This window comes from Oligella ureolytica DSM 18253 (assembly GCF_000373745.1).
Taxonomy (GTDB): Bacteria; Pseudomonadota; Gammaproteobacteria; order Burkholderiales; family Burkholderiaceae_B; genus Oligella; species Oligella ureolytica.
Genome location: NZ_KB892288.1, coordinates 1 through 54,340, shown reverse-complemented (window position 1 = coordinate 54,340; position 54,340 = coordinate 1). Strand labels below are relative to the sequence as shown.

General features: G+C 45.0%; 57 protein-coding genes and 1 tRNA gene. 37 read left to right on the top strand and 21 right to left on the bottom strand.

Going from position 1 to position 54,340, the window contains the following annotated elements; translation table 11 throughout:
• The 8 genes from B092_RS0103750 to thiE all read right to left on the bottom strand — a co-directional run.
• The coding region (locus B092_RS0103750; RefSeq protein ID WP_018573907.1) for a transposase at positions 1-220 on the bottom strand (220 nt) is incomplete at its 3' end.
• Between the two features lie 70 nt (positions 221-290).
• A complete protein-coding gene (gene proB, locus B092_RS0103745; RefSeq protein WP_018573906.1) occupies positions 291-1,427 on the bottom strand; it encodes a glutamate 5-kinase in 1,137 nt (378 codons plus the stop codon).
• 101 nt (positions 1,428-1,528) lie between these two features.
• A complete protein-coding gene (gene obgE, locus B092_RS0103740; RefSeq protein WP_018573905.1) occupies positions 1,529-2,797 on the bottom strand; it encodes a GTPase ObgE in 1,269 nt (422 codons plus the stop codon).
• 142 nt (positions 2,798-2,939) lie between these two features.
• Positions 2,940-3,200, bottom strand: a complete 261-nt coding sequence (rpmA, locus tag B092_RS0103735; protein WP_018573904.1) for a 50S ribosomal protein L27 — start codon at positions 3,198-3,200, stop codon at positions 2,940-2,942.
• 32 nt (positions 3,201-3,232) lie between these two features.
• Positions 3,233-3,544: a 50S ribosomal protein L21 gene (rplU, locus tag B092_RS0103730; protein ID WP_018573903.1), complete on the bottom strand. Its 312-nt coding sequence runs from the start codon at positions 3,542-3,544 to the stop codon at positions 3,233-3,235.
• Positions 3,545-3,700: 156 nt separating this feature from the next.
• The gene (gene argJ / locus B092_RS0103725) at positions 3,701-4,924 is read right to left on the bottom strand and encodes a bifunctional glutamate N-acetyltransferase/amino-acid acetyltransferase ArgJ (RefSeq protein WP_018573902.1); all 1,224 of its coding nucleotides are present in this window, start codon (positions 4,922-4,924) and stop codon (positions 3,701-3,703) included.
• 156 nt (positions 4,925-5,080) lie between these two features.
• Positions 5,081-6,358 (bottom strand): glutamate-1-semialdehyde 2,1-aminomutase, encoded by a 1,278-nt coding sequence (gene hemL / locus B092_RS0103720; protein ID WP_018573901.1) that lies wholly within the window; start codon positions 6,356-6,358, stop codon positions 5,081-5,083.
• Positions 6,359-6,385: 27 nt separating this feature from the next.
• Positions 6,386-7,051, bottom strand: a complete 666-nt coding sequence (gene thiE, locus B092_RS0103715; RefSeq protein WP_018573900.1) for a thiamine phosphate synthase — start codon at positions 7,049-7,051, stop codon at positions 6,386-6,388.
• Between the two features lie 143 nt (positions 7,052-7,194).
• Here thiE and B092_RS0103710 point away from each other — a divergent pair, with 143 nt between their 5' ends.
• From B092_RS0103710 to B092_RS0103680, 7 genes are read left to right on the top strand one after another with little or no spacing between them, the layout of a single operon-like run.
• Positions 7,195-7,359 (top strand): rubredoxin, encoded by a 165-nt coding sequence (locus B092_RS0103710; protein WP_040608084.1) that lies wholly within the window; start codon positions 7,195-7,197, stop codon positions 7,357-7,359.
• Between the two features lie 3 nt (positions 7,360-7,362).
• Positions 7,363-7,965, top strand: coding sequence for a YqgE/AlgH family protein (locus tag B092_RS0103705; protein WP_018573898.1), 603 nt, complete (start codon positions 7,363-7,365; stop codon positions 7,963-7,965).
• A 13-nt stretch (positions 7,966-7,978) separates the two neighbouring features.
• The gene (gene ruvX / locus B092_RS0103700; RefSeq protein WP_018573897.1) at positions 7,979-8,413 is read left to right on the top strand and encodes a Holliday junction resolvase RuvX; all 435 of its coding nucleotides are present in this window, start codon (positions 7,979-7,981) and stop codon (positions 8,411-8,413) included.
• 51 nt (positions 8,414-8,464) lie between these two features.
• Positions 8,465-9,016: a bifunctional pyr operon transcriptional regulator/uracil phosphoribosyltransferase PyrR gene (gene pyrR / locus B092_RS0103695; RefSeq protein ID WP_018573896.1), complete on the top strand. Its 552-nt coding sequence runs from the start codon at positions 8,465-8,467 to the stop codon at positions 9,014-9,016.
• Positions 9,009-9,962, top strand: coding sequence for an aspartate carbamoyltransferase catalytic subunit (locus B092_RS0103690; protein ID WP_018573895.1), 954 nt, complete (start codon positions 9,009-9,011; stop codon positions 9,960-9,962). Before pyrR ends, B092_RS0103690 begins: the two co-directional genes overlap by 8 nt.
• Positions 9,962-11,254, top strand: a complete 1,293-nt coding sequence (locus tag B092_RS0103685; RefSeq protein WP_018573894.1) for a dihydroorotase — start codon at positions 9,962-9,964, stop codon at positions 11,252-11,254. Before B092_RS0103690 ends, B092_RS0103685 begins: the two co-directional genes overlap by 1 nt.
• On the top strand, positions 11,251-12,015 hold the full coding sequence (locus B092_RS0103680; RefSeq protein WP_018573893.1) for a lysophospholipid acyltransferase family protein: 765 nt from the start codon (positions 11,251-11,253) through the stop codon (positions 12,013-12,015). The genes B092_RS0103685 and B092_RS0103680 overlap by 4 nt, the downstream gene beginning before the upstream one ends.
• A gap of 17 nt (positions 12,016-12,032) precedes the next feature.
• On the opposite strand, the gene B092_RS0103675 is transcribed toward B092_RS0103680, so the two are convergent.
• The 5 genes from B092_RS0103675 to mpl form a co-directional block, all read right to left on the bottom strand.
• Positions 12,033-12,980 carry a symmetrical bis(5'-nucleosyl)-tetraphosphatase gene (locus tag B092_RS0103675; protein ID WP_018573892.1) on the bottom strand — a complete coding sequence of 316 codons (948 nt, stop codon included), beginning with the start codon at positions 12,978-12,980 and terminating at the stop codon, positions 12,033-12,035.
• Entirely contained in the window at positions 12,973-14,124 is a 1,152-nt protein-coding gene (lptG, locus tag B092_RS0103670) for an LPS export ABC transporter permease LptG (RefSeq protein WP_018573891.1), read from the bottom strand. The genes B092_RS0103675 and lptG overlap by 8 nt, the downstream gene beginning before the upstream one ends.
• A 44-nt stretch (positions 14,125-14,168) precedes the next feature.
• A complete protein-coding gene (aroE, locus tag B092_RS0103665; protein WP_018573890.1) occupies positions 14,169-16,970 on the bottom strand; it encodes a shikimate dehydrogenase in 2,802 nt (933 codons plus the stop codon).
• 66 nt (positions 16,971-17,036) lie between these two features.
• Positions 17,037-17,609, bottom strand: a complete 573-nt coding sequence (locus B092_RS0103660; RefSeq protein WP_026253577.1) for a YqiA/YcfP family alpha/beta fold hydrolase — start codon at positions 17,607-17,609, stop codon at positions 17,037-17,039.
• A gap of 11 nt (positions 17,610-17,620) precedes the next feature.
• Positions 17,621-19,021: a UDP-N-acetylmuramate:L-alanyl-gamma-D-glutamyl-meso-diaminopimelate ligase gene (gene mpl / locus B092_RS0103655; RefSeq protein ID WP_018573888.1), complete on the bottom strand. Its 1,401-nt coding sequence runs from the start codon at positions 19,019-19,021 to the stop codon at positions 17,621-17,623.
• A gap of 107 nt (positions 19,022-19,128) precedes the next feature.
• Here mpl and B092_RS0103650 point away from each other — a divergent pair, with 107 nt between their 5' ends.
• The 7 genes from B092_RS0103650 to B092_RS0103620 all read left to right on the top strand — a co-directional run bounded on the left by B092_RS0103650 (position 19,129) and on the right by B092_RS0103620 (position 25,036).
• The gene (locus B092_RS0103650) at positions 19,129-19,752 is read left to right on the top strand and encodes a TlpA family protein disulfide reductase (RefSeq protein ID WP_018573887.1); all 624 of its coding nucleotides are present in this window, start codon (positions 19,129-19,131) and stop codon (positions 19,750-19,752) included.
• Between the two features lie 107 nt (positions 19,753-19,859).
• Complete coding sequence (gene aroQ / locus B092_RS0103645) at positions 19,860-20,294, top strand: type II 3-dehydroquinate dehydratase (RefSeq protein WP_018573886.1); 435 nt, start codon at positions 19,860-19,862, stop codon at positions 20,292-20,294.
• Positions 20,295-20,325: 31 nt separating this feature from the next.
• Positions 20,326-20,805, top strand: coding sequence for an acetyl-CoA carboxylase biotin carboxyl carrier protein (gene accB, locus B092_RS0103640; protein WP_018573885.1), 480 nt, complete (start codon positions 20,326-20,328; stop codon positions 20,803-20,805).
• A gap of 34 nt (positions 20,806-20,839) precedes the next feature.
• A complete protein-coding gene (accC, locus tag B092_RS0103635) occupies positions 20,840-22,201 on the top strand; it encodes an acetyl-CoA carboxylase biotin carboxylase subunit (protein WP_018573884.1) in 1,362 nt (453 codons plus the stop codon).
• A gap of 103 nt (positions 22,202-22,304) precedes the next feature.
• Positions 22,305-23,219 (top strand): 50S ribosomal protein L11 methyltransferase, encoded by a 915-nt coding sequence (gene prmA / locus B092_RS0103630; RefSeq protein WP_018573883.1) that lies wholly within the window; start codon positions 22,305-22,307, stop codon positions 23,217-23,219.
• Between the two features lie 48 nt (positions 23,220-23,267).
• Positions 23,268-24,083, top strand: coding sequence for a DUF3426 domain-containing protein (locus tag B092_RS0103625; RefSeq protein ID WP_018573882.1), 816 nt, complete (start codon positions 23,268-23,270; stop codon positions 24,081-24,083).
• A gap of 2 nt (positions 24,084-24,085) precedes the next feature.
• A complete protein-coding gene (locus B092_RS0103620; RefSeq protein ID WP_018573881.1) occupies positions 24,086-25,036 on the top strand; it encodes a carbohydrate kinase family protein in 951 nt (316 codons plus the stop codon).
• 89 nt (positions 25,037-25,125) lie between these two features.
• Here the strand turns inward: B092_RS0103620 and B092_RS0103615 are convergent, their stop codons facing one another.
• From B092_RS0103615 to gltX, 3 genes are all read right to left on the bottom strand, one after another.
• Positions 25,126-25,695, bottom strand: a complete 570-nt coding sequence (locus B092_RS0103615; protein ID WP_018573880.1) for a YggT family protein — start codon at positions 25,693-25,695, stop codon at positions 25,126-25,128.
• Between the two features lie 183 nt (positions 25,696-25,878).
• Complete coding sequence (locus tag B092_RS15355; RefSeq protein ID WP_115148536.1) at positions 25,879-26,295, bottom strand: histone-like protein 2; 417 nt, start codon at positions 26,293-26,295, stop codon at positions 25,879-25,881.
• Between the two features lie 89 nt (positions 26,296-26,384).
• Positions 26,385-27,788 (bottom strand): glutamate--tRNA ligase, encoded by a 1,404-nt coding sequence (gene gltX, locus B092_RS0103605; RefSeq protein ID WP_018573878.1) that lies wholly within the window; start codon positions 27,786-27,788, stop codon positions 26,385-26,387.
• A 165-nt stretch (positions 27,789-27,953) separates the two neighbouring features.
• On the opposite strand from gltX, the gene B092_RS0103600 reads away from it, so the two are divergent.
• Positions 27,954-30,431 (top strand): bifunctional acetate--CoA ligase family protein/GNAT family N-acetyltransferase, encoded by a 2,478-nt coding sequence (locus B092_RS0103600; protein WP_018573877.1) that lies wholly within the window; start codon positions 27,954-27,956, stop codon positions 30,429-30,431.
• 4 nt (positions 30,432-30,435) lie between these two features.
• On the opposite strand, the gene B092_RS0103595 is transcribed toward B092_RS0103600, so the two are convergent.
• Both B092_RS0103595 and yjgA read right to left on the bottom strand, forming a co-directional pair.
• A complete protein-coding gene (locus B092_RS0103595; RefSeq protein WP_018573876.1) occupies positions 30,436-31,119 on the bottom strand; it encodes an alpha/beta hydrolase in 684 nt (227 codons plus the stop codon).
• Positions 31,120-31,155: 36 nt separating this feature from the next.
• Complete coding sequence (yjgA, locus tag B092_RS0103590) at positions 31,156-31,707, bottom strand: ribosome biogenesis factor YjgA (RefSeq protein ID WP_018573875.1); 552 nt, start codon at positions 31,705-31,707, stop codon at positions 31,156-31,158.
• Between the two features lie 108 nt (positions 31,708-31,815).
• On the opposite strand from yjgA, the gene pmbA reads away from it, so the two are divergent.
• From pmbA to rpsI, 4 genes are all read left to right on the top strand, one after another.
• A complete protein-coding gene (gene pmbA, locus B092_RS0103585; protein WP_018573874.1) occupies positions 31,816-33,159 on the top strand; it encodes a metalloprotease PmbA in 1,344 nt (447 codons plus the stop codon).
• Between the two features lie 93 nt (positions 33,160-33,252).
• On the top strand, positions 33,253-34,347 hold the full coding sequence (locus B092_RS0103580; RefSeq protein WP_018573873.1) for a TRAP transporter substrate-binding protein: 1,095 nt from the start codon (positions 33,253-33,255) through the stop codon (positions 34,345-34,347).
• Between the two features lie 233 nt (positions 34,348-34,580).
• Positions 34,581-35,009, top strand: coding sequence for a 50S ribosomal protein L13 (rplM, locus tag B092_RS0103575; RefSeq protein ID WP_018573872.1), 429 nt, complete (start codon positions 34,581-34,583; stop codon positions 35,007-35,009).
• Positions 35,010-35,018: 9 nt separating this feature from the next.
• The gene (gene rpsI, locus B092_RS0103570) at positions 35,019-35,411 is read left to right on the top strand and encodes a 30S ribosomal protein S9 (RefSeq protein ID WP_018573871.1); all 393 of its coding nucleotides are present in this window, start codon (positions 35,019-35,021) and stop codon (positions 35,409-35,411) included.
• A gap of 36 nt (positions 35,412-35,447) precedes the next feature.
• On the opposite strand, the gene B092_RS0103565 is transcribed toward rpsI, so the two are convergent.
• Positions 35,448-35,780 (bottom strand): hypothetical protein, encoded by a 333-nt coding sequence (locus B092_RS0103565; protein ID WP_018573870.1) that lies wholly within the window; start codon positions 35,778-35,780, stop codon positions 35,448-35,450.
• 423 nt (positions 35,781-36,203) lie between these two features.
• On the opposite strand from B092_RS0103565, the gene argC reads away from it, so the two are divergent.
• The 3 genes from argC to erpA all read left to right on the top strand — a co-directional run bounded on the left by argC (position 36,204) and on the right by erpA (position 38,508).
• The gene (argC, locus tag B092_RS0103560; protein WP_018573869.1) at positions 36,204-37,262 is read left to right on the top strand and encodes an N-acetyl-gamma-glutamyl-phosphate reductase; all 1,059 of its coding nucleotides are present in this window, start codon (positions 36,204-36,206) and stop codon (positions 37,260-37,262) included.
• 1 nt (position 37,263) lies between these two features.
• Complete coding sequence (locus B092_RS0103555) at positions 37,264-38,007, top strand: hypothetical protein (RefSeq protein ID WP_018573868.1); 744 nt, start codon at positions 37,264-37,266, stop codon at positions 38,005-38,007.
• 138 nt (positions 38,008-38,145) lie between these two features.
• The gene (gene erpA / locus B092_RS0103550) at positions 38,146-38,508 is read left to right on the top strand and encodes an iron-sulfur cluster insertion protein ErpA (RefSeq protein ID WP_018573867.1); all 363 of its coding nucleotides are present in this window, start codon (positions 38,146-38,148) and stop codon (positions 38,506-38,508) included.
• 53 nt (positions 38,509-38,561) lie between these two features.
• Here the strand turns inward: erpA and B092_RS0103545 are convergent, their stop codons facing one another.
• A complete protein-coding gene (locus B092_RS0103545) occupies positions 38,562-39,698 on the bottom strand; it encodes an anhydro-N-acetylmuramic acid kinase (RefSeq protein WP_018573866.1) in 1,137 nt (378 codons plus the stop codon).
• 134 nt (positions 39,699-39,832) lie between these two features.
• Between B092_RS0103545 and tyrS the strand changes: the two genes are divergently transcribed.
• From tyrS to B092_RS16105, 15 genes are all read left to right on the top strand, one after another.
• Entirely contained in the window at positions 39,833-41,059 is a 1,227-nt protein-coding gene (gene tyrS, locus B092_RS0103540; protein ID WP_018573865.1) for a tyrosine--tRNA ligase, read from the top strand.
• A 38-nt stretch (positions 41,060-41,097) separates the two neighbouring features.
• Positions 41,098-41,730 (top strand): YbhB/YbcL family Raf kinase inhibitor-like protein, encoded by a 633-nt coding sequence (locus B092_RS0103535; protein ID WP_018573864.1) that lies wholly within the window; start codon positions 41,098-41,100, stop codon positions 41,728-41,730.
• Between the two features lie 100 nt (positions 41,731-41,830).
• On the top strand, positions 41,831-43,075 hold the full coding sequence (gene glyA / locus B092_RS0103530) for a serine hydroxymethyltransferase (RefSeq protein WP_018573863.1): 1,245 nt from the start codon (positions 41,831-41,833) through the stop codon (positions 43,073-43,075).
• Positions 43,076-43,134: 59 nt separating this feature from the next.
• Positions 43,135-43,605, top strand: coding sequence for a transcriptional regulator NrdR (gene nrdR, locus B092_RS0103525; RefSeq protein WP_018573862.1), 471 nt, complete (start codon positions 43,135-43,137; stop codon positions 43,603-43,605).
• Between the two features lie 8 nt (positions 43,606-43,613).
• On the top strand, positions 43,614-44,804 hold the full coding sequence (gene ribD, locus B092_RS0103520; RefSeq protein WP_018573861.1) for a bifunctional diaminohydroxyphosphoribosylaminopyrimidine deaminase/5-amino-6-(5-phosphoribosylamino)uracil reductase RibD: 1,191 nt from the start codon (positions 43,614-43,616) through the stop codon (positions 44,802-44,804).
• A 10-nt stretch (positions 44,805-44,814) separates the two neighbouring features.
• A complete protein-coding gene (locus tag B092_RS0103515) occupies positions 44,815-45,438 on the top strand; it encodes a riboflavin synthase (RefSeq protein ID WP_018573860.1) in 624 nt (207 codons plus the stop codon).
• Between the two features lie 122 nt (positions 45,439-45,560).
• Positions 45,561-45,648: transfer RNA gene (locus B092_RS0103510), tRNA-Ser, on the top strand.
• 177 nt (positions 45,649-45,825) lie between these two features.
• Entirely contained in the window at positions 45,826-47,046 is a 1,221-nt protein-coding gene (locus B092_RS0103505) for a tyrosine-type recombinase/integrase (RefSeq protein ID WP_018573859.1), read from the top strand.
• A gap of 188 nt (positions 47,047-47,234) precedes the next feature.
• On the top strand, positions 47,235-48,740 hold the full coding sequence (locus B092_RS0103500) for a hypothetical protein (RefSeq protein WP_018573858.1): 1,506 nt from the start codon (positions 47,235-47,237) through the stop codon (positions 48,738-48,740).
• A 287-nt stretch (positions 48,741-49,027) separates the two neighbouring features.
• Entirely contained in the window at positions 49,028-49,294 is a 267-nt protein-coding gene (locus B092_RS13590) for a helix-turn-helix transcriptional regulator (protein WP_018573857.1), read from the top strand.
• Complete coding sequence (locus tag B092_RS13585) at positions 49,291-49,611, top strand: helix-turn-helix domain-containing protein (protein ID WP_018573856.1); 321 nt, start codon at positions 49,291-49,293, stop codon at positions 49,609-49,611. The genes B092_RS13590 and B092_RS13585 overlap by 4 nt, the downstream gene beginning before the upstream one ends.
• A complete protein-coding gene (locus B092_RS14920) occupies positions 49,604-50,233 on the top strand; it encodes a Rha family transcriptional regulator (RefSeq protein WP_018573855.1) in 630 nt (209 codons plus the stop codon). Before B092_RS13585 ends, B092_RS14920 begins: the two co-directional genes overlap by 8 nt.
• Positions 50,214-50,621, top strand: a complete 408-nt coding sequence (locus B092_RS13575) for a hypothetical protein (RefSeq protein ID WP_018573854.1) — start codon at positions 50,214-50,216, stop codon at positions 50,619-50,621. The genes B092_RS14920 and B092_RS13575 overlap by 20 nt, the downstream gene beginning before the upstream one ends.
• Positions 50,622-52,157: 1,536 nt before the next feature.
• Positions 52,158-52,490 (top strand): sigma factor-like helix-turn-helix DNA-binding protein, encoded by a 333-nt coding sequence (locus tag B092_RS0103475; protein ID WP_018573853.1) that lies wholly within the window; start codon positions 52,158-52,160, stop codon positions 52,488-52,490.
• 919 nt (positions 52,491-53,409) lie between these two features.
• Positions 53,410-53,763: a HepT-like ribonuclease domain-containing protein gene (locus tag B092_RS16105; RefSeq protein WP_083907452.1), complete on the top strand. Its 354-nt coding sequence runs from the start codon at positions 53,410-53,412 to the stop codon at positions 53,761-53,763.
• 317 nt (positions 53,764-54,080) lie between these two features.
• On the opposite strand, the gene B092_RS15585 is transcribed toward B092_RS16105, so the two are convergent.
• On the bottom strand, positions 54,081-54,218 hold the full coding sequence (locus B092_RS15585) for a hypothetical protein (RefSeq protein ID WP_018573850.1): 138 nt from the start codon (positions 54,216-54,218) through the stop codon (positions 54,081-54,083).
• Between the last annotated feature and the right edge of the window lie 122 nt (positions 54,219-54,340).

The window sequence follows — 54,340 nt, the reverse complement described above, 5'->3', positions numbered from 1 at the left end:
GCTCTTCGGCATACATCTTTTTAAGACGTTGATTCTCCGCCTCAAGCTCTTTAAGGCGAGACATCATGGAGGCATCCATGCCACCGTATTTAGCACGCCACTTGTAGAACGTGGCGCTGCTCATGCCATGCTCCCGGCACAGCTCCGGCACTGGCGTACCGGCTTCAGCTTGTTTAAGAATCGCCATAATTTGGCTGTCAGTATATCGTGATCGTTTCATTGAATTTCCTTTATAAGAAATTCTACTTCTAATTGCTATGGTTTTCTGGGAGGATTACCACTCCTTTTGTCTAATTATGAACAATCATATTATCTCGGTGTATTAAATCAATATCAGTCACCGCACCAAGAATCTTTCCAATCTGACTGCTTGGTTTGCCGATAATCTGATGAGCGTCCTCTGCGCTGTAGCTAACCAGTCCACGGGCATATTCATTACCTTCTTTGTCAATGCAGGCAACTAAATCACCGCGTTCAAAGTCCCCACGCACTTCAGTCACACCAATCGGTAATAAGCTCTTGCCGTGCTGGGTGAGGGCGGCAATCGCACCGTCATCAAGCACCAAGTAACCGCTGATATGCAAGTGGGCAGCAAGCCATTGCTTACGCGCCGAGAGAATAGGAATCTGTGCATAGAGTTCAGTGCCGATAGATTCGCCATTGCAGAGACGGGGCAGTAGATTTTCTTCGCTACCACTGGCAATAATTGTATGAGCGCCACTGCGCGCAGCACGCTTAGCCGCGAGCACCTTAGTCATCATGCCGCCGGTACCAACATGCGTACCGGCACCACCCGCCATTTTCTCCAAGGCAGGGTCTCCGGCTTCTGCGCGATGGATAAATTTAGCATCTTTGTTTTTGCGAGGGTCGCTATCGTACAGACCCTCTTGGTCGGTCAGAATAATATAAACTTCCGATTCAAGTAGATTGGCCACTAATGCACCAAGCGTGTCATTGTCCCCTAATTGAATTTCCTTGGTAATAACCGTATCATTTTCATTGATGATAGGAATGACATTAAGCTCTAATAGCGTGTTGAGCGTGGACCGAGCATTTAAATAGCGGTGTCTGTCGGCCAAGTCATCATGGGTTAAAAGAATTTGTGCGGTTTGAATGCCGTATTCTTTAAATGCAGTTTCATAGGCCTGTGCCAAAGCAATTTGTCCCACGGCAGCGGCCGCTTGTAGCTGATTGACTAGTTTTGGTCGCTTATTCCAGCCAAAGCGCGCCATACCTTCAGCAATGGCACCGCTTGAAACTAAGACTACCTGTTGGCCGCGCTGATGTAGGTAAGCTATTTGTTTAGCCCATCGAGCGATTTCATTGCTATCAATGCCCTTACCATTATTGGTGAGTAGGGAGGAACCGATTTTAATAACAACGCGTTTGGCATCTTTGACAAGAGCGGTTTGCTGGGTTTCTGACATGGCGTAAGGAAAAATCAAGAGGTTAAATGATAAAAGGGCTTAAACGATATTTGACGCTTAAACCCTTTATATTAGCACTGTTAGTGAGTGTTTAATTGCACTTAGGCCTTTGGATCATCAGGATCTATACGTGGGTCGTAGCTTGGGTGATTGGGGTCTAATCGCGGATCATATTCGGGTGAGTTCGGATCATAACGCGGGTCTAGTTTAGAAGTGTCTACGCTTGCTGTAGTAGCAAAGCGCGGATCATCGTCATCCAACTCTATCGGTGCAGCTTGGCGATTTGGATCAAAGCGAGGGTCTTCGTACTCAACAAGACCGGCGGCTTCATCTGCAGCACGGTTTTCTTGGGCTTTTACCTCGTCTACATAATCCTGCAGAGCATAGATTAACTGCTCAGTACCTTCACCACTCAGAGCGGAGATAGCATAAACCGGACCTTGCCAGTTGAGGCGCTCGCATAGTGCTTGCTTGAATTGCTCAACGTCCTCTACCATATCCACTTTATTTAAAACCAACCAACGGGGTTTGTTGTAAAGCTCTTCATCGTAAAGTTTAAGCTCCTCAACAATACCTTCAATATCTGCGGCCGCCTTTTCAACCGAGTCTACTTCGGCATCGATATTATAAATATCGACAATATGCAGTAACACACGTGTGCGAGTGAGGTGGCGTAAGAATAAATGACCTAAGCCGGCACCCTCTGAGGCGCCTTCAATGAGCCCCGGAATGTCTGCAATCACAAAGCTGTGAGAGGGTGATGTTCTAACCATGCCAAGATTAGGGTAGAGGGTGGTAAATGGATAATCGGCAATCTTGGGCTTGGCATTAGATGTCTTGGCAATAAAGGAGGATTTGCCGGCGTTTGGCAAGCCTAATAAACCCACATCAGCAAGCACTTTAAGCTCCATGCGTAATTTTTTTTGTTCGCCCATTTTGCCATAGGTGAATTTACGAGGAGCGCGGTTAGTACTTGATTTGAAGTGTAAGTTGCCTAAGCCACCGGCGCCACCTTGAGCGAGCGTAACTTGCTCACCATGCTTGTCTAAATCAAAGAGCTGCTCACCGGTCTCGGCATCATAAACAATCGTACCCACTGGTACTTTGAGTGTGATGTCGTCTGCACCGGCGCCGTATTGGTCTGCACCACGACCGTTTTCACCATTTCTGGCGCGGTGCATGCGATCATAGCGGTAGTCAATCAGGGTGTTTAAATTGCGGTCTGCCACAGCAAAGATGCTGCCGCCACGACCACCATCGCCGCCATCAGGGCCACCTCTAGGGATGAATTTCTCACGTCTAAAGCTGGCAGAGCCATTGCCGCCTTTACCGCCAATCACCTCAATGGTGACTTCGTCTACAAATTTCATAATAATTATTTTAGTTTGATGATTAATATCTGGTTTAACTCTAGTTTATAGTATGCGGACTTGAGTTTTTGTTTATTTAAATAAAAAACGCCGCTTCCTAAAAAGGTAAACGGCGTTTGTCTGTGTGGTAATTTGCTAGAGATTACTCAGCTGCAATTACTTCAACAGTAGGCTTGTTTAAAGCGCCTTTGGTTGTGAACTGAATTTGTCCATCAACTAAAGCGAATAACGTGTGGTCTTTGCCCATACCAACACCGGTACCTGCGTGGAAGCGAGTGCCGCGTTGACGAACAATAATAGAACCAGCTGGAACTGTTTGACCACCGTAAGCTTTAACACCTAGGCGTTTGGCTTGTGAGTCGCGACCGTTACGCGTACTACCGCCACCTTTTTTCGTAGCCATGCTTTACTCCTGTAAAAAGCGGGTTTTGCTAATTAAGCGTTAACCGCTGAGATTTCGATCTCGGTGAAATTCTGACGGTGCCCTTGGCTCTTTCTGTAGTGCTTACGACGACGCATCTTGAAAATTTTAACTTTATCGTGACGACCGTGTGCAAGAACTTTAGCCGTGACAGTAGCACCTTCAACTAATGGAGAACCTACTTTTAAAGATTCGCCTTCGCCTACGGATAGTACCTGGTCTAAAGAGATTTCTTGTCCGATGTCTGCAGGTATCTGTTCTACCTTTAGTTTTTGGCCGGGAGCAACGCGATACTGCTTGCCGCCGGTTTTTATGACCGCATACATGTGAGTTAACCTCAAATAATTTTAAAGAAAATAAAACTTAGCCCTATAAATAGAGCTAAGCCGTAAATTTTTACATAAAAAGGCTTTTCTGTCAATAGCTTAGCCTGTTTTTGCAAATGTTGTTTGTGTTAGAAGCAACAAATCCTGTGTGTCACGCTAGGTGCGATACTCTGCATTGATTTTGACATAATCATAAGAGAAGTCGCAGCTATACACCGTTTCTTGGACATCGCCACGATTAAGCGCGACGCGGACAAGGATTTCAGCTTCCTTCATCACCCGATTGCCATCTGCCTCTTTGTACTCAGGGTGGCGGCCACCGCTACTTGCAACTAGTACGTCACCTAGCCATAAATTGATGTTGGACGTATCTAAGTCAGGAACGTCAGCGTAGCCAATGGCTGCAAGAATGCGACCTAAGTTAGGGTCACTAGCGAAGAACGCTGTTTTAACGAGAGGTGATTGGGCAATAGAATAGGCAACTTTGAGGGCTTCGTCCTGGTTTTTGGCAGACTCAACCTGAATAGTGATGAACTTAGTAGCACCTTCGGCGTCGCGGACAATTTTTTGTGCCAGGTCCAGAGCAATTTCTGTCAAGGCATCAACAAAAGTCTTATAGTACGAGCTGTCAGGGGTGATTTCAATGCCGCTTTGGCCGGTTGCCGCAATGATAAAAGAGTCATTGGTCGAGGTATCACCGTCAATCGTAATGCGATTAAAGGATTTGTTAGTGACTTCCGTGGTGATCTGTTTAAGTAAATGACACTCAATTTCTGCGTCAGTACCAATAAAGCCAAGCATAGTTGCCATGTTGGGCTTGATCATGCCGGCGCCTTTAGAAATACCGGTGATGGTCACCTTACGACCATTAATTTCAATTTGCTTAGAACTAATTTTTGGCACCGTGTCGGTTGTCATGATGCTTGAAGCAGCAGGCAACCAGTTTTGCGCATTTAAGTCAGCTACAGCAGCAGGCAGCGCAGTAATGATTTTATCGTCTGGTAAAGGTTCTAAAATCACGCCGGTAGAAAATGGCAGGATTTGATTTTGATCGATACCCAATTCACAGGCTAAGGCTTGGCATGTACGTAAAGCACGATCCATGCCGTCAGTACCGGTACCCGCGTTGGCATTGCCCGTATTGACTAGGAGGGCGCGAATATCCTGATCGCACCTCAAACGTGACTCGCAAATTTGTACTGGTGCAGCGCGAAAACGATTGCGGGTGAACACACCAGCTACCGCAGTGCCTGGTGTAAATTTAAAGACAGTCACATCGCGATTGCCTGCTTTTTTTATGCCGGCGGAAGCAATACCAATTTCAATGCCGGGTACGGCATGGATATTTTCCGGGCTTGGGATATGAAAATTTACTGCCACTTAATTTCCCATGTAGATATCAAAGACAAGAAGCTGGTGCGCATAAAAAAACGCACCAAACTCAACCAATCATTAATCAATTGTATCTTAGTTTTTTTATTTGTCTTTTTTTGTAGCGACTTTAATAAAAAAAAACTTTAGGGTTAACGCTAATTATTACAGTTTTTGAAAGCTGAGTCGAGCGGCGCTAATTGTTTCCTCAATCACTTCATCGCTATGAGCAGCAGAGATAAAGCCGGCTTCAAAAGCGGACGGTGCTAAGTGAACACCATTGTCTAGCATACTGTGGAAGAAGGTATTAAAGGCTTGAATATCACTCTCAGAGGTTTCAACAAAATTCGTCGGAACGGTGTCTCTAAAATAGATGCCAAACATACCGCCAACAAAGTCAGCGCTAAAATCTATGCCTGCTCTTAGGGCCTCGTCTTCGATGCCGGAGATCATTTTCTCCAGCTGATTGCTGAGGTTTTCGTAGAAGCCGTCACGAGAAATAATTTCCAGTGTTTTTAAGCCCGCGGCGACTGAAATCGGATTACCGGAAAGGGTACCTGCTTGATATACCGTACCAAGTGGGGCGATATGCTCCATAATATCGGCACGACCGCCAAAAGCACCTACCGGCATACCGCCACCAATCACCTTACCTAAGGTGGTGAGATCCGGTTTAATACCGGTCAGGCCTTGAATGCCTTTGGGGCCGGCACGAAAACCTGTCATGACTTCATCAAAAATTAATAATGCGCCATACTCATCACACAGCTCGCGTAAGCCCTCTAAGAAGCCGGATTTGGCTTTAATTAAGTTCATATTGCCGGCATATGGCTCAACGATAATACATGCGATGTCTTTAGGGTGAGCCTCAAATGCAGCGCGTACAGAGTCTAGGTTGTTATATTCTAATACTAAGGTGTGCTGAACAAATTCTTCGGGAACGCCGGCAGATGATGGGTTACCGAAAGTCAACAGACCGGAACCTGCTTTGACTAACAGGCTATCTGAGTGTCCGTGATAACAACCCTCGAATTTGATGATTTTATTACGGTTGGTTGCACCGCGGGCTAAGCGGATAGCACTCATGGTGGCTTCGGTGCCCGAGCTGACTAAACGTACTTTTTCAATGCTTGGCAGTAGTTGAGTGATTTTTTCAGCAAGTAAAATCTCGGCTTTTGTTGGCGCACCATACGATAAACCGAGGGCTGCCGCTTCTTGGACTGCTTCGACAACTTCAGGGTGAGCATGGCCGACAATGGCTGGGCCCCATGAACCCAGATAATCAATATAGCGTTTGCCCTCGGCGTCCCAAATATAAGGGCCTTCGGCTTTGGCAATAAAGCGTGGAGCGCCGCCAACTGATTTAAATGCGCGCACAGGTGAGTTTACTCCGCCCGGAATGGTTAAGCAGGCGCGGTCAAATAAAGCTTGATTCGTTGTCATGAAGATGCCTATATAAACAATTGAAAATTAAAATAAACTGCTGAGATATTGAGCGGTTGCTTGAATGTCGTCCGATTCAAATAAACCGCTGATGACAGCGATGCTGTCGGCTCCTGCGTGGATAACTGAGGCCGCATTGGCTTGATCAATGCCGCCAATGCCTACCAGTGCCGGTGCCTTATTTGCTGCCATGTCGCTATCCCGCAGATAGGCTTTGGTTTCAGCAAAGAGTGCCAGTGGCGCAGACACGGCGTCCGGTTTGACCATGGAGCTAAAAAGTGCACCAAAGGCAAGGTAATCGACCTCATCGTTAATCGCTTGCTTGGCCAGTTCCATCTTATTGTAGCAACTTACGCCGATGAGTAAATTCTGTCCTTGTTCTGCGCAGGCTTTTCTTAGCTCCGCGACACTGCCATCGTCTCGACCAATATGGATGCCGTCTGCTTTACAATCCAATGCCAGCTGTACAGAATCATTAATAAAGAATTGACAGTTGTATTGGTGACAAATCTCTTTGGCTCTAAGCGCTAAGGTTAATGATTCGGCTGCGCTCAAGCTCTTTTGACGCCACTGTAAAATACGCATGCCGCCTCGACAAGCTTCTTCGATTGCCGTCAGAAGGCGACTGTTATCCTCCCATTCGGGAGTGATGCCATAAAGGCCCTTAGCAAAGTGAGTATTTAATTGGCTCATAATTCATCGGTCAGAATGGTTGGGACGCCCGAGTGAGCGAACCGTTCATTAAAAAATAGAAAGTATTTAGTGTTTTTTAGAATGATAACAGTACAATTAAGTCATATCAGCTGATATTTGTTAATTGATTTTTTCTTATACTGATGAAAACTTGGATGTGTTTAGTTTGTGGTTGGGTTTATGACGAAGCAGAAGGTGCGCCTGATGACGGTATAGCCCCCGGTACCCGTTGGGAAGATGTTCCCGAAGATTGGATTTGTCCCGAATGCGCTGCTCGCAAGGTGGATTTTGAGATGGTGGAAGTTTAATTTATGACACATAATAAAGAAAACTCGTTAACGAAGCCCCAGGATATAGATGACTTTACTAGCCTAAAAGGTCAGTTTCTTTTGGCGATGCCAAGTGTTGATGCCGGGGTCTTTAGTGGCAGTGTCGTTTACTTAGTTGACCATTCGCCTGACGGTGCGGCCGGTGTGATTATTAATCGTGCAACGGATGTTGAGCTCAGCGAATTAGTGGAACGTTTTGAGTTGGAAAGCACGACTGATCTGGCAGAGCAGTGGGTCTTTTTTGGCGGACCGGTGCAGCCAATGCGTGCGTTTATATTGCACCCTCCATTTGCTTCAGATGAAGAAGAGGCGCATGATCCAGAGGTGTTAGAGCTCAATAACTCACGCGAAGTGTTGCAGGATTATTTGCAGGGACAAGGTCCTGACAAGGCGTTTATTTGTTTCGGGTATGCCGGTTGGGACGGAGGTCAGCTGGAAGAGGAGCTACACCAAAATGTCTGGCTAACTATTCCCGCCAATCATGATCTTATCTTTAAACATCCGGTCCACGATCGCTATCGCGCTACCTTAGCCATTTTGGGCATTGAGCTGAGCAATTTATCGTCACAAATTGGTCATGCTTAAGAGCTGACAGCCTATGAAAGAAATACGTTATTTAGCCTTTGATTTCGGTTTAAAAAAAATTGGTGTTGCAGTAGGTGACTCACTTTTAAGACATGCCCGTCCACTGAGTACCCTGATATCTGAAACTAAGCAGCGACGCTTTGAGCAGGTTGAGGCGATTTTAAACGAGTGGCAACCGGATCAGGTCATTGTCGGCCTGCCTTTAACCCTTGACGGAGAAGAGCAGGCGGCATCTATGCATGCGCGTCGTTTTGCCAATCAATTACATGGTCGCTATGGTCTGGAGGTGATCTTAGTAGAAGAGCAAAACTCGAGCATGGAAGCACAGCAACTCATTCGCCATTTGAAGCAGGTTGACGCTAGGCAGGCGCGCCGATTTAGCGATGAGGATGATGCGGTAGCTGCTGCAATTATATTGCAGCGTCATTTAGATGGATTGACATCTTAAGTGCTAAAATATCGAACGAAAAAATAGTGATTATTTAATTCAGGAACCATCATGCAAAATGAATCCCCTAAGCTGCAAAGAAGCTTAGAAGAACTGCCAAAAGCTGAAGAGCTTTACAAGCGTCTCAAAGCCGGTGTGGCCAATTTGATTGCCAAGCACTCGGCAGAAGAAGTGCACTTGGTTGGTATCTACTCAGGCGGCGCTTGGCTCGCTGAACGCCTCAAGGAGGATTTGGCGCTGACCACCAGTAATGCCTTAATCAATACCAGTCTGTACCGTGATGATTTTCGTAAGATAGGTTTGCATGGTCAAAAGCAGCCGACGTCAGTGCCTTTTGATGTGAGCGATAAGCATCTTATTTTAGTGGATGATATTTTGTATACCGGTCGCAGTGTCAGAGCGGCGATGAATGAGCTCTTTGATATTGGTCGTCCGGCGAGTATTGCCTTGGCTGTTTTGCTTGATCGGGGCGGTCGTGAGTTGCCGATTCAGGCGGATGTGGTTGGTGAGGTGTTTGAACTGCCAAATACTCAGCGCTTTGTGCTGTCACAAAATGAAGAGTCTATTTTTGATATGTCTTTAAAAGAGGTCGAAGATGCTTAATCCCCAACTTAATAAGCATGGTGAGTTGACGCATTTGCTTAGTACCGAGGGACTGCCGTATGAGGTGCTGATAAATATTCTTGATACGGCAGAAACATTTGTCCCCTTAGCGGATCGGGATGTTAAAAAAGTGCCGATCCTGCGCGGTAAGAGTGTTTTTAATCTATTCTTTGAAAACTCGACACGAACGCGTACGACCTTTGAGATAGCGGCAAAGCGCTTATCAGCCGATGTATTTAATTTAAATATTAATGCGTCTTCTACGTCAAAGGGTGAGAGCTTATTAGATACGATTGCGAATCTGACCGCCATGCAAGCGGATATTTTTGTCGTACGACATCAAGCCAGCGGGGCACCTTATTTGATTGCTCAGCATGTGGCGCCTCATATTCATGTAGTTAATGCCGGTGATGGGCGACATGCTCACCCGACGCAGGCTTTATTGGATATGTATACCATTCGTCATTTTAAAAAGGATTTTAGCCAGTTAACTGTGGCGATTGTCGGTGATGTGGTGCATTCGCGTGTTGCACGTTCAAATATCCATGCCTTGAGTACGTTAGGAGTACCTGAAATTCGTGTGATTGGTCCTCAGACATTAATTCCCGGCGATTTAGCGCATATGGGAGTGCAGATATACCATGATATGAATGAGGGACTGCGTGGGGTTGATGTGGTGATTATGTTGCGCATTCAAAATGAACGTATGGCCGGTGCGTTGTTACCATCATCCCACGAGTATTTTAAAAACTATGGCTTAACCATGGAAAAGCTGGCTTTGGCCAAAGATGATGCGATTGTTATGCATCCCGGTCCGATGAATCGAGGGGTGGAAATTGCTACCGATGTGGCAGATTCGCCGCAGGCCGTGATTTTGGATCAGGTCACCTTTGGGATTGCAGTACGTATGGCGGTGATGAGTATTGTTGCAGGAGCATCTGAATAATGAAGATTTTAGTTAAAAACGGTCGCTTAATCGATCCTAAAAATAAAATAGATGCCGTGCATGATATTGCCATTGCCGGACAGCGTATCGTAGCTATTGATCCGGATGAGTTTGATGCAGATCGCGTGATTGATGCCAGTGGCTTAGCGGTTATTCCCGGCTTGGTTGACTTGTCGGTGCGCCTGCGCGAACCGGGTTACGAGCACCGGGATACCTTGGAAAATGAGCTGATGGCAGCGCTCTCTGGGGGTGTGACGCGTTTGGTGTTGCCACCGGACACGGATCCCACGCTGGATGAGCCGGGGTTGGTAGAAATGCTTAAGCATCGGGCTCGGGCTTTGAATCAGACGTATGTTTATCCATTAGGTGCGATGACAGAGGATCTAGAGGGTGATCAACTCACCGAGATGAGTGAATTAACCCGTGCTGGTTGTATCGCCTTTTCTCATGCTAACCGGCCTTTGCCGGAACTGAGTATTTTGAAGCAATGCATGCAGTATGCTCAGAGTTTTGGTTATAGCTTATGGTTAAGGCCGCATGAGCGTAGTTTAACCGGCAATGGGGTTGCTGCCAGTGGTGAGGTAGCTTCACGTTTGGGTTTGAGCAGCATACCCGTACAAAGTGAAACAATTGCTTTGCACGCTTTATTTGAATTGCAGCGTAGTATTGGCGTGCGTTTACACCTGTGCCGTGTTTCTAGTGCTCAAGGGATTGAGTTGGTACGTCAAGCCAAGGCCGAAGGCCTGCCGGTCACTTGCGATGTGTCCATTAACCATGTGCATTTGACTGATGTCGATATTGGTTTCTTTGATAGTAATTATCGATTAGATCCGCCTTTACGTGGTCAGCGTGATCGTGATGCGATTACCCAGGGCTTACTTGATGGCACGATTGATGCGATTTGCTCTGACCATATTCCACTCGATGATGAGGATAAGCTAGTCCCATTCGCTGAAGCGCAACCTGGGGCTTCCGGTGTGGAATTGCTATTTTCATTGGTTTATAAGTGGGCCAAAGAAAATAATATTTCTTTACTGGACGCGCTGACCAAGGTGACATGTGAGCCGGTTTCTATCCTACAAAAGGCAGCGCCGGCGTTCTCTTCGTGCGGTCAGTTATCTGTCGGATCTCCAGCGGATTTGGTGCTGGTTGATTTGGAGGAGTATTGGACGGTTGACCGCGAGAGTTTATTGAGTCAAAGCGTGCATACGCCATTTGTTAATTATCAAGTGCCGGGTCGAGTTAAACTAACTATAGTTAGTGGTCGGGTGATGTGGGAGAAAGAAGAGTGATTCTAATCAGAGCACTACGTTTTATTACTCGATTAGTGTTGCTTGTTCTATTAATCCTTTTTGGGCTTATCTTAACCGGTTTGATCTTTCCGATGCTCAGTCAGAGAGCACGTGAGCGCAGCATTCAAGTGTGGTCAAGGCTGTTGATTCAGGTGCTGGGGGTGAAGGTTAAGATTGAGGGTGCACCGATACAGAATAGTGCCGTGATGCTGGTGGCAAACCATGTTTCGTGGATTGATATCTTTATCTTAAATAGTTGTCGTACCACTTTTTTTGTCGCTAAAAAAGAAATTAGAGATTGGCCGATTGTGGGGCGTTTAGTAGTCTTAACCGGCACGATTTTTGTCGATCGCTCCAGTCGTTCAGCGATGCGTGGCGTCAATAAAGAGTTAAATGAGCGCTTCTCCCTGGGCATGTGTACCGGGCTTTTCCCGGAAGGTACAACATCTGACGGAATGGGCGTCAAAAACTTCTTTGGCGGTTTATTAGAAGCTCCACTAAAGGCTCAGATACCAATTCAGCCAGTGGCCATTTTGTTCTACCATCAGGGGCAACGAAGTCCTTTTGCCTCTTTTATTGGTGATGAAACCTTAGTGCACAACATATGGGTTTTATTGAGTAATTTCGGTATTTCGGTCACGGTCAGGTATTTAGAGCCGATCACTCGACTAGGCGAAGTCAGTGAACTTAGCCGCAATGAAGCAGCTAATTTAAGTCATGAACTGATCAAAGCTGAGGTTGAGCAGAGCCAAGCACAGTAAAACGACAGCTATCAGGATTAGCTGTTTTTCACAGTCCAGATTTTTGGGGATAGCGCTTCGACACTATCTTCAAAATAAGGAATCTGTATCAGCTTACGATCATTTAGTCGTATAGCCGTCAGGCGGCCACCCCATACACAGCCCGTGTCTAAGGCCAGTAAATGGGGGCGGATGAGTAATCCCAGTGTTGACCAATGACCGAACACAATCGTGGTGTCAGCCGTCTTACGATTAGGTAGTTCAAACCAAGGCAATACCTTTTCTTTGTGATGGAAGGGGTGCAGTTGTGGTGCGCCCTTATAGGCAAAGTCCATCGAACCATTGAGGTGGCACATGCGCATACGAGTCAGGGCATTAATCACAACCCGGCGACGTTTGCTGCCTTTAAATGAGTCATCCCAGTAATTGGGCTCATTGCCAAAGACATCGGCCAGTTTCTGTTGCCAGCTATTGCTTCTTAATACTTTTTTGGATACTTCTTCCGCCAGCTCCATGGTTTTCTCGGCTGTCCAAGCCTGTATCACACCGGCATGAACCATCAAATGGTCATACTCATAATGAGCTAATGGACGGTGGCGTAGCCATTCGATATAGTCATCGCGATATTTTGACTTTAAAATACCATTGATGGTGTCTGTGGAATGCTCCTTTCTGAAACCTGCGGCAACAGCTAGGCAATGAATATCGTGGTTACCTAAAATGGTGATCGCTCGATCGCCAAGCTCCATGATGCGTTTGATTGTTTTTAAAGAGCCTTTGCCACGGTTAATGATGTCACCGGCAAACCATAGCTTGCAGTTAGGATCATCTCTAATTTCCGGATGCTCTAATAAGCTCTCCAGCTGGTCGTAGCAGCCCTGGACATCGCCAATCGCCCAAATATTGGGCATGGTCAGGGTGTCCGCATGAGAGCGGTTAGCATCGATTTGAACTGTTATCGTTGGCGTTTGAGATTTTTTAGGCATGAGCTTTAGAATTTGGGCGATTCTTTCTTTCTATCAAGTAAAGGGCAACACTCGCTATCACCAACGCAATTGTATTGGGTGCGAGTGCTGTTAACCAAGGCGGCAAGTTGTTGAGCATGCCGATATTGAGTGTTAGTTGGTTGATCATAAAAAAGACTACGCCAATTAAAATACCGCCAAAAACTTTTAATCCGGCACCACCTTTGCGCGTTTGCATAAAGCTGATGGGGGCAGCTAAGGTGATCATCACAAGTAGCGTAAAGGGATAAACACCCTTACGCCATAAAGCGACAACTTGACGGTTGGATTGTAGGTGATTTTCATCTAAGTATTGGATATAGTCCAACAAACCCAGGATAGACATGCGATCGGGTTCCAGCTCACTCGCCAGTAAGCGCTCCTGTGTCAGACTGGTGTCAATGGTATAGCTTTCTAACTGCGTTTGCGTGCTTAAGGGCTCTAGCGGTGCGTCCGGATTGCTGAGCGCTGTCTCTAAGTCAAACTCTGTATGGATTAACTGAAGGTTGAATAATTGCAGTTTGTTTTCTTGGAAGCTACCTTTATCGGCCAGCAGCAGCTCTTTAAACTTACCACTTACATCAAAATTGTAAATCCGAATGTTTTCAACGTCTGATTCAGAGTTGATTTGACCAATATTAATAAATCTAAGCTCGCCTTGATTGGCCGGTTCTCTGAACCAATAGCCACTATTCATGCGTGCACCACTGCTTTTACCCAGTAGTTGTAAATTGATTTGACCGGTTTTAGACTCGGCATAGGGGGTAAGCCCTTCGGAGAGAATAAAACCGAAAATCATGATTGGAATGGTAGCGATCCACAACATGCTCAATAAATTACGACTACTGACGCCGGATACCCTCAACACGACTAATTCATTGCGTTGGGCTAAGCCGGCCAGTGCGATAATTGAGCCAATTAATAGAGCGATAGGCAGCAGCTCATAGAGCCTCGTCGGTATCTGCAAAAGCTGCATACCGATTAGGGCACTAAAGGTGAAACGCTCGTTCACATTGTCGAGGTTATCAATCATGTCAAAGAACATGAATAAGCCGACTAACACGAGCGTGACAGCAATGGTGCTGCGATAAATTTCGCTGGCAATATAGCGACGAGCTGTTTTCATAGTTTTTTTGCTGAAGAAAAAAGGTATTTTAGCCCATTCTTTGGCTACTGATCAGCTTGCATGGCTTGACGCAATTCGCTAAGAACTTTAGCGGCATCAGCTTCCACCTGATGCCAAATTTTAAAGCTTTCCAAGCCTTGTCCTACCAGCATACCCAATCCGTCGAGTAAATGTTCCGCGCCATAGGCTTTGGCTTGCTCTAAAAAAGCGGTGCTGCCATTTGCGTTGTAAACCATGTCATAGGCTAGAGCGTGTTCTGCAAAGATAGTCTCAGGAAGAGGGAGACTGCTTTGCTCTAGGCTACTGGCGCTGGAATTAATGACGATATCCCATTGTCTAGGAATATCTGCTAAACCACTTGATGTGATTCGGGTCGTGGGTGTCGCAAGGTGTTTAGCCTGTTCTGCTAACTCATCGGCTTTAGCTGCCGTACGATTGGCGATGTGTAACGCGTCACAGCCGGCTTCTAATAAAGGCAGTAGGGCGCCTCTGGCTGCACCTCCGGCGCCAATCAATAGCACGTTTTTGCCGCGAATAATATGGCCATGATTGTGGATGTCGTTCACCAAACCAATGCCATCGGTATTGTCACCGTGGATTGCTCCGTCCTCGTACCATAGTGTATTGACCGCTTGTGCTGCTTGAGCTCTGGGCGTTAAATTGCTTTTAGCGAGCTCAAAGGCATCGATTTTAAATGGAATAGTTATATTTAAACCGCGACCACCTTCTTCAAAAAATTGCTTTACCGTCTGAGCGAATTCATCAGGCTGTACTTCTACCTTGTCATATTGCAATGCTAAATTGCTTTGTTTGGCGGCTAGGGCATGTAAGGTAGGAGAAACGCTTTGTGCGATAGGATAGCCATAGACCGCACAGCGAACGGGTTCATCAGTCATATCATCGCTCACTTCATCTGTTTCATCGGTGGTGTGTTGATCGTTCGTGTTGATAGGTGCAGAGATAAACTCAATAAAACGAGCGTCGGCACTTAGTTTAAGCAAATTAATATCATCAATCTGAATGTTGACAATACTGCCACGCTCGTAGTCGTCGATTAATCCATCGACCAGCAGGGTGAGCGGTGCAATGCTTAAGCGCACTAAGTTTTCTCGTATCACTGAAGCTTCAGCCTCTTTGATGTCTTGTTGTTGCAACCAGCGTAAAGCCCAGAAGCGTTCGACCGTATCTTGGAAGTTACGCCACTGCTGAATCAGTGTGTCAAAGCTTGTCATCACCACTAATAAATCCATGTCCTTTGGTTTATAAGGAGCAACAAGCGGGGCCGATACACCATGCTCAATGGCACAAATTAATTGTTGTTGATTTAAAAGATCAACATAGCGACGCAGCGGCGAGGTCATCCAAGCGTATTGAGGGACCCCCATACTTTGGTGCGGTACGGCGTGGGTGGTTTGCTTGGCGCGACCATATTGTTGGCTACGATAAATACCGGGGATACGTAAGTTGTTGAGCATACCGGACCACACGACATTGGTGTAAATCATCATTTCACCAATCAATAAATCGATAGGAATATCCCGGCGACGTGGAATTAACTCAATCTCAGCCTCTGGATCTTGCCAATCACCATGCAGCACAAAGCTGTATTCATGACCTTTGTTGCTCTCAGGATAGCCTCGCACCTCGTCACGTTTTGCTGAGAGCTGGCGAGTGAGACGCCAGAATGGGCGAATCAAGAAGTCGTAAGGAAAAGTGACCGTGTCGCTGTCCAAATTTTCTGCGGTGACTACGTTGTCATCAAACATAGAAAGACGCAGATTTTCTTTGACTTTAATGCTTTCAATCTTGCTATCGTTGCTGATAATTTCACCTGTTGCCAGATTGGCCACGATATATAGGGAAATGCATGGTTTGACTTCACCCGCATTAAGAGAAAAGGCGTTAATAACATTTTCTCCCTGCATGGTGATTTTTTTACCGGGCAGATAAATAGTTGACATGCGTTTGCGCGCAGCCAGATCAAGTGCAGAGTCTTTAGTGACTGCAAGAGCAGGAGCGGCGATATGTATGCCGAACTGATATGTCTCATCTTCTAAGTGCTTCAGTGAAAAAGCATCATCAATTTCAGTGGTAAAGTCATTATCTATCGAATAAGCTTCAACTTCAGCTAAGGGTGGTTCCGGTAGGGTCGGGAGAGCCAGCTCGGGCGTTTCGTAACCTTTTGGAAAATACTTTTCTAAAAAGCCCGCGAGCGTGATATCTAATTCATTTTTATAAACACCCAGTTTTAGGAGCATTTCTTTGACATTGAGGGCGCTACGCGAGAGTGCGTTTTCAAATGCTTTCCACTCCAGGGTGTTTTTATTAGGTGAGCTTAGAAAGGTTTTCGCCGCGTCTGCCATTTCTTCCGGCAACTCAAAGCGAACTAACGCGTCAGTCCACTGTGCTTGTTGTTCGTCTTGTAAACGTTTCTTTTCAACAGCGGCCAAAGCGGCCTCTAAAATCTCAGGAGGCGCAGCGCGATACTGTCCCTTGCCGCGGCGGTGAAAATAGATTGGCGCGGCGTGTAACTGTATTAATATGGCAAGCTTTTCAATAATCGTGGGCTCATGACCGTAGTAATCAAGAGCGAACTCCTCGGCTCTAAAATCCTCTTGTGGCGCAAACTCCCATAAAAAACTGGCATCAAGCTCATTACCCAGCTCTTCAGCTTTGGTCATGATGTCAACTAGGGGATAAGGCGCTTTTTCAAATTCAAATATCACTTGATTACGTTTGACTTTACTACGTTTGCCGGTGCTTAGTTCAATTTGATAATTGGCTTCGGTTGCGGATAGGACTCGGGCGACTTTAAATTGACCGCCTTCTTCGAAAATAACATTCATTAGTTACAACTCTGTTTGTCTTGACTGCTTGTTTAGCTTCTGGTGGATTAAAAAGAGACTGCTTAATTAAGTGTACTGGGCAAAGGCTAATATGTCTTCGAGGTAGTCACTAAAACAGTCAAAACTATGGGTGGCACCTGGCACGATAATTTGCTTAGCGCCATCATAGCGCTTAGCCATTTCTTGCCAATCCAACACTTCATCGCGGTCACCTGCCAGTAAGAAATAGCGTTTGGCAGTAATGTTGGGTTGGTATAAAGCTTCTAATTCGTACAAATCAGTTAAGCTAAATTCAAATGGGCGGTCATCATGAAAATAGGTCATTGGCCCCAGTTGTGTGGATAAGTCACGCGTGGCATAAGTTGCCGGGTTGATCAATACTGCTCGGCAGTCATGTTGTTCTGCTAAAAATGTAGCATAGTAGCCGCCCAAGGACGAGCCGATGATGGTTAGGGGGTACGTCTTATCATGGTGATTGTGAATGATCTCAGTGCATAGTGCGATCGCCTCAGCGGGTGATGAGGGTAGTTGCGGCATGAAAAAATGCTCAGCTAAACCGCGATCGGCCATCGCTTTAGCCATTATCTGGACTTTCATAGACTGAGGTGAAGAACGAAATCCGTGTAAATATAAAATCATTATCTGTATTTTTAAGAATATTTTTGCTTTAATTTAGCAATTAATTTGTCGTGAAAACCGCCAAAACCACCGTTACTCATGACCAATATATTATCGCCCGGTTCCGCTGTCGTTGCCACCGCATCGACGAGTTGTGAGATATCTCGATGGACATGAGTGGGTTGTTGCATATCGGCAAAGACGCTGTCGGTGTCCCATGTGATGCTGTGCTTGCCCTGAGTTTCGTTATAGCAAAAAACCACATCTGCGAGTTGCAAAGAGGTCGGTAGTCGTGCCGACATCGTGCCCAGCTTCATTGTATTGGAGCGAGGTTCCAACACGGCAATAATGCGGGCATCACCGACCTGCTTACGTAAGCCTTCGAGGGTTGTCGTAATCGCGGTAGGGTGATGGGCAAAGTCATCGTAGATAGCGACATTATTAATGGTATCGCGCAATTCCATACGTCGCTTAATACCGGCAAATTGCTGCAGTGCTTCGCACGCCAGAACGGGATCGACACCGACGTGATCTGCAGCGCTAATGGCCGCTAAGGCATTTTGTACATTATGCGTGCCAATCAAAGACCATTTAACCTCTGCGATGACTTGCTGTTTATGCAGGACTTGAAAGTGGCTGCCTGAGGGCTCGATTAAGCGATAATTCCAAGCGTTGTTGTCAGCATGGGTCGTCTCGGCACCGGCACCTAGCGACACCTGTTCACTCCAGCAACCCATATTAATGACTTCCTGAAGAGCCGTTTCGGCTGCCGGATAAATAACGCGGCCGACGTGAGGCACGATACGTACTAAATGGTGAAATTGCTTTTGGATAGCGCCTAGATTTTCAAAAATATCGGCATGATCAAACTCTAAGTTATTAAGAACAGCCGTGCGAGGACGATAATGAACAAACTTTGAGCGCTTATCAAAAAAGGCTGTATCGTATTCATCTGCTTCAATGACAAAGTATTTCTTTGTGCTATCAAAATGTGCGGAAATACCAAAATTCTCTGCGATACCACCAATTAAAAAATTCGGCTCAAGACCGGCATAGTGCAAAATCCACGTTAACATGGACGAGGTGGTGGTTTTGCCGTGCGTACCTGCTACTGCTAATACATGTTGTTGGGCTAAAACCTGTTCGCCAAGCCATTGAGGACCGGAGGTATAGGCTAAACCGCGGTTTAAAATCTCCTCCATCAGAGGGTTGTCGCGACTGACGACATTACCGACAATAAAGAGATCCGGCTGCAGATCGATTTGTTCTGCGCCATAACCCTCGATTAACTCAATACCTTGCTCCTCTAATTGGGTGCTCATTGGCGGGTACACCGCCGCGTCACAACCCGTCACTTTATGGCCCGCTGCGCGTGCAATGAGAGCCAGTCCACCCATAAAGGTGCCACAAATACCTAGAATATGAATATGCATAAAAATTTCTCCTGCGGGCTACTATTTTAAGCATTTTATGAAGTCTGCCGCTATGCTCGCTCTATTATGGCTAAAATCAGCTTGTTAAATACTCCTTATTGAGACTGATGGCTATTTTTAAGAGCAGGAAATTTTTTAGCAAAGAGGGTTTAATACGTCGATTTAAAAGTGTCGTCGGTAGGATTGTTACTCTATCTATTGTGGCGGCTGGCTTTGTACTAATCGATACCATGGCTCCGGAGCAAATGGCCAGGGCACAAACTCAAGCTAAGCCTAGACTACAAGCGATGAGCATTACAGATGTTGATGCTGAACGTTTGAATCATTTACTCACTACTCCTTTAAAAGACTTAGCGGGTGAGGAGCATCAGATTAGCGACTACCGAGACAAGATTGTCATTGTCAATTTTTGGGCTAGTTGGTGCGCTCCGTGCGTTGAAGAAATGCCGGATTTAGAGGGTATTAATCGGAATTTCGACAAGGTACAGGTCATTGGCTATAGTGTTGATACAGAGCAAAATATCCACCGTTTTTTATCGAAAGTGCCTGTTGATTTTCCTATACTTATCGGTGAGCCGACCGCGATAAGCTTAATGAGAAAATTAGGTAACCCGAGTGGCGGTTTGCCCTTTAGCCTTGTCTTTGCACCTGATCATAAGCTTGCTTATAAGATTATTGGCCAACTTGATGTCGAGGAGTTGAGAGCTAAGTTAGTGGAAATGGGTGCTTAGTCAGCCTTTGTATTCGCTCTTCTTTTCTATTAGAATAGAAGAATTTAATGGACAAAAGCTGCCTTTTGACGTTAAATTAACGGATTGTCAAAAATTTAAACGGCGTTATGCGTATTTTAATCATTAATGGCCCTAACTTAAATATGTTGGGTTTGCGTGAGCCTGAGGTATACGGCGCCCAGACTTTAGCGAGTATAGAGTCTGAAGCGCAGCGTTTGGGTGCTGAGCTTGGGCTTAGTGTCCAATGCATGCAGAGCAACTCCGAGGGTGAGTTGGTTACTCGTATTCAGCAGGCGCGCGGACAGATTGATGGCATGATTATCAACGCCGGGGCTTATACCCACACAAGTATTGCAATACGTGATGCATTGGCAGCCGCTGAGGTGCCTTTTATTGAAGTACATATATCCAATGTGTATGCGCGCGAACCATTCAGACACCAATCTTATCTGTCAGATAGAGCCATTGGTGTGATGTGTGGTTTGGGCCCTTTTGTGTACGAAGCTGCATTGCGTTATTTTGCTCAAACAACAAAAACTTAAAATTAAAACTTAAGGACTACGGGATACCCTTATGGATCTTAGAAAATTAAAAACACTTATTGACCTAGTAGCAGAGTCAGAAATCTCTGAGCTTGAAATCACCGAAGGCGACGGCAAGGTCAAGATTGTTAAGTCAAAGCCACAAGCTGAGACAACAATTTATTCACCCATGGCTATGCCGGCAATGTACCCAGGCGCGATGGCTGCTCCTCAAGCACAGGCGGCTGCTCCAGCAGCTCCAGTGGCTGAAGCAGAAGCAGCGCCGGAACAAGAAGAGGGTTATGTTGTTAAAGCACCGATGGTAGGTACTTTCTATCGCGCACCGAGTCCTAACTCGCCGGCTTTCGTCGATGTGGGCAAGCGTGTCAACGAAGGCGATACGCTATGTATTATTGAAGCGATGAAGCTGCTTAATGAAATCGAAGCGGATGTTAGCGGTGTCATTAAGAAAATCCTTGTTGAAAATGGTGAGCCCGTTGAGTTTGGTCAGCCATTGTTCATTATTGCTTAATCGCCTTATCGTTCAATAATCGGTTGAATAATTTATGTTTGAAAAAGTACTAATAGCCAACCGCGGCGAGATCGCTCTGAGAATTCAGCGTGCTTGCCGTGAGTTAGGTATTAAAACAGTGGTTGTGCATTCTGAAGCAGATCGCGAGGCTAAGTATGTTCGCCTAGCTGATGAGTCTGTATGTATTGGCCCGGCGCCGGCTCAAGAGAGCTATTTGCACATGCCGGCTATCATTGCTGCTGCAGAGGTGACAGATGCTGAGGCAATTCACCCGGGTTATGGTTTCTTAGCAGAAAATGCAGATTTTGCACAGCGCGTTGAAAAAAGTGGCTTCGTGTTTATTGGCCCTCGTCCTGAGTCGATCGTGATGATGGGTGATAAGGTCAGCGCCAAGCAAGCCATGATTCAAGCCGGTGTGCCGGTAGTTCCTGGCTCTGAGGGTGCGCTGAGTGACGACCCGGATGAGATCCTAGAAACGGCACGTCGCGTCGGTTTGCCGGTTATTATTAAGGCAGCCGGTGGTGGTGGCGGACGTGGGATGCGCGTTGTTAATCACGAATCTGATTTGATTAATGCGGTGCAAATGACTCGTGCCGAAGCAAAAGTGGCTTTCGGCAATCCCGAAGTCTATATGGAGAAGTATCTCGAAAAACCTCGCCATATTGAAATTCAGATCTTAGCAGATGGTGAGGGCAAAGCAGTCTGGTTAGGCGAACGTGATTGTTCGTTACAGCGTCGACACCAGAAAATCATGGAAGAAGCACCGGCTCCCGGCATTGATCGTGATCTGATTTATCGGATTGCTGAGCGCTGTGCCGAAGCGTGCCGTCAGATGCGCTATAGAGGTGCGGGCACCTTTGAGTTCTTATACGAAAATGAGGAGTTCTACTTTATTGAGATGAACACTCGTATTCAGGTAGAGCATACGATTACTGAGTGTATTACCGGTATTGACTTGGTTCAAGAGCAGATTAAAATTGCCGCAGGTGTGCCTTTTACTCTTAAGCAGGAAGATATTCATATCTTGGGGCATGCCATTGAGTGCCGTATCAATGCTGAGGATCCCTATACCTTTATGCCTTCTCCTGGTTTGGTGACCAAGTGGCATACTCCAGGTGGTATGGGTGTACGAACAGATTCGCATGTGTTTTCAGGCTATCGTGTACCGCCATATTATGACTCCATGATTGGTAAAATTATTACCTATGGTCAGGATCGTAAGCAAGCTATCGCACGTATGGATATTGCTTTGTCGGAGATGGTGGTTGAGGGTATCAGTACCAATATTCCGCTGCATCGTGAGTTATTGCATGATCCCGTCTTTATCAAAGGCGGTATGGATATTCATTACTTAGAGAAGAAATTAGCTGCACGTAGCAAAAAATCAGCTGATTAAACTCTTTTTAGCGAATGATTAACTACTCAACCTTCGGGTAATGAAGCCGGGCTAAGACTCGGCTTCTTGGTTTTTAGATTAAATTTAAGGGGTACTTATACTTATGCGCGAATTGATCATTCATGGTAATGAAGAGATTGCCGAAGATATATCAGATTTTCTATTGGATCATGGTGCATTATCAGTTTCTGTTGAAGACGCTGATCGTGATACTGATGATGAGCAGCCTCTCTATGGTGAACCTGGTATGGAGTTGAGTACCTTTGCTTGGCAGCGTAATAATGTGATTGCCTTACTGGACGATGACACTGATGTGCAGGCCTTATTGCTGTCTTTAGCTGTCGAGTTTGGCGAAGATGAGTACACGGTAGCAAGCTTGGTTGATGTTGAGGATAAGGACTGGGTGCGTGTCACTCAAACTCAATTTGATCCGATGAAGCTTGGAGAGCGCATTTGGATTGTCCCCAGCTGGCATATGGATAGTCATGATGTGCTTCAAATCCGTCAAGACAAATCAAATATGGTGATTCAGTTGGACCCCGGGATGGCTTTTGGTACCGGCTCTCATGCGACAACACGTCTGTGTGCAGAGTGGCTAGAGCAGCATCCACTGGCTGGAAAATCTGTGTTGGACTATGGTTGCGGTTCCGGTATTTTGTCTATTATCGCTGCTAAATTGCAGGCCTTAGATGTGCTTGGTGTTGATATCGATCCTCAGTCTGTCGAAACAGCTCGCGGCAATGCACTGATTAATCAATGTCAGATTTACTATGGTTTACCAAACGAGTTGCCCGAAGGTCGTTACGATGTCGTTGTGGCTAATATCTTAGCCAATCCACTAAAAGCACTTGCTCCCTTATTGTCGAATCGCGTGAAGCCGGGAGGTTCGCTTGTTTTGTCAGGGATTTTAGAAGGGCAGTATGAGCAGCTCATTGCTTTTTATCGACCATGGATTCAGCTGGAGGTATGGAATGCCGATGAGGGTTGGGTCTGCTTGCATGGTATTGCAGATGCTTAGCATGTAAAGTCAACCATCACAGAGTCTGACCGTTAAAGTAAAACGCCTATGAAAACTCATTGCCCTGAATGTGATACTGTCTTGAGCGTAACACCCGAGCAATTAAAAGCGCGTGGGGGAAAGGTGCGTTGTGGCGTTTGTCACACCGTGTTTAATGCACTGGACTACGCGGTGAGCCAGCAGTCGTCCTCTCGATATGCTGTCCGTCATGAGCATAAACATGAGTATGAACATGAGCTATATCATGACGATGCCTATGATGATCGTGTTTACCGAGATGAGCCCTATATAAGAGACTCATTAGATGATGACCGTGTGTTGCACGATGATGTTGATGAAGACTACTATGTGAGGTCAAATTCTCGGCGCCGAAGTGGGGGCGTTTTTTGGGTGTTAGCGGTATTTATCCTGCTGCTTGCCTTGGTGCTGCAGGGTGCGGTTGTTTTTCGTAATCAAATCGCACACTACTTCCCATCCAGTCGAGCAGTCTTAATACAGCTTTGCTCGGTTGCTCGATGTGAGCTGGGTGGAACCCGATCAATCGAACAGTTTGTGCTCAAAAACGTGTCTCTTAATATACGTCGCGATGTACCGGCAGACAGCACGAAGACAGCGCTTGTTTTACAAGCAACCTTAGTTAACAAAGAGAATATCCCGGCTGAATGGCCGTCACTTGTTTTGAGTCTTAAGAATGAACGTGGGCAGCTTGATAGGCAGCGTATTATTGAGCCTGAAGAGTATGTGGTGTCAGAATTAAGAATGCGCCCGATGGTGGCATTGTCAGAGTACGACATCCGCTTGCATTTGAATCTGCTTGGTACAATGGCCACAGCTTATGAATTAAAACCTTATTACGAAGAGTAGTTATGTCAGAACAACTAAAAGAAGTCCTTATCTGCGGCTCCTTAGCCTTTGATACCATTACCCGTTTTGATGGGTATTTTAAAGATCATATTAAACCTGAAAGTATTCATAGTTTGAGTGTGTCTTTTTTAGTGCCGTCAATGCGCAAAGAATTTGGTGGCTGTGCAGGTAATATTGCCTATAATTTGAAATTGTTGGGTGGTTCGCCTGTGCCTGTTGCTGCCGTCGGTAGAGACTTTGGTGATTACCAGCAGCATTTTACAGACTTGGGTATTGACCAGCGCGGCATTCAGATAATAGATGAGGTCTTTACTGCACAATGTCATATCACGACGGATTTGTCTGGCAATCAAATTGCTGCTTTTCACCCTGGTGCAATGAGCCTAGCAGCGGAAAATGATATTAGTCAAGAAAAAGCAGTTTGGGCGATTGTTGCGCCTGACGCCAAGGATGCGATGTTTAAGCACGCCCAACGCTTGCAAGCAGCAGGAATTCCTTTTATCTTCGATTTAGGTCAAGCCATGCCATTATTCGATGGTGAGGACTTACTAAAAATGATCAGCATGGCACGCGTGCTCACCGCTAATGATTATGAAATGCGAGTGATTGAAGAGCGTACCGGTAAGCGTGTTGAAGAGCTTGCAGAAGGTCTGGAGGCAGTGATTGAAACTCGAGGGGCTGAGGGATCGATTCTTTATCACGAGGGTCAAAAAATCACGATTAAACCTGTTCCTGCCGTTGCCATTGAGGACCCTACCGGTTGTGGTGATTCGCACCGAGCCGGTGTGCTTTACGGGCTTGCTTCCGGTTGGTCATGGGAAGACAATGCGCGCTTAGGTAATGTCATGGGCTCTATTAAAATAGCATCAGACGGTCCGCAAAATCACCGTCCTAGCTTAGACGATATTCAGCGTATTTTTATCGATAATTACGACAGTAATCCTTGGGCTTAATCCCATATACTGTTTACTAAATAACAAGGCCTCATAGATAGATTGTGAGGCCTTGTTTGTGTGTGGTTGCTAAGAGCTTAATCAATTAATTAAATTAAATATTGAAATATAGGCGAACTGAAGCTTCTTATCCCTACTAATAGGATTTGACAAATAATCACTAAGACTAAAGGTGATAGGTCAATGCCTTGCATTTTGTTTAGAACCGGTAGACTGCGGATGGGTGCTAATACCGGTTCAAGTAAGGCCCTAAATAACGTCATGGCAGGCGAAAGAGGATTAACCCAAGACATGATGGCATAAAAAAGAGTGAGCCAAAAGACCAGGTTTAGGATGTTTTTTGCTAAAACAAGTAGCGCTTCCAGTGGGATATAAATCAGCACGGCGCCTAATTGCCCGCCCATAATTAAGAGTAAGGTCAGCAGTAGTTGGACTGCGCACGTGAGATAGGCAGCAACCAAAGAACCTATGTCAACATACCTTGTACTCGGGAGGGCTTTTCTTAGCGGCACAACGAGCCAATTAGTCAGTTGTGTCACATTAGAAACCAAGGGATTAAAAGCGGGGATACGTAACCAGTAAAACCATGCGCCTAACAATAAGGCAGCGCAGAAGAGGGTGCATATAATTTGAATTAAAAGCAAAAGCATTGAAGTCATAGGTGTAAATCTCTTTTGTGCTGTGTTTGGTTAATAAAATTTGGTTGCCTGCATTGAAAAATAAATGAGCCGACTGGTTAGTCGACTCATTATTCGCACGCAAGGAAAATGAATCTGATCCATATTTTAGCAGATCGATTCAAGCCCTTGATTTTAAATCCGCAGATTTAACTTGCTGAGTGATTACTCACTCGCGTTATTTTTGCCTACCGGGAATGGCCATTTAGGCTCAGCAGAATCAATTGCCACACTAACCTTTCGTGTCACCACTTTCTTAGTGGCGACCGGTGGATTACTGACTGCTTTTTTTGCCGGCGTCTTTTTGGTAGTTACTTTTTTAGTTACACTGGCCGCTTGCTTCGTAGCTGCTTTTTTCACTACCGTTGTTTTAGTCGTCGCTTTTTTAGCTGCTGTTTTTTTGCTGGCAGTCGACTTTGTTGTTGCCTTCTTAACCGCCTTTTTTGCGGTTGTTTTAGTTGCTTTTTTTACTGCTTTTTTAGCGGCAGTTTTTTTGCTTGCTGCTGTCGTTTTAACAGCAACAGAGTCAGAGGTAACGTCTACCTCTGCTGTTTTAGTAGCGGTTTTTTTGCTAGTAGCCATATGAACGCTCCTTTAAATTTTAAGTGCTTTGACTTAGCTTAAGATTACTGTATTTCTTATGATGAGTCACTGATATTTAAGGTTTACAACTACAAAACCTGATTAAGACGCTCTAAAACCACATCGCGACCTAAAAGAGCCAAAACGGCATCAACAGACGGGGTTTGTTTTTGGCCGGTGGTAGCCACACGGATAGGAATCCCTAACGCCGGCATCTTAACGCCTTTTTCATTGAGTGTATCTTTAATCGTGGACGCTAACGTATCAACCGACCAGTCATCAAGTTTTTCTGCGCGAGCTTTAAAATCAGCCAATATGTCTAATGCATCACTTGTTAATACTTGAGCGCGGAGCTCCTCATCTGCTTCTTTAAATGGTGCAAAAAATAGCATGGCGGAGTCAGCTAATTGTTCCAGCGTCTCGGCACGGTCTTTAAATAAATTTAAAACCGCAGCAACATCAAAGCCGTCAGTATTGCCGTTACGAGCCTCAATACGTGGCTGTACGGCTTGAACTAATTCCTCATCATTAAGGTTTTTAATGTAGTGGCTGTTAATCCAGTTAAGTTTTTTAGGATCCCATTGTGCAGCGGCTTTACTTAAGTGATCCGTATTGAACCACTCGGTAAATTGCTCACGACTGAAAATTTCATCATCACCGTGACTCCAGCCTAAACGGGCTAAGTAGTTAATCATGGCGTCAGGCAGGTAGCCGTCGTGGTGATACTCCATGACACTGACAGCGCCATGGCGTTTGGAGAGCTTTTGACCGTCAGGACCTAAAATCATCGGCAGGTGGCAGTAAACGGGTATTTCTGCGCCTAAGGCTTGTAAAATATTGATTTGACGAGGCGTGTTGTTGACGTGGTCATCGCCGCGAATAACATGCGTGATGCCCATTTCCCAGTCATCAACGACAACGCAGAAGTTATAGGTAGGCGTACCATCAGGACGTGCGATGATCAAATCATCTAATTCACTATTGGCAATGCTGATAGGGCCTTTGACCATATCGTTCCACATGACGCTACCATCGAGTGGGTTTTTAAATCGCACGACCGGCTGACGGTCAGCAGGGATCTCGCCTAACGTTTTACCGGGTTCCGGGCGCCAAGTGCCGTCATATTTGGGCTTAAGGCCTTTTGCTCGGGCAGTCTCGCGCATCGCTTCAACTTCTTCCGGTGAGCTATAACAGTAGTAAGCTTTGCCTTCGTCTAATAGCTGCTGAATATATGCTTTGTAGCGGTCAAAGCGCTGAGTCTGATAATAAGGGCCCTCATCATGATCCAAACCCAACCACTCCATGCCTTGCAAAATAGCTTCTACCGCTTCGGGAGTAGAGCGCTCTAAGTCAGTGTCCTCTATTCTTAGTACAAACTGACCTTGATGGTGGCGGGCAAAAGCCCACGAAAATAAAGCGGTGCGAGCACCACCTAAGTGTAAATAACCTGTTGGAGAAGGTGCAAAACGAGTTTTAACGTTGGATGTTGTCATGATTTTTAAAGAATTTTATACACAAAAGCGCCACTTGTGGAGTAGCGGTGTTCTTGGTTTGAATTGTAAGCTTTACATTGTAGAATATGAATATCATACCATCAACAACGACCTTAGCTGCTTTTGAGTCAGGGTTAGTGCGAGCATTTTCAAACAATTGCCTTTATGTATAAACACCGCTTAGCCTCTTTATTTGATCCCAGCTCGATGTTGGTTATCAGTGATATCGATTTACCGTTGTCAGAGCATATCCCGACGCGTTTGCAGCATCATGTGGAGTGGCTTCATTGGGATGATGCCGCACAAGAAGAGATGTTGACTCGTCCCGGTGAGTTAGAAGCGACTACGAACAAGTCTTCACCTACAGTGACTTCACCTGATTTAGCCTTAATTTGCTTGTCATCTAAAAAAATAACCCTAGCTTTACAAGTGCTCACTAAAAGGCAGCCTAAGGCGTTGATCATACTGCCTTATAGTGATTCTGAACCGGATTCATTGAGTCTATTGCCTGAAATTGAGGCGTGGGCCAAAGCGCATCATTGCCTATTATTGGGGCCCCGAGCGTTCGGTATACAACGTCCGGTGCGTGGTCTCAATCTTAGTCGTATACCGCTAGTGCAAGGGGGCAAGGTTGCGGTTGTTTCACAGTCACGAATGATCTTAATGTCTGTACTTGACTGGGCTGCTCAATCGGGGGTGGGCGTGTCAACGGCTGTTTCTACCGGTGAGGTTAGAGGAGTCACGTTGGCTGAGATCATTGAGTATTTAGCAGGTGATTCTTATACCTCAAGTATTGTTCTTTACTTGGATAAGCTAAATGATGGGCGAGCCTTGCTTAGTGCGCTAAGAACTGCAGCAGGGGTCAAGCCGGTGGTGGTGTTTAGAGCCGGCCGTATGGATAGCGAGCTGCTTGGTGACGATCGTGTATTTAATGCGGCCGTCCGACGCTCAGGTGCTGTGAGAGCAAACTATATGTTGGAGCTCTTTTCGGCGCTTAAAACAGTGAACCATATTCGTCGCCCGCGCGGGGGTCGCTTAGCTATTTTTGGTAATGGTCGGGCCCAGACGCAATTAATGTGGGATGTCCTTGGTACAGGGGATGATGTTACCAAATTAAGTTATTTGTCGCCTGATACGCAGCATACCTTAGCCGTTCATCTTGGCGCCGGTTCAATTACAACCAATCCGATTATTAGCTATAAGCCGTTTACCAGTGCCACCTTAGTTGACGCCTTAAAGATTGTAGTAGATGATCCCTCGGTTGATGCGGTCATGTTGATTCTTGCACCGGATGAAGCAAGTGATATGGAAGAGGTGGTTAGAGGCTTAGCAGAGTACGCACCCAAAGCACCAAAACCTATTTTTACGACACTGTTTGGTGAAGCGCTTATGCAACCATTACGGCAGATAATGGATGAAGCGGGTACCCCTGCTTTTAGAAATCCTGAAACGGCTTTTTTCGGTTTTAACACGATCAATGCCTATCACTATAATCAGCAACTTTTGCAACAAGTGCGTATCCCGGTACTGGTTGACACTGAGGCAGATAAAGAAAGCGTTGGTGCGATTATTGCCAAGGCCAGAGCGGAGGGTAGATCTGCGTTAGCGCTTAGTGAGATACAGGCTGTTTTACGCTGCTACAACGCCGATGTGGTCTGGAGTGATCAGATGGATGAGTATCAGGAGGAGATAGATTCTGAGGCGCCATTTGCACGTATTACGGTTAAAAAGGATCCGATATTTGGCCCATGGATTTATTTTGGTGAAGGCAAGCATGAGGTGCGAGTTTCTGCGCACGATCAAGGGCAGGATTTACCCCCTCTCAACTCTTTTTTGGCTGCACAACTGATTGAGCGTAGTCGTTTTTGGCGGCTAGAGCTGCATTTCTATGCTGAAGAGCATCATTTTATTAAGCTGCAGAAGCTACTCGAGATAATCAGCGAGTTGGTTTGTGAGCATCCGGACATCGATAGTTTGGAAATTAATCCCATTGCCTTGGGATTAAATCATTTGATTATTGATGAGGCCAACATCCGAATTTCACCTGAAGCGCACGCACCGGTCATAGAAAATCGTTATCAGCACTTGGCCATTCATCCATACCCCTATTATTTAACTGAGTATAAAGCGTTTAATGATGGGCGGTCTTGGACATTAAGGCCGATTAGGCCGGAGGATGCAGAGGCTTTGCAAAACTTCATTCGCGGTCTTTCTGATGATTCTCGGTACATGCGTTTTGTTTCAATGATGAGTGAGCTAACGCCCAAGATGTTGTCGCGATACACCTATGTGGACTATGACAAAGAGCTTGCCTTAGTCGCTACCATTGAGGTGCCTAATCCGGCGCACCGAGGGTTGCCGCAAGAAATCATTATCGGTTTGGCGCATTATTTGCGTAATGTCGATGGTGTTGGCGCGGAGTATGCGCTGGTGATTGCAGATGATTGGCAGCGCCGTGGCTTGGGTCGCTCATTGATGAGCAAGCTGATTGAGCTTGCTCAACGGCAGGGGCTTGAATATATTGAGGGTTTGGTCTTGGCCAATAACCGTTCTATGTTGGCGCTGATGACCAGTTTAGGGATGATCAATGAGCCGGACCACGAAGACCCCACAGTACGTAGACTGTGGATGCCTTTCAAATAACTTCTTATTTACTATGAGCGATTAGGAAGTCGTTAATATCACGAATTTCCTCAGCACAAATCTCATGCTGCATTGGGTAGTCATGCCATTCCACTTCGTAGCCCCATTCGCGTAGACGATCACGACTCTGTTCTCCGCGGCTAACTTGAACGACTTGATCAAGCGATCCGTGAATCATCATGATAGGCGTGTCTTGGTTAGCGGGGTGACGTTCATCAGCAGTCTGCTCAATGATTGGCAGATAGCCCGACAAGCCGATAATGCCACCGAGTTTTTTGGGGTAACGTAAACCGGTCGATAGCGCCATTGCGGAGCCTTGAGAAAAGCCGATTAAGAAAATATTTTCAGCGGGAATGCCACGTTCAATTTCCCGTTCGATGAGTGCGTTAATATCATCGATTGATTTGCGGATACCCATTTCATCCTCACGGATGCCGCCAATGTCCATGGTCAAAAGATCGTACCAGGCCGGCATGACGTAGCCGCTATTGATGGTGACGGGGATGGCAGGAGCATTAGGGAAAATAAAACGAATATTTAACTCTTCCGGTAGACGAAAATAGGGCGGGACAGGCACAAAATCATTGGCATTAGCGCCTAAGCCATGCATCCAAATAACGCTGTGAGTGGCTTCTTCCGTTTTTTGAGGATAATTGTATTCAATACAATCTAATAACTCGTTACTCATAAAAAATACGTCCTTAATGATATGTAGAGTGTTTATTTAAGATTCGATCCGGTCTTTTAAAAGTTGAAATAAAGCACGGTACTGTTTGCGTTGTGGCGTTTGGTCGGCGGTGAGCTTGGTGTTGTTGCTTTGCTCTTTGCGAGCAGCGCGGACGATACTGCGTAACACTTGAATGTCCATATCAGGATATTGTTCAATTAGCTTAGTGACCTCATCATCGCTCTCAATTAAGCGATCACGAATTAGCTCCAAACGATGTAAGTGATCCGTCTGCTCTTTGGAGCCGTGCTTCCATGTATCAATTTGCTGACGCAGGCTGTCTAAATCGGCTTGGCGTAAGACCTTGGCTGCATAGTGTATTTGACGCCTTTTCGCTCCGTGACTTTTAAAGCTTTTGGCTTCTTCCAATGCTCGGATGGCAGACTCATCAAGCGGTAGTTGACGGATCTGCTCGACTGACAACTCAATTAACTCTTTGGTTAAATCAACAATTGCATGCAGTTCACGTTTTACTTGTGATTTGCTCGGACCGTCGTAGCCATTGTCATCGAAGGTTGGGGGCGTGTTGTGATCGGAATCTATAGACATAGAGAGAATAAAAGGTTTATTAATATTGACTTGTCGTATATGATAGCCTGATAGCTAAATCTATTGGCAAAAACTGCCAAATCATATTTACAAGGTTCTTAAGTATTAATGAGTGTAACTAGTTCAGATTTTGATTTAATTGTGCAAAAAGCCTTGGCTAAAGCTAAGCAAATAGGAGCGAGTGACGCTGTTGCCTCCGTGTCCGAGTCATCAGGTTTAGTCGTTGGAGTACGACAGGGGCAAGTCGAGACGATTGAGCGTATGCGTGATAATTCTCTTGGGGTGACTGTCTATCGTGGCAAAGCTCGAGGCTCAGCGTCGACGTCTGACTTAAGTGAAAAGGCTTTAGCCGAGACAGTTGAAGCCGCATGGAATATTGCTCGCTATACAGCAGAAGATGAGATGGCCGGATTACCTGAGGTTGAGGATTTGGCGACAGAAGCTGACTTTAGAGATTTGGAATTATATAAGCCTTGGGATATTGATCCAACCTCAGCCACGGAATTGGCAATACAAGCTGAAGCGGCAGCCTTAGCTTACAGCGATAAAATCACTAATACAGAAGGTGCACAGGTTGATACCGGCGCCGGTCGTTTTGTGATGGCTAATAGCGCGGGCTTTTTAGGTGGCTATCAATATACCCGTCATGGGATTTCTGCCTCAGTCATCGCCGGTCAGGGTGATGGCATGCAGCGCGACTATTGGTATACCTCAGATCGGTACCCGGAGCGCTTAGCGTCGGCTCAGCGAGTGGGCGAGCTGGCAGCTAAACGCTCAGTGATGCGCTTAGGTGCGCGTCAAATTCCCACCGGTCGTTATCCGGTAATTTTTGAGGCGCCATTAGCTTTAGGCTTAGTGGGTCATCTCACGCAAGCCATTAGTGGCGGTGCGCTTTATCGTAAAACCAGTTTCTTAGTAGATTCTTTAGGTACCGAGGTGATGGCGCCACATCTTAGTATTGAAGAGGACCCTTTTATTCCTGGCGCGATGGGGAGTAGTAGCTTTGATAATGAGGGAGTACGAACCGCAGCGCGGGATTTGCTCAAAGACGGTGTATTGCAAGGCTATCTACTCTCTACGTATAGCGCTCGTAAATTAGGCATGCGTACCACCGGCAATGCTGGCGGCTCGCACAACTTGCTTTTACGCTCTCGTCTGACTCAGACGGATGATGACTTAAATGCTCTGTTAAAAAAAATGCACCGTGGCTTGTTGGTGACTGAGTTAATTGGTCAGGGGGTTAATTATGTCACCGGTGATTATTCTCGTGGCGCCTTTGGTTATTGGGTTGATAATGGTGAAATCCAATATCCTGTCGAGGAAATTACGATTGCCGGCAACTTAAAAGAGATGTTTAAACAAATCCAAGCCGTTGCTAATGATCGCATTACCCGCGGATCTAAAACAAGTGGTTCAGTCCTCATTGAGCAAATGGCAGTCGCCGGCTCATAGGCAGTCTTCTCAAGAAACATAGGGTAAATAGTTAGGGTTAAATTGTTATATTTGTGCTAGTATCTTTGGCATGATTTTTTATGGAGTTTTACAATGGAAAGACGTTCGTTTTTGAGAAAGGCCGGTGTGGGTGTTGCGGCTGGTGCCGCTGCTGTTGCAGCCCCGGTGATTGCGCAAGAAGGCCCAACAGTTCGCTGGCGCATGGCAACGAGTTTTGCTCGTAACTTACCCGCTTTACATACACCTGCTCAGCGCTTTTCTGAATATGTCAGCGCAATGACCGGTGGTAAGTTTCAAATCGACGTTTTCCCAGCCGGAGAAATTGTGCCTGCCTTCGAGGTATTGGATGCGGTTTCTAACGGTACAGTACAGTGTGGTCACACATGTGGTTATTACTATTTCGGTAAAAATCCGGCCTACTGTTTTGATACGGCAGTGCCTTTCGGTTTGACAGCAAGACAGATGACTGCTTGGTTGATCGAGGGTAACGGTATGAAGCTGTTACGTGAGTTGTTTGCTGATGTTAACGTTGTAAACTTCCCGTTGGGTAACACCGGTGCGCAGATGGGCGGTTGGTTCCGCAAGGAAATTAAATCACTTGAGGATCTAAGTGGTCTTAAGATGCGTACGGCAGGTTTTGCGGGTGAGGTTCTCTCGAAGATCGGCGTCGTACCTCAGCAATTGGCAAGTGGTGATGTGTATCCTTCACTTGAAAAAGGTACCTTAGATGCAGTTGAATTCGTTGGTCCTTACGATGATGAGAAATTAGGTTTTGTTAAGGTAGCTCCTTATTACTACTACCCGGGTTTCTGGGAAGGTGGTCCGGCGGTATCTCTATACACTAACAAAGACGAATATGAGAAGTTACCGGAAGTGTATAAGCATATTTTAGAGACAGCGTCATATCGTGCTACTCACGACATGTTGGCTATCTATGACTACAATAACGCCGGCGCTTTACGTAACTTAATTGCAGAAGGCGCGATTCTTAGAGAGTTTCCACGCGATATCTTAGAGGCGGGCTATAAGGCCACTGGCGAGCTATACAAACAGTACTCTGAAAACAATGAAGCGTTTAAAAAGATTCACGATGACTACATGGGTTACCGCGATTCAGTGGCGCCGTGGTTCAACGTGTTAGAGACATCCTATACTCGCTTCTTAGCTTACGCGATTAATCGTCTATAGTTACTTTGGTTTTATGCTTTTATGCTGCTGTTTAAGTCGCTTTAGACTGCTGGCATAGAAGTTTTTACTGAAATACAACGCTAAAGCTTTGTTTTTACATCGCTTTAACGTTTTTTATTATGCTATTTTCTTTCTTTGTGTTAATATTATCGGCTTACTCTAGCTTGTACTGCCACTCTTATTAATAATGGCATGGCGAGCACGAGGATTTTCATTTTTAAGGATAAAGAATCATGAAGACTTTTGTGGCAAAACCCCATGAAGTCAAACGTGACTGGTATGTTGTCGATGCAAAAGGCAAAGTTTTAGGACGTGTAGCCAGCGAAGTTGCACGCCGTTTGCGCGGTAAGCATAAACCAGAGTATACCCCTCACGTTGACACCGGCGATTACATCGTTATTATCAATGCAGCTGACATTGTAGTGACAGGCGCTAAGTTCGAAGACAAGAAATACTACCATCACACCGGTTACCCAGGTGGTATCCGTGAGACTAACTTCCGCAAGATGCAGGAGCGTTTCCCTGGTCGTGCGTTAGAAAAAGCAGTTAAAGGTATGCTGCCTAAAGGTCCTTTAGGTTACGCCATGTTTAAAAAACTCAAGGTGTATGCAGGTGAAGAGCATCCTCATACTGCTCAGCAACCACAACAGCTTGATATTTAAGGATAAGTCATGATTGGTGAATGGAATTATGGCACGGGTCGCCGCAAAACCTCGGTTGCTCGTGTTTTCTTGAAAAAAGGTTCTGGTAATTTCGTTGTCAATGGCAAAAGCCTTGACGATTTCTTCGGTCGTGAGACTGGTCGCATGATCTCTCGTCAGCCATTAGCGTTATTAGGTATGTTAGAAGATTTCGACATCCAAGTTAACGTACATGGTGGTGGTGAGAGTGGTCAGGCCGGTGCTGTACGCCACGGTGTTACCCGCGCATTAATTGATTACGATGGTTCACTAAAACCTGAGCTTTCTAAAGCCGGTTTTGTTACTCGTGATGCTCGTGCAGTTGAGCGTAAGAAAGTTGGTCTACGCGGCGCACGTCGTCGTAAGCAGTTCTCTAAGCGTTAATTTATTACGCCAACGGAGTTATGCTAAAAGCCACAATCATTTATTTGGTTGTGGCTTTTTTTGTTTCTTGCGGCAAAATCGAGGTTTAGTCATTGGCAGATAAATGGCGATCACAGCAAAGCATAAAACCAGCACAGCGAGCATGGATTCAATCTCCTTGAGTGCAAGGTATTTGCTGGTAATGTCTGGATCGTGCGGGAGGGTTTGTGCCACATTATAAATTTCAGAGCCTAACGGGCTTAGAGCAACGGTAGTGATAATCATGGTGATAGCCGCCGCAACCAGATAAAGAATTAGCCATCGACGACGCTCAAAGTGAGCACCGCGCCTCATAATCATCATGAGGCCATCAAAAAATAATAAAATCAAACCGGGTGTGCCTAGCCCCAAGTGGTCAAGTTGATTAAGTGGCGGTTATTTAAGATAACTGCACTATTTTCATGTGCGCCTGGAGTAAAGTTAGCACTAAAAAATAACAAGACTGGCTGTAAATAAACAGAGACCGATGATATGTAAGAGCTTAAAGTGCTTATAGAGCATCTGCTGTTTCCTTAAAATAAGATGACTTTATTGTAGTGCGTCTGAAAACTTTTTTACTAAATGGTTGTCCAATAGGGTGTTAATCCAAATCGTATAAGTACATATATTGCAATATGCAGAGCGTCGTTTTATGATGCCCTAACGCGTGTTAATTAAATAGACTGGCGATCATTTAAAATAAAAGATTGCGCGTGCGCTCATCATGTGTGCTCATCATCATAAATAAGTTAAAGAACAACACAGGAATAAGTCATGACTGCTTCTCATCAGAAAATTAAGGTAGGTATTGTTGGTGGTACTGGTTACACTGGCGTAGAATTGTTACGCATTTTATCTCAGCACCCTCACGTTGATTTGCACGCTATCACTTCTCGTAGTGAAGAGGGAGTGGCGGTTGCTGACATGTTCCCCAGTTTACGAGGCAGGGTCGACTTACGTTTCGTGACGCCGGATAATGCGTCACTTAGCGATTGTGATGTGGTGTTTTTTGCGACCCCTCATGGTGTTGCGATGTCGCAGGCCCGTGAGTTGATTGACGCTGGTGTTAAAGTGATCGACTTAGCGGCAGATTTTCGTTTGCAGGATTTAGATACCTTTGAAAAATGGTATAAGCTGCCGCACAGTTGCCCTGATTTGTTGAAAAATGACAGTGTCTACGGTTTGGTGGAAATTAATCGCGACAAAATTAAACAGGCTAAGCTCATCGGTAATCCCGGCTGCTACCCGACGACTGTTATTCTTGGTTTGGCACCACTATTAGAAAAGGGGTTGATCGAGTTAGACGGCATCATTGCGGATTGTAAGTCAGGCGTGTCAGGTGCGGGTCGCGGCGCCTCTGTGGCCAATCTCTTTTCAGAAGCAGGGGATAGCTTTAAAGCTTATGGGGTCAGTGGTCACCGCCATCACCCTGAAATCAGCGAGCATTTAGCTGCTATTGCCGGTGAGCCGGTGGGGTTGACGTTTGTGCCACATTTGGTTCCGATGATTCGCGGTATGTTTTCAACTATTTATGTGCGTATCAAGCCGGAGGCGAGAGATACGGATTTCCAAGCTCTTTACGAAGCGCGTTATAGTGATGAGCGTTTTATTGATGTGATGCCGGCCGGCAGTCTGCCTGAAACCAGAGCAGTCCGTGCCTCTAATGATTTGCGTATTGCCTTGTCACGACCGGGTGATGGTGACACCTTAATTATTCTTGTAGTACAGGATAACTTAGTAAAAGGTGCAGCAGGTCAGGCGGTGCAAAACATGAATCTGATGTTCGGATTGTCAGAGTCTGCCGGTCTGGATTTTGTCGCGGTGTTGCCGTAGTATGGTTGCCCGTTTGTTTTTGCTGTTTCTGGGAATGGCAATCGGTGGTGGCTCGGTCTATTACTATCAGCAGGCTGAATTACGCCGTGAGCAGGATAGTTGGCGAGCCAAACTTTCTGAGCAGGTCGATTATGAAAAGAGTCAGGCGATGATTAATTATCAGGCAATTGAAAATCTTTATCATGAGCAAAAAGCCAAGGCCTTGCTTGATAACGCGATGATTATTCAGTACAGTCGGGAAATTGAGCGCCTCAATGATGAGGTGACACACCTGAGTGGTGAGTTGGCTTTTTACGAGGAAATGATTCCGGCTGGACCTGATGGTGCGCTGAGCTTGAGAGGCTTTGAGGCGTATCAAGAGGGGATGTATATTAATTTTAAACTCATGCTGTCCGTGAGCGGTCGTGGTCTTCAGGCACCTTTCTCGGGGCGTTTGCAGTTTACGGCAACGGGTGAAAAAGATGGCGAGGAGCAGGTGGTTGAGCTTTATCCGGCGGTGTCACCCAACGCTGAGCCGACCGCTGACGAAAATTCCTTGATCGGTAGCATTGCACAAGGTAGTGGCGAATTAAAAGCGGCTGACTTGAAAATAGAAGGGATGAGCCCCATGTTAGAGCTAAACTTCAATCGCATTCAGCGTCGCGAGGGCTTGTTAATTATTCCTTTTGGTTTTAGTCCTAAGACCGTCACTCTTAACGTCTTAGAGGGTAAGAGTATTAAGCTAAGCAAGACGATTGAGCTTTAAGTAATTGTATTTAAAGAATTATTTAGTTTTAAAGTCACTGATCTAATAGTGGGTATAGTAGGGTGTTTAGTTGCCCTGTGCTAAAATTAACTAACCAGTTATTGTATGTATGCTTTTTAGAGGCATTGGAGCAAGATTATGAGTATTGAGCAAGTAGATTTACAAACCCCTCCAGCACCCTTAGTTTTCACGGATTCAGCCGCAGACAAGGTGCGCGATTTATTAATCGACGAGGGTAATCCTGATTTAAAATTGCGCGTTTTTGTGCAGGGTGGTGGCTGTTCCGGTTTCCAGTATGGTTTTACTTTTGACGAAGAAGTGAGTGATGATGATACCCGCATCAATAAAAACGGCGTGACTTTATTGGTTGACCCAATGAGTTTCCAGTATTTGTTCGGTGCTGAGATCGACTACAAAGAGGACATCGAGGGGTCGCAATTTGTTATTCGAAACCCTAATGCCTCAACGACATGTGGTTGCGGTTCATCATTTGATATTTAATTAGTTGATTGTAATTCGTTTAATCTGATCCGCTCTAATGAGTTTTGATTAGATTAAGCCGGATGTAGGGAGCCTGCTACGCTTGCGTGGCGGGCTCCTGTCATATCGGGCGTGCAAGTCGCTAGGCGTTGTCTAAAAGCCCATGCCAACCAGGCAAAGGCCATTGACTCCATTGCTTGAGTGCCAATGCCATAGGTATCACTGCTTAATACCGGATAGTCTAAGGCAGCAGCCAGTTGCTTCATGATTAACGGATTTGCTGCACCACCGCCAAAGACAATAAGCTCCTCGGTGTCGCCAGCATGTTTTTTTAAGCTGTCAATAATACTTTTAACTGTCAGAGCAACAAGGGTTGCTTGAATATCAGCCCCTTGATAGCTGTCAACGGTAGGGTGTAGTTTAAAAAAAGTCTCTAGCTTTTCTTCTAGCCACTGACCGTTAAAGAGGTCCCGACCAGTGGACTTCGGTGGGGGTAAAGTGAACCAACTTTCTGACTCAGTCAGAAAATCAAGGAGCGACTCATTGATTGCTCCGCTCGCTGCCCATACACCGTCTTTATCGAATTTTTGTCCCAAGTGCTTGTGACACCAGTAGTCCAGCAGCATATTGCCCGGGCCACAGTCAAAGCCGCTCGTCGCCTGTTGGGGGTGCAATAGACTTAAGTTGGAAATGCCGCCAATATTTAATAGGGCGCGGGCTTTGTGGTGGTCGCGAAACATGGCATGATGAAAGGCCGGAATTAATGGGGCACCTTGGCCGCCGGCTGCAATATCGCGACTTCTAAAATCTGACACCACATCAATGCCGGTTAATTCAGCAACTAATGCTGGTGCATTTAATTGGATACTATAGCCGCGCTCAGGCCGATGTCTGACGGTTTGGCCATGAATACCCAAGGCATTGATGTCATCAGCGAGTAAGCTGTTTTCTAATAAAATATTTTGTGTCGCATCGGCGTATAACTTACCCAGCTCCAGTGATACCTCTGCTGCAAGGCGCAGTTCGTCAGGGCCGCTTTGGTTGAGGTTAAGAATAGCCTCCCTGAGACTCATGGGAATGTCCAAGCTGCTGGTAGCAATCAGTTTAGCCGGTGTGGCGTCATGCTCATTTATTTTTACTAATGCTGCATCTACGCCATCCGTGCTGGTGCCGGACATGATGCCGATAAAATAAGGAGATTGTAGGTTCATGAAAAAGCACCTCAGGAAGCAATACTTTGGTCTAGGAAAGGTTATAATCTAACACAGAATAGGCATGTTGCCTCTTGGGTATTTTGTCCTACAAATTTAAGACGAATAATAAAACTTTTGGAGTTAAACAATCGATGTCTGAGCAAGAACTTCAGATCAGTCAAGAAGTAAAAGACGAATTGCGCATCGTTCTGCGTGGCTGTGATGAATTGTTAGTCGAAAGCGAACTAATGCAGAAAATGCAGCGTAGTAAGGACACAGGCGTTCCTTTACGTATCAAATTGGGTCTTGACCCAACGGCGCCGGATATTCATCTAGGCCATACGGTTGTGCTTAACAAAATGCGTCAGTTACAAGATTTGGGTCATCAGGTGATTTTTCTGATTGGTGACTTTACTGCCTTAATTGGTGACCCTAGCGGTCGTGACACCACTCGCCCGCCGTTAACCAAAGAGCAAATTCAGCTCAATGCCAAAACCTATTATGAGCAGGCCTCTCTTATTTTAGATCCTGAAAAGACCGAGATTCGTTATAACTCCGAGTGGTGTGATAAGCTGAGTTCTCGTGATTTGATTTCGCTAGCCTCTCGTTATACCGTAGCGCGCATGCTTGAACGTGATGATTTCACTAAGCGCTACAAGGGTGGCGTGCCGATTGCCATTCATGAATTTATTTATCCCTTACTACAGGGTTATGACTCTGTACAGCTTAAGAGTGATATTGAGTTGGGCGGTACGGACCAGAAGTTTAATTTGTTAGTCGGTCGTGATTTGCAAAAAGAATATGGTCAAGAGTCGCAGTGCGTATTGACGATGCCATTACTTGAGGGGTTAGACGGTGTTCATAAAATGTCTAAATCTAAAAATAATTACATCGGTATTACCGAAGACCCTGATAGTATGTTCGGTAAGATTATGTCAATCTCAGATGAGTTGATGTGGCGCTACTTTATTTTGCTGTCTACGCATAGCCTTGAAGCCATTGAAGGCTTCCGCAAGGAGACAGAAAATGGTCGCAATCCTCGTGATCTTAAAGTGATGTTGGCTCAGGAGATTATTACTCGATTCCACAGTGCGTCAGCAGCCGAGGGCGCTTTGCAGCGCTTCGAAGCACGTTTCCGTGACGGTCAAATCCCTGAGGATATGCCTGAGATTGAGTTAGAGGGCGCACCTTTAAGTATTGTTCACATCTTAAGAGATGCCGGTTTAGCGAGTTCGGGCTCTGAGGCTAGCCGTAATATTCAACAAGGCGGTGTGCGTGTCGATGGTCAGCGCATCGAGGATCGTGGTTTAGCATTAGCTGCCGGTACATACGTAATTCAGGTTGGTAAGCGTAAGTTTGCGCGAGTTACAATTAGCTAGGTTTCGCTGATGGAGCCATCATATTTGGAGGTCTTTCTATGAATTTAAGTAGCCATTCGATTCAACATAATCAAGCAATCGATCCGCGTTTTGCTTTTGGCAAGATGGATAAGCAGAGTAATATCGCCTTATCTTCTAATATCAATCCGCACTTTAGTTGGACTGATGCGCCTGAAGGTACTAAGTCCTTTGTGATGGTTTGTGTCGATAGCGATGTACCGAGTAAGCCGGATGATGTTAATCAGCTAGATCGTGAGGTGCCTGCTGATTTGCCGCGAGTGGAGTTTTATCACTGGGCGTTAATTGATATTCCCGCTGATGTGACTGAGATCAAAGAGGGTGCGCATTCGAAAGATGTAACCCCTAAGGGTAAGGGCGGCCCTTCGGCTCCCGGTGGTTTGCGTCATGGTATAAATAACTTTACCGAGTGGTTTGCCGGTGACCCTGATATGAAGGGTGATTACTTCGGCTATGACGGTCCTTGCCCACCATTTAATGATTCATTGGTACACCATTATCATTTCACACTTTATGCGCTTGATATAGAGCAGTTACCGCTTGAGGGTAATTTTAAGTGTGCTGATGTGGTTAAGGCCATGGCGCAGCATGTGCTGGCAGAAGCGACAATTACCGGTACTTATACCTTAAATCCACGTTTAGCTGAGTCGTAGAGTCAGCGGTTTCGTCGTGATGAGGATGTTAAGACCCATCAAGTGAGTAATGGGGTCTTTGTTTTTTTATTCTATCTACCTTCAATTAGGAGTTTTATCAATGTTTGAGCGCAGCAACACACTGGACAAAGTCGATCCGGATTTATGGGCAGCCATACAAAAAGAAGATGAGCGTCAGGAGCAGCATATCGAATTAATCGCTTCTGAAAACTACACCAGTCCGGCTGTTATGCAGGCTCAAGGCTCACAGCTGACCAATAAATACGCAGAGGGTTACCCCGGCCGTCGTTACTATGGCGGTTGTGAGTATGTAGATATTGTTGAGCAGTTAGCGATTGATCGTTTAAAGCAATTGTTTGGTGCTGAGGCGGCCAACGTTCAGCCCAACTCCGGCTCGCAAGCTAACCAAGGTGTTTATCTTGCCGTGCTAAAACCGGGTGATACGGTGCTGGGTATGAGTTTAGCAGAAGGTGGTCACTTAACTCATGGCGCACCGGTTAATGCCTCAGGTAAGCTATACAACTTCGTTCATTATGGTTTAAATGACGAAGAAGAGATTGACTATGACGAGCTAGCGCGTTTAGCTAAAGAGCACAAACCAAAATTAATCGTAGGTGGTGCGTCAGCTTATGCCCTAAAAATTGATTTTGAACGCATGGCTAAGATCGCTAAAGAGGTCGGTGCCTATTTCATGGTTGATATCGCTCATTATGCCGGTCTAGTCGTTTCCGGCCAGTACCCTAATCCGGTTCCACACGCTGATTTCGTGACCTCAACTACACATAAATCACTACGTGGCCCACGCGGCGGCGTTATCATGATGAAGGCTGAGCACGAGAAAATCATTAACTCAGCTATTTTCCCCGGTCTCCAAGGTGGTCCTTTAATGCACGTTATTGCGGGTAAAGCGGTTGCCTTTAAGGAAGCGATGGAGCCTGAGTTCAAGGCGTGGGGCGCACAGGTTATTAAAAACGCTCAGGTATTAGCCGACACCTTAACAAAACGCGGTTTGCGCATTGTGTCCGGTCGCACCGAAAGCCATGTTATGCTGGTTGACTTACGCAGCAAGGGTATTACCGGTAAAGAAGCAGAAGCTGCTTTAGGTAAAGCACATATTACGGTTAATAAAAATGCCATTCCTAATGACCCGGAAACGCCATTTGTTACCAGCGGTATTCGCATTGGTTCGCCGGCGATGACGACTCGTGGTTTCAAAGAAGCCGAAGCCGAGTTAACCGCTAATCTAATTGCAGATGTTCTGGAAAATCCTCATGATGAGGCTTTCTTAGAAGAAGTACGCTCAAAAGTTAACGCATTAACTGCTCAGTTCCCTGTTTATAAGTAATAGGTAAATTGTGAGAAATAGATCGCCTTGCTCCGGTGGGTAGGGTGATCTGAAAAAATATGAAATGTCCTTTTTGCAGTAATACTGATACACAAGTCATTGATTCACGTTGGCAAGATGAAGGTAATGTGATTCGTCGTCGCCGTCGTTGCCCTGACTGCGAGAAGCGCTTTACCACCTTTGAGCGAGTCGAAAAGGTCATGCCTGTTGTGGTCAAACGTGATGGCAGGCGTACTGAGTTTGATTTATCCAAAGTCGAAGCCAGTATGAATATGGCTTTGCGCAAGCGCCCCGTGAGTACCGAAGCCCGAGATAAGGCCTTGATAGATATTCAAGATGCTTTATTTAATCTGGGCGAAAAGGAAGTCAGCACGGACGCAGTGGGTGAGCTTGTCATGGAGACGCTTAAAGAGCTGGATCAGGTGGCTTACGTGCGTTTTGCGTCGGTGTATCAAAGCTTTGAACATATCGATGAGTTTGTCAAAGCAATTGGCGAGATGCAAAAGAAAAGCACGGCGCCTAAACAATAACTATGCTTATGAGCATTAATCTCGACCCTTTACAGGCCGAACAGGATAGCTATTGGATGGCTGAAGCCATTCGGCTTGCTGAAGAATCTCTTTATCTGACCTCTCCTAACCCTCGCGTCGGTTGTGTTATTGTGCACGATCAGCAGTTAATCGGGCAGGGCAGTACTCAACAAGTCGGCCATGACCATGCCGAAATTCAAGCCATTAAGAACGCCATTGCTAGGGGTAACGAGGCAGCGTTAAAAGGTGCTACTTTTTACGTTACCTTGGAGCCGTGTAGTCATCATGGTCGTACTCCGCCCTGTGTAGATGCGATTATTCGCCACCAAGCGGCGCGCGTTGTTATTGCGATGCTTGATCCTAATCCATTGGTTGGCGGTCGAGGTGTGGACAAATTGCAGGCAGAGGGGATTGAGGTCAATACAGGAGTCTTAGCCGAAGAAGCGCTTGAGCTAAACACCGGCTTTATCGCACGGATGCTCAACAAAAGGCCGTGGGTACGGACAAAACTCGCTAGCTCCATGGATGGTAAGGTCGCTTTAGCCAATGGCGAATCTAAGTGGATTACGTCTTCTACTGCACGCGATGATGGTCAGCACTGGCGTGCTCGTAGTTGTTTGGTTTTAACCGGGATAGGTACCTTACAAGCCGACAACCCCTTGCTTAATGTACGCGCCATTGAAACACCGCGTCAACCTATTAGAGCAGTGATTGATCGCTTATTTGTTATTGATGTTGCAGCGACTATTTTTAATGAGGATCCGGTGTGGGTTTTTGTCGAAGATAGGGTGTTTACAGCGCAGGAGCTAGAAAAACAGCGTTTTTTAGAGCAAGAGAAAAACGCTCGTATTATTAAGATGCCCTTAGCCCTTGATGGGGTCGATGGGCAGGCGCTGGACCTACATGGCATCATGGATTATTTAGCGATAAATGAAATAAATGAAGTGCATTTAGAAGCCGGTCCACGTCTAAATGCCGGGTTTTTAAATGCAGGTTTGGTTGATGAGGTGCTACTTTATATAGCACCGAAAATCATTGGCCCGGGCAGAGAGGTATTTGCTTTATCACCTTTAGAAAAACTGAGTGATGCGAAGCAAATGGTGTTTTTTGAACAGCAGGCGGTTGGTGTTGATGTGCGCTTAAGAGCGCGCGATGATAAGCGCTGGCAAGCGTTGTTGACTGCTGTTTCTGAAAAGTAAGAGAGAAGAGATGTTTACAGGAATTATTACGGGTGTTGGTCATATTAAATCAGTGACGCCATTGGGTACTGCTGATGATAAAGACAGTGGTGTGCGTTTGCATGTGCAAGCTAATAATTTTGATTTAAGTCGTATTAAGCTGGGTGATTCAATCGCTATTCAAGGTGCTTGTATGACTGTCATTGCTTTTGATGAGACAAGTTTTGAGGTTGAAGTATCTCGTGAGTCATTGAATAAGACAGTCGGGTTGGATCAGATAGGTGAAGTAAACTTAGAGCATGCTATGCGTCTAGGCGATACGCTAGATGGTCATATTGTGGCAGGGCATGTGGATGGTAAAGGCGTAATTACAGTCTTTGAACCGGTAGGCGAATCTCATCTCCTTAAAATCCAAACTCCTGCTGAATTAAGCAAATACCTTGCTTATAAAGGCTCTGTTGTCGTCAATGGTGTCAGTCTGACTGTAAATTCAGTCGAGGACAATGCGGATGGTTGCGAGATTAGTATCAACTTGATTCCTCATACCTTAGACGTGACTACGTTGAAACATCTTCAACGCGGGGGCGAGGTTAATATCGAAGTGGATTTACTCTCCCGTTACGTTGAGCGTATTTTAAGTCTACAAAACCTATAGAAATCTGTTTGTGACGAATAACGGCTTTTCATTGCCGTGAAGCGTTATAAGTGCTAAAATCTCTCGCTTAGTGTGTAGTAATCATCATTTGTTAGTCGATGGTTTTAGCATCTATCTAATTAGGATTGGTGGCCGAGTGGCTGAAGGCGCACGCTTGGAAAGCGTGTATACGGAGACGTATCGAGGGTTCGAATCCCTCTCAATCCGCCATATTACTAAGTATTTAACGATACAAAAAGACTCAAACCCCGCATATATCAAGGTTATGCGGGGTTTTTTGTTGTCTGTAAGGTAGATAAGAGGGTACAAAGTAGGGCTTGAAGATACCAACATAAGTTGGTATAAAAGTTGGTATGTATCAAATGACCAAAAAGGAGATACCAACAAATGAGCCTAACAGACACAAAAATAAGGAACGCTAAGGCAAAGGAAAAGCTTTATAAGCTGAGTGATGGCCAAGGATTGCAGTTATTTGTTAATCCTAATGGCTCTAAGTATTGGCGTTATGCTTATCGATTTAATGACAAACAAAAAACCCTTGCTATTGGCGTATACCCAGAGGTAAGCCTTGCTAAGGCTAGAGAGCAGCACGCAGAGGCTAGAAAACTATTACAAGAGGGTATTGACCCCATGGAGGACAGAAAGGCACAGCAGAGAGCGCAGGCTATTGCCCGACTGAATACCTTTAGGCTGGTAGCTGAGGCTTGGTATGAGCATTGGCAGCCCAGCGTTTCAGAGAAACACGCTAAGCAAGTATGGCGGCGTATTGAATTGGATATATTGCCCGAAATAGGAGAAGCACCAATTACTGAGCTAACGACAGGAAGCTTTAAAGAGTTGGTAAAGAAAATCGAGAATCGGGGCGCTATCGATATAGCTAAGAGAAACTTACAAAAGTGTAGCCAAATAATGAGGTATGCGGTGGCTCATGACTTAGTACCCAATAACCCAGTAGCTGATATTAGGCCTAGCGATATATTAAAAAAGCGTAAAAAACGCAACTACCCAAGAATACCCTTAACCGAGTTACCGGAGCTCTTAAGAGATATCGATGATTACGCAGGCAGTGAAGTGACTGTATTGGCGTTAAAGATGATGACTTACACCTTTGTACGTACCAGTGAGCTAATCAAAGCTAGATGGGAAGAATTTGATTTTGAGGCTAAGCGTTGGAACTTATCCGCAGAGCGTATGAAGATGGATAGGCCGCATATTGTGCCATTGGCTGAGCAAGTAATAGAGATACTAGACGAGCTGAAAAAGTATGACAATGGCAGCGGCTTTGTTTTCCCGCCCGACACTGTAGGCAGGGGTGAGCATATGAGTAATAACACGATTCTATACGCCTTGTACCGCATGGGCTATAGGGGGCGAATGTGTGGCCATGGCTTCCGTGGCGTGGCTAGTACTGCTTTACATGAGCAAGGGTACAACCATGCTCATATTGAACTGCAATTAGCACACTCAGAAAACGATGATGATGTATCAAAGGCGTATAACTATGCTGAGTATTTGCCGCAGCGCACAGCCATGATGCAAGAATGGGCGGATCACTTGGACGCTCTAAAGGAAAAGCGGGTTATTCAACTGCCTACCAAAATAGCTTAGTACTGCTTGATTAGCCTGTAATCCATTTTACAAAGATACATTAAGATAAATGGGAGTACATGACTGTATGAAAAAACAGTATAATGGCTTTGCTAACCTCTAGCCCGACGGGGCGAAAACCGCACAGCCAAGCGGAATGAGGTTAGCTCTTTATCAAGTATTGGCTACCTATTGGCTGAGGTATTGGCATGGGATTAATTAAAGAATTAAATCAAGAATATCAAAGTAAATTTATCTCTATTCGTGAAGCGTTTGAAGCTATTAAAGAGGTATTCCCGACCACTACAGAGGCAGAAATTGCACAGCTACTAATAAGAGTAGAAAATGACAGCGTGCCGCATAAGGCTATGTTGAACGGCTTAACTAATGAAATAATTTCAATTGAACCATTTTCGGACGAATCCTTAGAATACAAACACTTGTTAGAGGTAATTATCTCTAGGAATTTGCCGCTTGAAGAGCTTGAAAATTTAGACAGTTCATATTACAGGTTTGAAGAGTATCCTATGGAAGATCCGCTATGGTTTGATACAAGAGATTTAGATAACTTAGGCTGGTATCGTGAGGGCTTTAATGAAGCTCTTAAGAAAAACGGACTTGATATAGAGGCGATACAGCAGCAGAAGAGCAAAGAGCCGCCCGCATGGTTTAAACCAAAGCATTTAATGCCTTACCTAAGCCTTAATGAGGCAGCCTTTACGATAGCCTTTTGTGAAGAGTTTCCCAATCATCGAGAGTTTAGCCGTGATGCTCTAGATAGCAGGTTCCTTTGTGATATTGGAGAATATGCTTATAGGGAATTACTAAGGCAAGCGGTAGATCAAGGCCGTATATCTTTATCACCCAAGCATGGAAGTCGTACAGATCCTGAATCCCAGTGGCAGCTTGATGTATTGGATATTAGGCAATATTGCCATGAATCGGGCTTAAACTGGCCTATTCCATGGGAAGAGCCCGCTTTAATTATTAATGATCCCGATGAGCTCATTGATTGGCCTTTACCAATAGAGCAAATACCCGCATGGCTTAAGCCATATATGGCAAGAGCATACTTAAGCCTTGAAGAAGCTAGCGATATCATTACAAGATGTGATTTCTATGACGATGAGGAAGATCGGGACGGCTTTTACAGAGCTTTCTCAGCTTATAAAGAAATGCTAAGGCGTAATGTGATGGAGGGGTTAATTAGGCTATCACCGAACGCAGGTAACGTTACGGATTATGAAGAGTATTGGCAACTTGATGTTAATGATATCGGAAAATTATGTAGCACCATCAATATATTATGGCCAATCTCATACGTGAAGAATGAAGCCAATACAAATAGCAACCAGACCGTTGTAAACGACCCTGAGTTTAACGCTAGACTGGAAGAGCTTAAAGCAGCTAATGAGGCGTTAAAAGCAGAGAACGAGGCGCTTAAAAAGCAGCTATCAGGTTACTGTATTGTGCCCATCAATAGCGAGTATTTCCCCTTAGAGGCTAAGGTAGGCTTAAAACTTTGGAATACTGTAACAGAGAACGGAAAACAAGATGTTATTAAAAAATCACCAAAGCAGGCGCTTGAAGCTGAGTTAGAGAGAATGACCGAGAATGATTCAGATACTAGAAGTCTAACAAAATCAGCAAAAGAGCGAATATTAACGGTTTTCAACTGGAGGCAAGGGGGCGGCAATCCAAGATTAGGTGTGTAACCAGCGACCTATCACAAGGGCTTGAGCTAACATACCCACCCTATCACCCTAACCTACCCACCTAGGCGAAAGCTTAGTAGCGATACAATCCACAGTAACAGCGCCAAATCAAGATTATTTAAAATAACCCGCCCACCATAGAAGCCTTTAAATACGGGGGTGACAGCTAACCTAACCACCCCCTAAAAACCCCCACCACCCTAGGTTATCTGAACCTAACCACCTATTTATTTATCTTTTAGCCTCTTAAACTTTTAAGCATTGTTAACACTTTTGGAGATAAAGCAATGCCTCAAGATACAAGGCTAGATGACAGCAACCAAACCAACAACAGACACCCTGAACTAGATCGCTACTGGACAATGAAAGAGATTGCCGATCACCTTGGTGTATCTATTCACACCCCCAGAGCGTGGCTGAGAAGAAAGCAGATGCCAAGGCCTGATATCAATGGGGTACGTTTGAACAGATGGCGCTATAGCACTATCAAGGACTTTCTAGATGACCCGATAGCATGGCGAGAAGAAAATAAAGGCTTGGAGGTGGTGAAATGAAAAACGCCCCCACTACTAAAAGCAATGAGAGCGCAAAAGACCAAAAGCAGTATAACATTTGCAATACTGCCAAAGATGGTAAAAAGCCAATTAATCCCCAAACTAAAAAAGCCCGTATATTGGAACTGCTACAGAAGCGAAGCTTAAACCGCTTTGAAGCTGAAAGGTACGGCGACCACTGCCTTAACTCTACAATTAGCAGCCTTAGAAAAGATGGCTATATCATTCACGGTGTAATGGAAAAAGTGCCTACCCGCTTCGGTAAACCAGTACCTGTAAAGCGTTATTTCCTTGTTAAGGGGGCGAGCAATGACTAGCATTACACTTGAGGTTAAAGGCAAAGAATACCGAGTTGATAGCCGTTTGATTGCTGATAATTTAGGTATTAAGCATAGAAACGTTATTCAAAATATTAGAAAGTACGAAACTAAATTTAAAGGCTATGGAATACTTCCGTTTCAAACGGAGGTATTAGGTGGGGTAGGCCAACCAGAAAGATACGCCTTACTTAATGAAAATCAGTGCTTCTTTTTACTTTCCTTGAGTGCAAACACTGAACGAGTAGTAGATTTAAAGTTTCGTATGGTTAAAGCATTTGCAGCAGCTAGAAAAAATATCATTACACGAGAAACAGAGTATTTACCTACCTATCACGCTTTACATGATGGCGTTGCTAGGCTTTCCACAGATTCAAGCAAGCCGCATTTTGTTCACTCAAACATAAACCGTCTAATCAACAAGACGGCAGGTATTGAAGCAGGCACTAGAAGCAACCAGCCATTAGAGAAAACATCAATGCTTGTTGTTGCTCAGGCAGTGGCCATTAAAGCCATGGCTAATGCTGATGACCATAGGGACGGCTATAAGCGTGCTAAACAAGCCCTTAAGCAGCTTGAACGGGCTATTGAGGTAGTAGAGCATGGCGAGATACAGCAATAAGAAAAATAAAGCTGATCGTGATGGTACAACTTTTTTGGCATTGCCTCATGTAGTGATGGAAAGCGAAGCCTTTAAGACCTTGCAAGGCCAACCACTTAAGCTTTTACTTGATATAGCCATGCAATTAAGTTCTACCAATAATGGACGGCTTAGCGCCTCATGGCGTTATCTATCAGAAAAGCGTGGCTGGACAAGCAAAAGTAGCTTAAGGCGCTCATTGGACATACTAGAGGAGCGAGGGCTTATCTTTTGCACACGTAAAGGTAGTCTACCTAATAAGGCGGCGTGGTATGCGGTAACTTGGTTAGGATTACATCACTCAAAAGAAATGGATTGCGGTTCTCAATCTCTACCACGTGGTGCTTATAAAGACTGGAAGCAAAATTAACACGCCTTGCCCTATATCCGTACCAATAGGCAGGGCTATAAGCCCGATATCCGTACTTAGGGGGCTTGCTCTAAGCCCGATATCCGTACTTATATGGGCGTATTTTCGTGTTTCCTATGTTCGATATCCGTACACTATCTAGATAAGCCATCTGTAGTAGTCATTTATAAACAAATAAAAGAGTAAACGCACCTGATAAAAAGCATATGAACAATTAGCAGATGGTTAGCTCATCGTTAAAAGTGAGTAAGAAAAAAACGGTTACCAAAAGAGAAACGGTTACTGATTCTGACCTAGTGAAAAAGGATCACCACCCTAGTGAAAATACTTCACCACCGAGAACCCCGCTTTGGTGGTATTGACACAAACCCCATGCGGTAAGACCCTCCTACACTTAAATGTGACACCCTCCCACGCTCAAATGGGACAGCCTCATAAGCAATTGATTGCATGGTTACCGTAAGATTGCGGCTACCCTCAAATTGAGGACAGGCCATTGATGTTATTTGTGAGCCTGAACCACTTTTAAAGCTCATGTGATGGCTCTTAGGTAACGGTGATATTACGGTGAGGGTTAGGTAAGGGTAACGGCAAGATTACGGCAAGGGTTAAGTTAAGGGTTACGGTAAGGGTTATACCATGGGTTTAGTGAGCATACGACCTCAACCCCCAAACTGGGCGTACAGATCAAGGGTTACAGTGAGCACCCTCAACTTGAGGACATACAAAAGCCTAGGGTTAGATTAGGGCGAGATTTACGCAGCAGGACAGCAAAATGACGGTGTGCTTAGGGTAATGATGCCGAAAAACTAAATAACCGCTCTAAGAGCCTGTAGAAGCGTTTAACAGATGGTTTAATGTTCTCATTTATCGGGTATGGATTACATGCTTAGGCCATGCGGTAAGCCCCCAAGATTACCCCAAGGCAGCAACAAGATTGCAACAAGATTGCAACAAGATTATTTCGGTGCAAAACCTTATAAAACCATAGATTAAAAAAGTAATTCAACTCCCTCAATTTGAGGAAGTTAGCACCTTGATATGAACTTGATATAGTCGCAGTGCTGGTGAGCATGAGAATAAGCCCAAAGTTACTTTGGCTCACCTTGCAACCAAACATAAGCCAAGACTATAAAACAACCCCATGCAAACACCATGCGGGGGCGGGGTAAAAGTTGATAGCTTGCTTCACCACTAGACCACCCACACAGTCGTTTATAGAAAATATTGGCTCACCGTAAGATGTTAACTTCTTATTGTGCTGGCTCACTAGCAGTTAAAAGGCAACTGATACCCTTGGTTACGGGTATGTAGTGCTAGCAAATGGTGATGTAAGGCCGTGAGAGCGTCTGTAAGGCGTTTTAAGACTGTCATCACTAGTTAGACATGGAATAAGTACGAAAGGCTTTTAAATACCGCTGAAAGGTGTAAATTAATATTGCCATTTGAAATGGCTTTAATCCCCGAGCGACTAAAACGCAATTGGCGGCTAACCTTATAATATTTGCTGGCAGAATGATTTGTTAGAGGCTTACAGTGAGAAACACCTATCTAGATTTACGCCTTTCACAATGGGCTGAATACCACTCAAAAGGCTATTTACCATCAATTGCTGAAAGAGTATTCTTTGGAGGTGACAACGAATTAAGCAGGTTAGAAAGAGAAGCACATAGGCTTACTAAGGTTAAACGCACCGCAGCGGCCATAGAATCACTAAATGACGAATACAAGGCAATAATCTACGGTAGATACCTTGCTAAGATGACGCTTAAAAGAATCGGTGAAGAGATAGGCTTATCAAGTACCACTGTATCAAGGCGATTAAGTGAGGCTGGCTACCAGATACAGACCTTTTTTGATACTCATTAGATTTACGGGTAAGTTCCGTAAATCACCGCCCCCTTAAATACCCGTCATTGCGGGTAATTAAAATCATAGAGCCGCCCCCAAGGAATTAACTGATGCGATTAGAAATCACACCATAAAGAATGACCAAAGAGTGATTGGTAAAACAAACCCCATGGAAAAGTGCAAATAAGACACAAATAAATTTGTTGGTATAAAAGTTGGTATATTTATTTTTGTAATTATCAAAACCCTTTGATTACGAGGATTATAGGTTCTGATATGAATGTCTCTCAACCGCCAAAGAATTGATTCAAGCAGCGTTAAAGCTATTTGGAAGTATATAAAATCCCCGCTAGAGCAAAGGCTTAGCGGGGATTTTGCGTTTTATATTTTACGAGAAGGTACAAGGTAACACTTGAAGATACCAATACATGCTCCTATACACAAGATTTATACTTATTTATAAGATTGCAGATAAGGCATTGCTAGTGTCAGTAGTAGTAGTTGGGAAACTAGATAGGTGTGAGTTTTGCAAAACGGCAATGAAGTGAGTTTAAGCTAAGTTAATCCTCAAAGTAGCACAATTCGTATTAAGTCGCTAGCTTTTTCGGAGAAAAGTTATGAAGCCTTCTGAAGCATTAAGCAAATATAATCAAGGAGTTAAGAGAGTTTTTTCAAACTATCTTTTGATTAAAAACCCTAAGATATTTGGTTCGATTGCACAGTGAAGACACTGAAGAAAGTGACATTGATTTTTTAATTCAAGCGTAACGTGATATTACCTTATTCATGCTCTCGAGACTGAAAAATGAATTATCAGAATTATTAGGCGTAGAGGTTGATATTGTGACTGAAAATCAATTACCGCCGAAGCATAAAAACAAAATCATTGAAATAGCTATCTCATTAGGATAGGAGCAAGTTCAAGTTAGGCGAGCAGATCGAGCATATAAAGGAATATGCTGAAGCCATACTTCGAGATATTGATGGTGTAAGAGAAGAGGAGTTTAAAACTAAGAGGCTGTTACAGCGTTCTCTGACATTAGATATTCTTACATCAGGAGAAATTGCCGCAGTAATATCATTGAAATTTCCCGACTTTATAGCTGTAAATAAAACGTTACCATTGAAAGATATGGCAGCAATGAGGCATAAAATGGTTCATGGATATTATGCAATTGATTTGGATATTGTAGGGGATACGGTTAAGCAGGATATACCAAAGGTTTTAGACTTAATTCCAAAGTTTAGACGAGATGTTGAGTTGTTTAGGTTGAAGACTTTAAATAGCTAGATAGAACGATAGGTACGCCTTGGGTCTACTGGTAAGATTCATGGCGTTTTTCATCTTGCAAGATAAAAGTTGAATTATTTATCAAGATTAAATTAAGCGTTTTTCTCGTGTCGACTCATATTCAATCTGGTAATCCACAATGAGGTTTCTTTGTGGAATGCTATAACTGTGGTATGTGATGACCGATTATTTACAATCTCTTTGACAGTACAGAAAGGACTTGTCGCGGAGCCACTATGTGGACTCAGGCTTATAATAGAAAACGTAGAAAACGCCATTTTGACTTTAAATAGTATTACGGCAAGGCAAAAATCACATTAAAGAGACTTTTGCATAAAAGCAGTTAAATACCGGATTTCTGTTCTACTTGGAAATTTTTTGATTTTTTGATTTTTTTGGAAATTTTCGACAAATTTCACCCCGCTTTTATCGATAAATGCCTGTTTTTTTGGCATTTATCTGCCTAATTCTGCCTTTTAGGCAAAATTAGGCGCAACTATCCTAAGCTTATTGGCAGCTTTTAAACAATTGATGCAAATCGCTTTCAAAAGCGACTGCGCATGCACCTTGACGAGAC

Bases quoted from the DNA above. Each gene is read 5' to 3' on its own strand.
- proB (WP_018573906.1), bottom strand. From the start codon at position 1,427: ATGTCAGAAACCCAGCAAACCGCTCTTGTCAAAGATGCCAAACGCGTT.
- obgE (WP_018573905.1), bottom strand. From the start codon at position 2,797: ATGAAATTTGTAGACGAAGTCACCATTGAGGTGATTGGCGGTAAAGGC.
- rpmA (WP_018573904.1), bottom strand. From the start codon at position 3,200: ATGGCTACGAAAAAAGGTGGCGGTAGTACGCGTAACGGTCGCGACTCA.
- rplU (WP_018573903.1), bottom strand. From the start codon at position 3,544: ATGTATGCGGTCATAAAAACCGGCGGCAAGCAGTATCGCGTTGCTCCC.
- hemL (WP_018573901.1), bottom strand. From the start codon at position 6,358: ATGACAACGAATCAAGCTTTATTTGACCGCGCCTGCTTAACCATTCCG.
- thiE (WP_018573900.1), bottom strand. From the start codon at position 7,051: ATGAGCCAATTAAATACTCACTTTGCTAAGGGCCTTTATGGCATCACT.
- B092_RS0103710 (WP_040608084.1), top strand. From the start codon at position 7,195: ATGAAAACTTGGATGTGTTTAGTTTGTGGTTGGGTTTATGACGAAGCA.
- B092_RS0103705 (WP_018573898.1), top strand. From the start codon at position 7,363: ATGACACATAATAAAGAAAACTCGTTAACGAAGCCCCAGGATATAGAT.
- ruvX (WP_018573897.1), top strand. From the start codon at position 7,979: ATGAAAGAAATACGTTATTTAGCCTTTGATTTCGGTTTAAAAAAAATT.
- pyrR (WP_018573896.1), top strand. From the start codon at position 8,465: ATGCAAAATGAATCCCCTAAGCTGCAAAGAAGCTTAGAAGAACTGCCA.
- B092_RS0103690 (WP_018573895.1), top strand. From the start codon at position 9,009: ATGCTTAATCCCCAACTTAATAAGCATGGTGAGTTGACGCATTTGCTT.
- B092_RS0103685 (WP_018573894.1), top strand. From the start codon at position 9,962: ATGAAGATTTTAGTTAAAAACGGTCGCTTAATCGATCCTAAAAATAAA.
- B092_RS0103675 (WP_018573892.1), bottom strand. From the start codon at position 12,980: ATGCCTAAAAAATCTCAAACGCCAACGATAACAGTTCAAATCGATGCT.
- lptG (WP_018573891.1), bottom strand. From the start codon at position 14,124: ATGAAAACAGCTCGTCGCTATATTGCCAGCGAAATTTATCGCAGCACC.
- aroE (WP_018573890.1), bottom strand. From the start codon at position 16,970: ATGAATGTTATTTTCGAAGAAGGCGGTCAATTTAAAGTCGCCCGAGTC.
- B092_RS0103660 (WP_026253577.1), bottom strand. From the start codon at position 17,609: ATGATTTTATATTTACACGGATTTCGTTCTTCACCTCAGTCTATGAAA.
- mpl (WP_018573888.1), bottom strand. From the start codon at position 19,021: ATGCATATTCATATTCTAGGTATTTGTGGCACCTTTATGGGTGGACTG.
- B092_RS0103650 (WP_018573887.1), top strand. From the start codon at position 19,129: ATGGCTATTTTTAAGAGCAGGAAATTTTTTAGCAAAGAGGGTTTAATA.
- aroQ (WP_018573886.1), top strand. From the start codon at position 19,860: ATGCGTATTTTAATCATTAATGGCCCTAACTTAAATATGTTGGGTTTG.
- accB (WP_018573885.1), top strand. From the start codon at position 20,326: ATGGATCTTAGAAAATTAAAAACACTTATTGACCTAGTAGCAGAGTCA.
- accC (WP_018573884.1), top strand. From the start codon at position 20,840: ATGTTTGAAAAAGTACTAATAGCCAACCGCGGCGAGATCGCTCTGAGA.
- prmA (WP_018573883.1), top strand. From the start codon at position 22,305: ATGCGCGAATTGATCATTCATGGTAATGAAGAGATTGCCGAAGATATA.
- B092_RS0103625 (WP_018573882.1), top strand. From the start codon at position 23,268: ATGAAAACTCATTGCCCTGAATGTGATACTGTCTTGAGCGTAACACCC.
- B092_RS0103620 (WP_018573881.1), top strand. From the start codon at position 24,086: ATGTCAGAACAACTAAAAGAAGTCCTTATCTGCGGCTCCTTAGCCTTT.
- B092_RS0103615 (WP_018573880.1), bottom strand. From the start codon at position 25,695: ATGACTTCAATGCTTTTGCTTTTAATTCAAATTATATGCACCCTCTTC.
- B092_RS15355 (WP_115148536.1), bottom strand. From the start codon at position 26,295: ATGGCTACTAGCAAAAAAACCGCTACTAAAACAGCAGAGGTAGACGTT.
- gltX (WP_018573878.1), bottom strand. From the start codon at position 27,788: ATGACAACATCCAACGTTAAAACTCGTTTTGCACCTTCTCCAACAGGT.
- B092_RS0103600 (WP_018573877.1), top strand. From the start codon at position 27,954: ATGTATAAACACCGCTTAGCCTCTTTATTTGATCCCAGCTCGATGTTG.
- B092_RS0103595 (WP_018573876.1), bottom strand. From the start codon at position 31,119: ATGAGTAACGAGTTATTAGATTGTATTGAATACAATTATCCTCAAAAA.
- yjgA (WP_018573875.1), bottom strand. From the start codon at position 31,707: ATGTCTATAGATTCCGATCACAACACGCCCCCAACCTTCGATGACAAT.
- pmbA (WP_018573874.1), top strand. From the start codon at position 31,816: ATGAGTGTAACTAGTTCAGATTTTGATTTAATTGTGCAAAAAGCCTTG.
- B092_RS0103580 (WP_018573873.1), top strand. From the start codon at position 33,253: ATGGAAAGACGTTCGTTTTTGAGAAAGGCCGGTGTGGGTGTTGCGGCT.
- rplM (WP_018573872.1), top strand. From the start codon at position 34,581: ATGAAGACTTTTGTGGCAAAACCCCATGAAGTCAAACGTGACTGGTAT.
- rpsI (WP_018573871.1), top strand. From the start codon at position 35,019: ATGATTGGTGAATGGAATTATGGCACGGGTCGCCGCAAAACCTCGGTT.
- argC (WP_018573869.1), top strand. From the start codon at position 36,204: ATGACTGCTTCTCATCAGAAAATTAAGGTAGGTATTGTTGGTGGTACT.
- B092_RS0103555 (WP_018573868.1), top strand. From the start codon at position 37,264: ATGGTTGCCCGTTTGTTTTTGCTGTTTCTGGGAATGGCAATCGGTGGT.
- erpA (WP_018573867.1), top strand. From the start codon at position 38,146: ATGAGTATTGAGCAAGTAGATTTACAAACCCCTCCAGCACCCTTAGTT.
- B092_RS0103545 (WP_018573866.1), bottom strand. From the start codon at position 39,698: ATGAACCTACAATCTCCTTATTTTATCGGCATCATGTCCGGCACCAGC.
- tyrS (WP_018573865.1), top strand. From the start codon at position 39,833: ATGTCTGAGCAAGAACTTCAGATCAGTCAAGAAGTAAAAGACGAATTG.
- B092_RS0103535 (WP_018573864.1), top strand. From the start codon at position 41,098: ATGAATTTAAGTAGCCATTCGATTCAACATAATCAAGCAATCGATCCG.
- glyA (WP_018573863.1), top strand. From the start codon at position 41,831: ATGTTTGAGCGCAGCAACACACTGGACAAAGTCGATCCGGATTTATGG.
- nrdR (WP_018573862.1), top strand. From the start codon at position 43,135: ATGAAATGTCCTTTTTGCAGTAATACTGATACACAAGTCATTGATTCA.
- ribD (WP_018573861.1), top strand. From the start codon at position 43,614: ATGAGCATTAATCTCGACCCTTTACAGGCCGAACAGGATAGCTATTGG.
- B092_RS0103515 (WP_018573860.1), top strand. From the start codon at position 44,815: ATGTTTACAGGAATTATTACGGGTGTTGGTCATATTAAATCAGTGACG.
- B092_RS0103505 (WP_018573859.1), top strand. From the start codon at position 45,826: ATGAGCCTAACAGACACAAAAATAAGGAACGCTAAGGCAAAGGAAAAG.
- B092_RS0103500 (WP_018573858.1), top strand. From the start codon at position 47,235: ATGGGATTAATTAAAGAATTAAATCAAGAATATCAAAGTAAATTTATC.
- B092_RS13590 (WP_018573857.1), top strand. From the start codon at position 49,028: ATGCCTCAAGATACAAGGCTAGATGACAGCAACCAAACCAACAACAGA.
- B092_RS13585 (WP_018573856.1), top strand. From the start codon at position 49,291: ATGAAAAACGCCCCCACTACTAAAAGCAATGAGAGCGCAAAAGACCAA.
- B092_RS14920 (WP_018573855.1), top strand. From the start codon at position 49,604: ATGACTAGCATTACACTTGAGGTTAAAGGCAAAGAATACCGAGTTGAT.
- B092_RS13575 (WP_018573854.1), top strand. From the start codon at position 50,214: ATGGCGAGATACAGCAATAAGAAAAATAAAGCTGATCGTGATGGTACA.
- B092_RS15585 (WP_018573850.1), bottom strand. From the start codon at position 54,218: ATGCCAAAAAAACAGGCATTTATCGATAAAAGCGGGGTGAAATTTGTC.